The organism is Ewingella americana ATCC 33852 (assembly GCF_000735345.1).
GTDB lineage: Bacteria > Pseudomonadota > Gammaproteobacteria > Enterobacterales > Enterobacteriaceae > Ewingella > Ewingella americana.
The window spans coordinates 1-41,679 of sequence record NZ_JMPJ01000054.1; the positions used below are offsets into that span (position 1 = coordinate 1).

Consider the following 41,679-nt stretch of genomic DNA (forward strand, 5'->3'; position numbering starts at 1 on the left):
GCCTAATTGTGCACGGAGTCAAACCACTCCTCATCCCTGCCTTCTCCTCTGAGAGGAGAAGGAGTAAACCCAGCCCTAGCCCAGTCTAAGCCACTGAGTTTGCTGCAATACCCCATCCCAACCTCCCCCTTTTCAGGGGAGGAGCAAAGTAAAATCCACAAAACTGAAACGGCACGGTTGAGAAGCCAGTAGGCCGCATTCAGAAGTGACGCCGAGCAAGAGGTGGAAAACCGCGTGTCTTTTTACGCGGGTTGGAATCCCGCCGCGAGGGAACCGCCTAAGCGGCGGCACTTCGCGGCTGTCACTACGGTGCCTGAAACATGTCCATTCCAACCCTGCGAAGCCTCGATCTTCCAGCGGCAAAAAAACGCCGGATTCCAAAGGGTTTCGTTTAAAACCCTTTGGGCCAGTGTGGGCGGCGAGCCCACGGTTTTGAATTTAAAAACAAAGTTTCATAGGGTTTTCAAACCCGTATCCCCCCGATGATAATTCTCTGAATCCCCTGAACTGTCTGTTCAAAAAATTCCTCATCGGCGAGGGTTTTGCCGCTGATGGCTTCCACTTGCACGCTGAAATCCGCGTAGTGCTGGGTGGTTGCCCAGAGCATGAAAATCAAATGCAGTGGCTCGATGGGGGCGATGAGCTCCTGCTTTATCCAGCCACGGATCACGTCAGACTTATCCTCCACCAGCGTCTTCAGGCTGCCGCCCAACTCCTTTTTCAACAATGGCGCGCCCTGCACCATCTCCAGACAGAACAGGCGCGAGGCTTGCGGGTGGTCGCGGGAGACACAAAGCTTGAGGCGGATATACTCACTAATGGCGGATAGCGGATGCTGCTCGGCCCGCAGGGCAATCAGTGGCGCGACCCACACGTCCAGCAGTCCGCGCAGCACCGCGACATAAAGATCTTCTTTCGACGGGAAGTAATACAGCAGGTTGGTTTTGGAAACGTCGGCGCGCTCGGCGACCTGATCCAGACTGGTGCCGTGGATGCCGTATAAAGAGAAAAACTCCAGCGCGGCGGCCATTATCGTGCTGCGCTTCGCCGCGACGGCTCTTGAACGCCGGGTTGGCGCTTTCTTCTGCTGCTCAATCTGCTGACTCACGACCACTCCCCGCCCCGCTTTCCATAATATCCCGAGCATAACAAATGGCTTTCAACCCGACTATCGCCAATCGGCTACCCTCTGAGCATTTCTGCAATTAACCACAAATGAGTAATTCTTTAACAAAACCGCACCATTTTTGCTCATTCCTGCCTGTTTTGTGTGCAGTTAGTTTTTACCAAATGGTCCGAATTAGACCAATTACTCCATTAAATTCGCTGAGATTATTTTAACCAACTGAAAAATAAGCCCATTTAAAAACTGGCACTCCCTTTGCAATACCTTCCTCGTCAATACGTTTTCACACAGCGCCAGCTGAAGCCCAAGAGGCACAGTCAAGCCATTGTTAAGATTAACGAAATTGAGGTGAGCTATGAAAATCGGTGTCTTTATTCCTATCGGCAACAACGGGTGGTTAATTTCCTCCACTGCGCCGCAGTACAAGCCTACTTTTGAGCTGAATAAAACCATTGTGCAGAAGGCCGAACACTACAACTTCGACTTTGCGCTATCGATGATCAAGCTGCGCGGCTTCGGCGGAAAAACCGAGTTTTGGGAACACAATATGGAGTCTTTCACCCTGATGGCGGGCCTCGCCGCGGTGACTTCCCGCATTAAGCTGTACGCCACCGCCGCCACGCTGGTGATGCCTCCGGCCATCGTGGCCCGCATGGCCGCCACCATCGACTCCATCTCCAACGGCCGTTTTGGCGTCAACGTGGTCACAGGCTGGCAGAAACCCGAATATGAGCAAATGGGCATGTGGCCGGGGGATGACTACTTCAGCCGCCGTTATGACTACCTGACCGAATACGTCACCGTGCTGCGCGACCTGTGGGGCACCGGCCACTGCGACTTAGACGGCGAGTTCTTCAAGATGGATGATTGCCGCGTCAGCCCGCGTCCGCAGGCCGACATGAAAGTCATCTGCGCTGGGCAGAGTGACGCCGGCATGGCCTTCTCCGCCAAACATGCCGATTTCAACTTCTGCTTCGGCAAAGGGGTCAACACGCCAACAGCCTTCGCCCCAACCGCCGCCCGGATGAAAACCGCAGCGGACGCCGAACAGCGCGACGTCGCCTCTTACGTCTTGTTTATGATCATTGCAGACGAAACCGACGCCGCCGCCCGAGCCAAGTGGGAGCTGTATAAATCCGGTGCCGACGCCGACGCGCTGGCGTGGCTCACCGACCAGAGCAGCAAAGACACTAAGTCCGGCAGCGACACCAATGTGCGCCAGATGGCCGACCCGACCTCGGCAGTAAATATCAACATGGGCACGCTGGTCGGCTCCTACGCCAACGTCGCCAAAATGCTGGATGAAATCGCCACCGTTCCCGGCACGGAGGGCATCTTGCTGACCTTCGACGACTTCGTGAACGGCATTGAAAACTTCGGCCAGTACATCCAACCGCTGATGAAAACCCGTCAGGACGTGCTGACTCACAACATTGAACAGAAAGAGGTGGCCTGATGACTGTGTTTGATCAATCGAAAGCTGAAAACGTCGTTCGCCGCGATACCCAAAGCAGCGGCCAAGAAACGCTATTGAAAGCGCGCCCGGAAACGCTGGCGTTTACCCCGCAGCAGACCGCGCTGATCGTGGTAGATATGCAAAATGCCTACGCCTCGCAGGGCGGCTATCTGGACTTGGCGGGCTTTGACGTGTCGGCCACCGGCCCGGTGATTAAAAATATCCAGCGGGCGATTGCCGCCGCGCGCTCGGCGGGCATCAAAGTCATTTTCTTCCAGAACGGCTGGGACAATCAGTATGTCGAAGCGGGTGGCAGCGGCTCGCCGAATTATCACAAATCCAACGCGCTCAAGACCATGCGCAAACGCCCGGAATTGATGGGAAAACTGCTGGCGAAAGGCGACTGGGATTACGACTTAGTAGACCAACTTCAGCCGCAGCCGGGTGACATCGTGCTGCCGAAACCGCGCTACAGCGGCTTCTTCAATACTCAGCTCGACAGCCTGCTGCGCAGCTACGGCATTCATCATCTGGTGTTTACCGGCATTGCCACCAACGTCTGCGTGGAATCCACTCTGCGCGACGGCTTCTTCCTCGAATATTTCGGCGTGGTGCTGGAAGACGCCACGCATCAGGCCGGGCCGGACTTCGCGCAAAAAGCAGCGATTTACAACATCGAAACCTTTTTCGGCTGGGTGTCCAACGTCAGTAGCTTCTGCGATGCCGTGGGTTACAGCGAGCAGCCGTTGAGCAAGTCAGCCTAAAAACAAAATGAGGAAAAACAATGCCTAAAAGCGCGATTATTCCGGTGGGCAGCGGCACTCCGCTGGCCCCTTTTGTACCGGGCATCTTGGCCGACGGCGTGGTTTACGTCTCGGGAACCCTGCCCTTTGATAAGCACAATAATGTGGTACATATCGGCGATGCCGCCGCGCAAACCCGCCACGTGCTGGAAATCATCAAAAAGGTGATTGAAACGGCGAGCGGCAGCATGGACGACGTCACCATGAACTCCATTTTCATCACCGACTGGGCCAACTACGCTGCCGTGAATCAGGTGTATGCCGAATACTTTCCCGGCGAAAAACCGGCGCGTTTTTGCATCCAGTGCGGCTTGGTTAAGCCAGACGCCCTGATTGAAATTGCCACGATTGCCCATATCGGCAAGTAACCACCCGCAGTTCACCAAGGAGGTTAACCATGTATTACAAGGTGTTAGGTAAAGACTCTCCGTCGGTGGATACCGTCGTGCTGTCATCCGGGCTGGGTGGCGTACACGGCTTTTGGCAGCCGCAGTTGGCGATGTTAGCCGAGCATTTTCGCGTGGTGCTATATGACCAGCAGGGTACCGGCGTCAGTCAGGGCGTGGTGCCTGCGGGTTACCGAATGGAAGATATGGCCGACGAGCTGGCGGGGCTGCTCAATGAGTTACAGATCGAGCGCTGCCATATCGTCGGCCATGCGCTGGGTGGCATTATCGGCCTGCATCTGGCCCTGCGCTATCCAGCCCTGCTGCAAAGTCTGGTGGTGGTTAACGGCTGGGCCAAGCTCGATTCGCAAACCCGTCGCTGCTTTGAAGTGCGCCAGAACCTGTTATTAAACAGCGGGGTCGACGCCTATGTGCAGGCCCAGCCGCTGTTCCTCTACCCGGCCGACTGGCTCTCTGCTCATCACGACTTGCTGGAGCAAGAGAGACAGCATCAGGTCGCTCATTTTCAGGGCATGGAAAACCTGCTGCGGCGCTTAGAAGCGTTGATGACCTCTGACCTGACCGATTCGCTCAGTCAAGTTATCGCGCCAGTGCTGGCCCTGAGCAGCAAAGATGACCTGCTGGTCCCGTGGCACCAATCGGTTTCTCTGGCGCAGGCCCTGCCGCACGGCGAGCATCAGCAGATGAATTACGGCGGCCATGCCATGAGCGTGACCGACAGCGAGACCTTTAACACCATTTTATTGGTATGGTTGCAGGCCCATAGCAGGCAGCCACAGCCCCCCTTTTCAAGCCTCAACCCGACGGAGATCCCATGGCCGAAGCATTAACCGCCAGCGCGCTGGCAACCCTATTCACCGAGGCACGAACCCATAACGGCTGGCTGGAAAAGCCGGTCAGCGACGAGCTGCTCCAGCAGGTTTACGAGCTGGCGCGCATGGGGCCAACCTCGGCCAACTGTAGCCCCGCGCGAATTGTGTTTGTGCGCAGCCAAGAGGCGAAAGAGAAGCTGGCTCCGGCGCTTTCCAGCGGTAATTTGGCTAAAACCCTGTCCGCGCCGGTGACCGCCATTGTCGGCTGGGATCCTGAATTCTACGAGGCACTTCCCGACCTATTCCCTCACGGCGACGCCCGCTCGTGGTTCACTTCCAGTCCGGAGTTGGCCCATGAGACAGCATTTCGCAACAGCAGCTTGCAGGCGGCTTACCTGATCATGGCCTGCCGTTCACTGGGTTTGGACACCGGGCCGATGTCCGGCTTTGACCCCGCCAAGGTAGATGAGGCTTTTCTGGCCGAGCATGGCTGGAAGTCTAACTTCCTGATAAACATTGGCTATGGCGACAGCAGCAAAGTCTACGCCCGCCTGCCGCGCCTTGATTTTGACCGCGCCTGTCGACTGGTCTGAAAAGGGAGGAACATGATGCAAACGGCAACCCCACATCATCCAACCCTGCCGGTGGAAAAGCAGGAATTTCGCGATGCCATGGCGCGACTTGGCACGGCGGTGAACATCATCACAACCGATGGCCCGGCGGGGCGCGCCGGGTTTACCGCCTCGGCGGTGTGCAGCGTGACCGATACGCCGCCGACCCTGCTGGTGTGCCTGAATCGCTCGGCCTCGGTCTATCCGATGTTCAAGCAGAACCACGTGCTGTGCGTCAACACGCTGGCCCATAGCCACGAGTCGTTATCAAATCTGTTTGGCGGCAAAACGCCGATGGAGCAGCGATTCGAAGCCGCCGAGTGGTCAACGCTGGCAACCGGCTCGCCTATTTTGAGCGGCGCGCTGGTCTCTTTCGACTGCAAAATCACCCAAATCACCAGCGTCGGCACCCACGACATTCTGATCTGCGAAGCCGTGGCGCTGGTGCGCAATGATGAAAGCCACGGACTGGCCTATTTCGACCGCCGCTACCACTCTTTAATGCGCGCGGCAAATTCAGGTTCTTAAGGTTCGATTTCTGGTCCCTAACGCGCCTGTGCAAGCAGGCTGTTTCCACCTTTACTCGTGATGTTTTCTCACTGCGGAGCACAATATGGCGAATTCCTGGTTTCCAAAATGGCGTTTACGGCAGGGCAATCTGGATGGCGCTATTGTCGCGCCGGATGAGCGTTTGCCTTTAGGGCAGACGATGGTGATGGGCTTGCAGCACACGGTAGCGATGTTTGGCGCGACGGTGCTGATGCCTTTGCTGATGGGCTTTGACGCCAACATCGCCATTCTGATGTCAGGTATTGGCACCCTGCTGTTCTTTCTGGTGGTCGGCGGACGAGTGCCAAGCTACCTCGGCTCCAGCGCCTCTTTTGTCGGGCTGGTGATTGCCGTCACCGGCTACAGCGGTCAGGGAGCTAACCCAAATATCGCCTTAGCTCTCGGCGGCATTATCGCCTGTGGCGCGGTCTATATGCTGATTGGCTTTGTGGTGATGGCCATCGGCACGCGCTGGATTGAAAAGCTGATGCCGCCCGTGGTCACCGGCGCGGTGGTCATGGCGATTGGCCTGAATCTGGCACCTATCGCCATTCACAGCGTGTCGGCCTCTTCGTTCGACAGTTGGATGGCCGTGGTCACCGTGCTGTGCATTGGTGCGGTGGCGGTATTTACACGCGGTTTAGTGCAAAAACTGTTGCTGTTGCTGGGCTTAGTCGCCGCCTACGCAATTTACGTGGTAGTCACTAACGGCCTCGGATTAGGCAAACCAGTCGATTTCAGCATCATCTCGCAAGCCGCGTGGTTCGGCCTGCCGACCCTCACGACCCCGACCTTTAACACTCACGCCATGCTGCTGATTGCGCCAGTCGCGGTGATTCTGGTGGCCGAGAACCTCGGGCACATCAAAGCCGTGGCGGGGATGACCGGCAAAAATCTCGACCCTTACATGGGCCGCGCCTTTGTTGGCGACGGGCTGGCAACCATGCTCTCCGGCGCGGTAGGCAGCAGCGGCGTGACCACCTATGCAGAAAACATTGGCGTTATGGCGGTCACCAAAATCTATTCCACGCTGATTTTTGTAGCCGCCGCCGCCGTTGCCATAGTTTTGGGCTTCTCTCCCAAATTTGGTGCAGTGATCCACACTATTCCCGGCCCGGTGCTTGGCGGTGCGTCCATCGTGGTCTTTGGTTTAATTGCGGTTTCAGGGGCGCGCATCTGGTTGCAGAACAAGGTTGATCTCAATGAGAACGGCAACCTGATTATGGTCGCGGTGACGCTGGTGCTGGGCGCGGGGAACTTCTCGCTGACTCTCGGCGGCTTCACGCTGGGCGGCATCGGCACGGCGACCTTCGGCGCTATCTTGCTCAATGCATTACTTAAAAATCGTCGACTCACCAAAACTGGCACAGAAGCTGCATTAAAAGGTAACTGACGACCTCAGTTTCTCCTTAGCTCATCAATTTTGATGATCACCGGCTGTTATTCGGTCCACCCGTCCGATTTAGCAGCCGGTTTTTTCTTTCTGCTCACACCACAAAGCTTGTATGTTTGCCGTCAGGCAGTTCTACATCAATGCGCAGTTTCCCACCCATCGCTTCGACATAACGTTTCATGGTCGACAGCTTGATATCATTGCCGCGCTGCTCAATCGCCACCACCGAAGGCTGGCTGATCCCCATCGCCTTGGCTACCGCCGCCTGCGACATCGCTAACTGCTCACGCAGGGCGTAGAGCTTCACCTCAAGCAGCATTTCATCAGCCGCCTCGGAGATGCGCTTTTGGCTTTCACTGCTGCGCGCAGCCAGTAAGTCTTGTAAATTTTTCGCCATTTTATTGCTCCTTACTCTTCCTGTAGATGCCTCAGATACGCCTGATCGGCAATGTGAAGCATCCGCTTGTAGAACTGCTTTTCCTTGCCCTTTTTGCTCCCCGCGCACAGAACAATGGCCTGGCGGAAAGGATCAAAAGCAAAGAAAGCACGAAGTGGCTCGCCTTTGTGCTGTATCCGCAACTCCTTCAAGTGCGGGTAACCCGAGCCACAAAGAGTATCGACCAACGGCCTGCCGAGCTGCGGCCCTCCTCGACGAAGAGCTAATAAACCCGCAAGAACCTTCTCCTGAGTTCCATCATTTTGTTGATCAAACCATTGATCAAACAAATCCGTGGTTAGTACCGTCCACATGGCGCCACCTTTTATAGACTATAATCTATATTCAGAGATTCATAAAGCACTAAAATAAGCCAAAGGAGGGGATGAGGAAGGGTTTGTTTTCACGCCATGCGAGGCGTATTCCAAATTACCACGCTATAAAAATCAACAACCTGACCAAAGACTCACCAAACAACATCTATTTTTCGTTAACCCTTTGACATGCCTGCGGGCAGTCGCTATTATTCGCCCCGTTCCAACGATTCCTCTGTAGTTCAGTCGGTAGAACGGCGGACTGTTAATCCGTATGTCACTGGTTCGAGTCCAGTCAGAGGAGCCATATTAGAGACGCCCGCTTAAGGAAACTTAAGCGGGCGTTTTGCTTTGGGGTTTTCGCCGACTGATTCGTCAGTAGGCTAAAAATTGGTTATCATCCGCCCCCCTCTTCCTGCGGAATGCCTGATGTCTACGATTATCGATACCTTTATCGCCCCGCCGTGCCACGACCAGATCGAGACGCTCTATCAGGATGAGCACCTGCTGCTGATCAATAAACCTGCCGGATTGCTGAGCTTGTCGGGCAAAAATCCGCTTAACCTGGATTCCGTGCACCACCGTCTAGTACAGACTTACCCCGGCTGTACTCTGGTTCATCGTCTCGATTTCGGTACTTCTGGGCTGATGGTGATTGCCCGCAATAAGGCTATCAATGCCGCACTTTGCCAGCAGTTCAGCCAGCGCAGCGTGACGAAAATCTACAGCGCCCTGCTCTGCGGGCATCTGGATGAGGATGAAGGGATGATTGATGCGCCTATTGCCAAAGACCCGGCACTGTTCCCGCTGATGTCGATTTGCGCCATTCACGGCAAGCCCGCGCGCTCCGGCTATCGGGTTATAGAACGCTTCTACCGCGAGTTAGAAAACGGCGCATTGCTGCCCTTGACGCGGGTGGAGCTGACGCCAGAAACCGGGCGCACGCACCAGTTGCGCATTCACTGCCAGCAATTGGGCCACCCCATTTTGGGCTGTGATTTATATGGCGGCCTGCTGCTACCGGGCACTGAACAGACATCTCGCCTGATGCTGCACGCCAGCGAGCTGCATTTTGTGCATCCCATCAGCGGGGAGAAAATCGAAGCCCGTCATGCTAGTCCTTTCTAAGCCATAACCTCCATACGCAACCCTTGATCACCACATCAAATCGTCGGGCACTTTAAAGTCAGCATACGGATCTTCTTCATCCTGCTCTTCCTGACTGAGCGCGCTGTTTAAAGCAATGCTGCCCGCGTCTCGCTGGGCAATTTTATCAGCGACGCTTGCAGGAATAATGGCGTACTGACTCTCACTCGCGTTATCGATAACCCAACGAGCAATGGCGAGACGCCCGCTAATCAACTGGGCCTGAGTGACCTTATCCACCATTATTTTTTTGATAAGATTATTATCGGTGAAGTTAAAACCAATATCGCCTTTTGCAATATCAATTCTATTCATTTCAATCAGTTGTTTAACCTGAGCTTTATGTTCTTTAGATAACACAGCCTGCTTGTGTTGTTCATTTAACTGTTTATCACGCTCAAGCTGCGTTTTTTTATTTTCTTCTACCGCTTCTCTTGCCTCACGCGCCTGAACCCGTGACTTTTTAGCCGTTCTCTGAACTTTAGCCACCTTTTTGCTGGTCACTAATCCGGCTTTTAGCATTTGCTCTTGTAAGGTCAGTTTTGTCATTTTCGTTTCTAAACTCGTTAAATAATTTCTGCGATTATAGCGATAATTTTTGAGGCAGTGCTAGGTGACGGAACTCCTGCGCCATTTTCACCACTCACTTAGCTTAGGAACCTATTTGAGGTGAGTTAAAATGCGCGTACTGCCTTCCCAATCTGGTCCGGCCTTCAATGGCTCAATTTCTTCGTCGGCTGATGAAACCTCTTTTGGAACCCAGCCGCCTGCCAGCACCTTGAACCGGGCTAATTCGGGTTCAAATCTGTCGATTCAGTATGGCCAGACCAATAATCAGGCCAACAACGCCGTCGCCAATGATCCGGGCGACATTATCAATGAGCTGGCATCGATGATTGCCGGTTTATTGCGAAAAATGAGTGACGCGCAAAGCGGCGCGGCATCAGGCACGCCGCCTGCCCCGACTGGCACCGCGACGCCCGCCAGCTCTGGCGTGAGCACGCCGCAAAGTACCAGCCCGACTTCGGCCACGTCTGCAACTTCAGCCACGTCGGCAACGTCGGCCACCTCCACCAGTTCGGCAACTTCTTCAGCCAGCTCTAGCGCCTCTTCGGCCGACGCTGATTTTATCGATAACTCAAAATACTCTTCTCCAGAAGAGTTGAAAAAGTACGCCCCGCTGGTGGCGAACCTGCCGCCAGACCAGCAGTTGCAAGCTGAGAAAGAGATGAATCGCCCGGCGGCAGCGGCCAAAATGGCGGCGGCCGGTGGCCCTGACGCGGCCCATGCCAAAGCCTTTATTGACGCCAATCCGGCGCTGAAAACCGCCACTGACGTTGGCAAGCACGGCGGCAAGCCTGATGGCAAAACCACCAACGGTGACTATGCCGCCTTCGCCAATAATATGGACAAAGCACGTGACGCGGCGGTCAAAGACGTCACGGATTACCAGAAAGCCCACCCGAATGCCGATCCGCAGTCATTGCAGATGGTGACCTCGGCGGCCACGCTGCGTGCCAGCGAACCTCTGGTGAAATGCGCTTCGCTAGACTCCGACGGCAAGGTTGATTCCTACATTACCGCCGACTCGCTGAAAGCCATTCAGCAAAACAACCCCGGCTTATCCCCGGCTTTGCAGCAATCGGCCAAAACCTTCTCCCAACCCGGCTTCTTATACATGCTGGATCAGGGCGGGTTAGAAGGTAAAGATTTGGCGCTGCACAACCCGGATCAGAAAATCAGCGGCAGCAATATCGACAACTGGATTGCCAAGCAGGCGCCGACCAACAGCGGCGAGTTCGCCAGCATGATGAACGACGCGGCGACCCGCAACGCCGTGGCCAACGTCGATATCAGCAACCTCGGGGCCGACGTATTCCAGAACCCGCAAAACTACAGCGGCGCGCAGAAAGCGGCGGTGTTGGTCAAGCTGCAACAGACGCAGGGCCAAGTAGATGGCGGCAGTTCGCTGCGTAAAACCGACAAAACCTCGCAGGCGCTGCAAGATGATATCGCCCAATTGCAGAGCGATCCGGATGTGCAGAAGTTCATGGCGCAGGCCGTGCCGGGGCAGGAAAAGATGATGATTGGCAATGACCCCGGCCTGAGCAAGGCAGTGAATCAAAGCTATCAGGATCTGATTTCCGGCAAAACCATGGACCAAGATATGCAGGCCGCGCGTGACTCTGCGGCCAAAGCCAATGCGGGCAAGAAGCCGGAAGACCAGCAGCCGGTGGATTACAGCGACGCCATCAACAGCCTCAACTCAGAACTGCAATTGCAAGGCGACCTTCAGGGCAAAGGAGCGAATCTGCCCACCACCGCGCAGGTGATCAACAACCGCCCGGACCTCAAACAGCAGATTCAGGCTTCCTACGACCAGAATTTCACTCAAGGACAGGCAGTAGAAAGTGGCCTGAAGAATAACAGCAAGGCCGATGCCAAAGACGTGCTGGCCGACGTCGACCAGAAAAAAGCTGCCTATGAAGATGCTATCCCGGACAGCGTCACGGCGGCCTCGGAAGACGGCTATGCCGAAGCCACCATGAAAGCGCTGAGCACCACCAGCAAAGGCATGAGCTTCCTTAATACGCTAAAAGACGCCGGAACCCTGCCAAAAGACAGCGATTTGACCAAGATGAGTGGCAAAGAGATGTACTCGCAGCTGCGTGAAGGGGTCGAGAAGCAAACCAGCGAGATGGGGCTGAGTATGGCGAAAAGAGCTTCACTCAGCGGCAACGGCATCATGAGCGTGGCGGGGCTGGCGACGGTGTCTGAGCAGTTGAAATCGGGCGACAAAGCCGGCGCGGCGAAAACCATTTATGACGGCATCAAAGGCAGCTCGGAGCTGGGCAAACTCGGCTTTAACACCGCCGCCGAAGCTTTGGGCAAAGATGCTTCCGTGGGGCTGGGGCGTATCGCAGGCAGCGTGGCCGGTCGCGTGGTCGGCACGGTGGCCGGTGAAGCAGCAGGAGCCGCTGCTGCCGAGGCATTGGGTGCCGCTGCCGGGCCAGTTGGCTGGGTGGTCGACGCCGCCATGGGCTTAGGATTTGGTATCAAAGCCATTATCGACGCGGTGAAAAAGCACAAAGACCAGAAAACCTTCGACCACAACGTTGACCCAACCCTCAAGCAGTTTGGTATTCCGACGCCAAGCTAATCTCAGGCAATTCGCGTATAAAAAAGGGGCCAAATCTGGCCCCTTCGCTTTTATGAAAACGCAATTTATGGCGTGACAAGCGCGCCTTCCGCTACCGGCGCTTTGGTCTTCAGACAGCACAGATACAGCACGTAAAGCAGTGGGATCCACGCCAGAATTCCCAACGTCAGCTTGGCGTAGACATAAACCTGCGGCGCGGCGAAGTGCAGCAAGATAGTGTTGATCAGCCGCAGCGCCAGCTGGATCAGATAGAGCATGCCGAACCACCAGCCGGAACGATTGATGTCGTGCATGCGGCGGATGCCCACGGCCATAATTGGCACAATCACCGCCAGCAAAAATATCCACTGCGCCAAACTGCCGTAGAAGATGGCGTTAGTCACGCCCATCAGCGTAGTGATAATGGCCACCGAGAAGCCCAGCAGCACTGAAATCAGCATGCTGCCGAGCAAGAAGACCCAAAACTCTTTTCTGGTCGAGCGACCACTAAAATCAACGTAGCGCTTCCAACCCTGTAAATAACATTGCCAGACTGTCATTCCTGACTCCTCTCCCCATTAATTATTACTATTATTTATTGATATAAGTGTTAACTCTGTTTTCGCTTCATTCTTTACCGCAACTTGCTCTCCGAGGGAAGCGTTGCCTGTCATAACCGACATTTTTGTGCCCATCCTTAGATGTTGGCTGGAATTATTGGGGTGGGATGTTATAAATCCTTTACTCGCTAATGAATTTTTTCCGCTAAGGAACCGCCGATGTCCGCCAAAATCCGCTGTGCCATTCTTGATGATTACCAACAGGTTGCCCTCTCCTACGCGGACTGGTCATCGCTGGAAGATAAAATCGAAACGCAGGTGATTAGCCAGCATATTGCTGATGAAGATACGCTGGTCAAGAGCCTAGCTGACGCCGAAATCGTGGTTATCATGCGCGAACGCACGCCTTTTACCGCCGCCCTGTTTGCCCGCCTGCCCAAGCTTAAACTGCTGATCACCTCAGGGATGCGCAACGCCTCCATTGACCTTGATGCGGCGAAAAAGCACGGCGTCACGGTATGCGGAACCGGCAGCGGCGGCAGTGCGCCGACGGAACTGACCTGGGGGCTGATCCTTGGTTTGGCGCGCCATCTGGTGACTGAAAATAACGCCCTGCGCGGCAATGGACCGTGGCAGAGCACCGTCGGACTAGGCCTCAGTGGCAAGCGTTTGGGTCTGATTGGTCTGGGTAAAATTGGTCAGCAGATGGCCGACATCGGACAGGCGTTTGGCATGAAAGTGGTGGCGTGGAGCCAAAACCTGACCGCCGAACGCGCCGAGCAACACGGCGTAGAACTGGCCGCCAGCAAAGAAGCCCTGCTGGCTACCAGCGACGTGGTGTCAATTCATCTGGTACTCAGCGATCGCAGCCGTGGGTTGCTCGACGCCGCAGATCTCGCCCTGATGAAACCTTCCGCCCTGCTGATCAACACCTCGCGCGCCGCCATTGTTGACCAAGCAGCGCTGATCGCCGCGCTGCAACAGGGCAAAATTGCCGGGGCGGGTCTGGACGTGTTTGACGTCGAGCCACTGCCCGCCGACCACCCTTTCCGCTCGCTGCCTAACGTGCTGGCAACGCCGCATATTGGTTATGTCTCCGACGGCAATTACCGCATCTATTTCAGCGAAGCAGTGGAGAACATCGAGGCATTTTTGGCCGGTAAACCGATCAGAGTGCTGTCAGCGTAAAAAAATTATCGCCGTGGTTTAAGTCTGGCTCCCAGTGAGCCGCTTTGTCATAAGGTTACTCTCGACCACGGCGTATAATATGAATCAGCAAGTGAGTTCCTTCCTGCACCAGTTGGAGACGTTGGCGCAGGAAATGAATACCTATCGGGATATCCGCTCCGTAGAAGCACTGCGCCAACTTGTATGTCACCACGCGGCACTGCTGGAAAACCGCCCACAGACCGTGCTGGTTATCGATGAACTATGCCACGCATTTGAACAGGGACTTACCGGCGAAAATCTGCAACCGCTGCTGATTGCGTTGGCTGGCTACAGCCCTAGCCTAGGCCTGTGTCTAAGACACACGGTGAGCGACAGTCTCTCTCGGCGTGTATGGCTTGAAGAAAAATATCAGCAATTATTCCACGATGGCACAGTGAGCACGCTGATTGCCGGTTCATCCTATGCCTTTTGGGGAATACCCGACTTTCTGTTACCGCAGAGTTTGAACCTGTCTTTGCCCTGCCTCGACCTCAACCATTCCTTTAGCGTGGTGCAGCAAACAGTCGAGATGCCGTCCATTCGCCAATACATCATCACCGTCGGTGTACACGATCTCTACCGCGACATCAGCCTAGAAACCAATCCACTCGCCTGCGATATCTATCGCATGATGACACGCTTTTTCAGCCCACCTCGGCCAGCCAATAGCAACCAAAAGCACCATCCCGCGCTGATTAAACAGGTGTTAGAAGATCAGCATCAGAAGTTAATAAGCACAGAAGCTGAGCCACGGCAAACCTCAGCAGCAATCGCTCAACAGCGCGCCATCGAACACTCACACTTCGCGAAATATACCGCTTCGCTGCAAGCCAACCGTCAGGTGCTGACCGACATGCTGTCACTGGCGGAGAAACATCGCAAAACGGTGCGACTGGTTATCTGCCCAATGCCGCGGGAGTATCGTCAGGTTTTTTGCGCTGAAATGTACCACTCCACTCGCCAGATATTGGCAAACAGCGTGCTTTCCACCCGCCATCAGTTTATCGATTTATACGATCATCCTGACTTTGAACACGACGACTTTCGCGATGGTTTCCATCTGAATTTCCACGGAGCCAGCAAGCTGGCGCTGAAACTGGCTAAGGCTACAAACCACGCGGTGGTGGTGACTACGGAGGGCTACTGATGAAAAAACTCACGCTGTATTATGGTCGGCAAGGCAACAATGCCCTTACCAAGCTGGTGCATTACCTGCGCCAGCCTGTCAGGGAAGATAGCGTTACCCTGATGGCGCTCCCCGAGAACACTCTGCACGTCAAGCAGCTCGCCACCCGCAATACGCTGTGGTTCAACCCACTGGGCGGCAGCATGGAGGAGATAATTACCCAGCTGTGCATGGTGATTAACGCCGCCAATCCGCTCAGGCTGGAAATTCATATTGACCTGTTGGCGTCGAAAGATGACCTGCTACTGCTGCTCAAACAGCTGTGGTCGCGCTTTGGTCGCCAGCGTTTGCAGCTCTGCCTGTATGATGACAGCGTGCCGGGCATTGATGAGCGCATCGCCATCGCCCATCTGCCTAAAGACAAGCTGCGTCAGGCCGAAAACGTCTACACTCAGGCTCTCGAACAGAGCCTGACGGCGGAAAATCCGATTGTTAGCGCACAGAACTGGAACCCGCTGCTGAACTACCTTTGGCATCGGCTATGCCCAGCCAGCTACCACCTGACGGATGAAAACCTGCTGCGTTTTTACGACATCCCCTTTTTCAACCGCCTGCTAAAGCTCACGCCGCGCGCCACGCCACTCACGGCAGAGCAGCAGCAGACTTTACAGCAACTGGCGGCGCCACAAGCTTTCGTCAATTCGCCGTCATTGCTGCCTTACACGCCAAGCAACGCGCAATTCATCAAATTGCATGCGTCGATGGGTGACTTGGTCTTCGGGCTGGGTGCTATCAAGGCTCTGTGGCAGCAGCAAACCCAGCCCAGAGTCTTGATCACCAGCAAGGCGTATCATCCGCTGGCGCTGGCAAACCCTTATGTTGATGAGGTGTGGGACGTGGACTCGGTGACCACCGAGCAGTACTTCCAATTACGCTTTGCCCAAGAGCAGCAGCGCTACCAGATCTGGGGCAAATGGGAGCATTTCATCTCTGGGCTGCATATGACCGATGCCTTTCTTGGCAAAGCCGCGCAGCGAGTCAGCGCCGAGGATAAAACCGTGGAGCTGGAAACCAGCCAGCGCGACAGCCAAACGGTGGATGACTTCATGGCAGAGCACCAGCTCGATGGCCAGCGCGTGGTGCTGTTGCACCCCAATATCGGCGCGCCAAATCGCACTTGGCCCGCCAGTCAGTGGCGCGATATCGCCCACATGATGTTGGAAGATGGCTGGCAGGTGGTGGTCATAGGCAGCAGTCACAATAAATACGCCTACAAGCAGATGCTGGCGCTGGATAACCCGCAGCTGGTCAGCGCCGTGGACCGTTTTTCGGTGTTTGAAACGCTGGAGCTGATGAAGCGCTGTAACCTGCTGATCGCCACGGATTCCGGGCCTATCGCGCTGGCCTCCGCCACGGATATCGCCATTTGCGGCATCTATTCGATTCTGCCGGGCGAGCGCCGTTTGCCCTATCGCCACGGCGTCGCGGGCTGGAACGCGCTGGCGATCAATCTCGGCTGCCAGTACAGCCCGTGCGCCGATTTAATGCTCGAACCAGCCTTTTATCAGGACGTTTTGAAGCAGCCTTACGTGCGGCCAACCGGCGCTTCATTTGCCGACTGGTGTCCGAACGCCGAACAGTATGGCTGCCTGAAGCACTATTCTGCGCAGCAGCTGTTTGCCGACGTAAAACGCTTCGTTGCCTCGAAGGATTTTATCCCTCACCCACCCGCCTGATGGCTGCCTGTGAACTGCCCGCAACGCGCGGGCAGGCTTATTCTTAAGTGAAATTCCGTTATCCACCCTGCATTTCCACATCTGTCAGTTGCCAGCGGCAAGCATTCATGACCATTATGTAAATTCCATTTACATTCAGTTACTCCCAGATGATTAACGTTGCTCTGATTGATGACCACGTGGTAGTTCGCTCCGGCTTTGCACAGCTGCTGGGGCTGGAATCCGATATCCAAATTGTCGGCCAGTACGCCTCGGCGGCTAATGCTTGGTCGTCGCTGCTGAAGATGAACATTGACGTGGCGGTGATGGACATCGCCATGCCGGATGAAAGCGGGCTGAGCCTGCTGAGTCGCCTGCGCCAGCAGCGGCCCAATTTCCGCGCCATTATTTTGAGCATTTACGACACCACCGCCTTCGTGCAAAGCGCGCTCGACGCCGGAGCCAGTGGCTACCTGACCAAGCGCTGCGGGCCAGAAGAGCTGGTGCAGGCGGTGCGCACGGTCCACGCCGGTGGCCGCTATCTCTGCTCCGACGCCCTGCTGGCGCTGCGCCAAAGCCAGCAAACGCCCAAGGCGCTGCAAAGCCTAACGCCCCGCGAGCGTGAGATTTTCGACCTGCTGGTTAACGGCCTGAGCGTCAAGGCGATTGCCGAACAGCTGGAGCTGAGCCACAAAACCGTGCACGTCCACCGCGCCAATATCCTCGGCAAACTCCAGTGCGACACCACCATCGAACTGGTGCATTTCGCCATTCAGCACAGCCTGCTTGCCTAATGAGAAAGCTCGGTCTCACCCTTTTTCTGGCGATTTTCTACAGCCTGTGCTGGCTGGCGCTCTGGTCTATCAGCTTCTACCTGACCCAAAACGGCCAGCAGGCGATGTTGCTGCTGCCACAGGGATTGCGGCTGGCGCTGATGACCCTGCTGTCGCGGCGCTACTGGCCCGCCATGCTGCTGTCAGAGGCGGCCATTGGCGTTTGGCTGCACAGCGAACAGCTGCAAACTCACTGGATCATGCTGCTGTCGCCCTTGCTCAGTTTGCTCCCCGCTGCGCTGGTGCAGCATCTGTGGCGGCGTTTTACCCTGTATTGGCAACGGCTGTTGCTTCTGCTCGGGGCAGTGGCGGGAAACAGCCTGTTGCAGATGGCGGTGCCGGGCCTGTGGCTGAGCGCGCCGCTGAGTCAAACCCTGCTGGCCTCCTTCACCGGCGGGATTTTGCTGACGCCTTTTATCTATCTGATTTACGAATATCTTAAACAGCAGCATCTGCAAAACCTGCTGGCGCAGGAGATCCCCGACCCGCCTCTGCGCACCTCGCTGCTGATTTGGTGTTCGCTGTTCTTCGCCCTCGCCGTCTGTCTCCAGATGAGTCTGGCCCCGGAAGTCGAGCGCCTGCTGATCATTCTGGTGTTTCTGCCCAACGTGGTGATGGCTTACGCCTTCGGCTGGCAAGGCGGCGTGCTGGCGGCGGTGCTCGGCAGCCTGATGATCACCGTCACCCGTCAGATGAGCGGCGCGTTCCACGATTTGCTCGAACTGGAGCTATTCCTCTCCACTCAGGCGCTGCTTGGCATTGGTCTAGGGATCGCCATCAGCCGCCAACAGCAGCTGGCGTCACATCTTAATCGCTACCGTTTGCAGCTAGAACAGGAGCTGGACACCCGCCGCCAGCTCACCGAGCGGCTGGTGCATACCGAGGAAGCCGTGCGCAAAGAGATTGCCCGCGAGCTGCACGATGAAATCGGCCAGAACATTACTGCCATTCAGATTCAGGCGATGCTGGTGGACAGAAGCCCGCACGGCCCGGCCACTCACAGCGCGGCGAAGCAGATTGGCGAGCTGTCGCAGCGCATTCATCAAACTACCCGTCAGCTTCTGCGCCAGCTGCGCCCGCCGGTGCTGGACGAGATGTCGCTGGATAAAGCCCTGCACCATCTGGCCGACGAGTTCGCCTTCCCGCAGCAGGGCATTGATTTCCAACTCGACTACCGGCTGTCGGAGCTACCGCGCGACGAAACCCTGACCTTCACGCTCTATCGGCTGGTGCAGGAGTTGCTCAATAACATCAGCAAGCATGCCGCCGCCACGCGGGTCCACATCAGCCTGACCAAGCAAGAGTCCATGCTGGTGCTGGAAGTGAGTGACAACGGTGTGGGCTTTGCTCATCCGCTAAAAGAGGGATTTGGGCTGCGCGGCATTGAAGAGCGAGTGCGCGCGCTGGGCGGCGAATGGCTGCTCGAGCAGCGTAACGGCACCCACATAATTGTTAAGTTGCCCACAGATTTGCAAAGAACTCGCCCCTGACTAGGAATAATTCCTAGTCATCTAAAACCTTGTCTCATCCGCTGCAAAAATCACCTGCCTACACTCGGCGCATAAGGTTGGAGTAAACGATGTCCCAGATGTCAGCCTCACTTGTCGACAAAAACTATCGCTACTGGCGAGTTCACCTGCTGCTGTCGATGGTGATTGGCTACGCCGCGTTCTATCTGACGCGCAAAAGCGTCAATTTCGCGATGCCGGTGATGCAACTGGAGCTTGGCCTGACCAAAGGCGACATCGGACTGCTCGGCACGCTGTTTTATCTGGCTTACGGCAGCTCGAAGTTTGTTTCGGGCATTTATAGCGACAAGACCGGGGCGCGCTGGTTTATGGGTGTCGGCCTGCTGATGACCGGGGTGCTGAATATCCTGTTCGCCTTCTGCCATTCGCTGACCGCGCTGCTGGTGGTCTGGACGCTAAACGGGTTCTTCCAAGGCTGGGGATGGCCGCCGTGCGCCCGACTGCTGACCCACTGGTATTCGCGCAATGAGCGCGGCTTCTGGTGGGGATGCTGGAACACTTCGATCAATATCGGTGGCGCGGCGGTGCCCCTACTGTCCGGCCTTCTGGCCTCGATGTGGGGCTGGCAGGCGGCGCTGCTGGTGCCGGGCGTGGTGGCAATAGTGATTGGCCTATGGCTGTGCCGCCAGCTGTGCGGCACGCCGCAGCAGCAAGGTTTGCCGACTGTGGGCGCGTGGCGGCGCGACCCGCTGGAGCTGCGGCAGGAGCAGCAAAGCCCGCCGATGAGCATGACGCAAATTTTGCGCCAGACCATTTTGCAGAACCGCACCATCTGGCTGCTCGGCGTCTCTTACGTGCTGGTCTACCTGATCCGCATCGCGCTGAATGACTGGGGCAACATCTGGCTGGCGGAGAATCATGGCGTCAATTTGCTCAGCGCCAACGCCACGCTGTCGCTGTTCGAGCTAGGTGGACTGCTCGGCGCACTGTTCGCCGGATGGGGTTCCGACCTGCTGTTTCGCGGCCAGCGCGCACCGATGATTTTGCTGTTTTCGCTCGGACTGTTCGTCACGGTCACCGCCCTGTGGCTGGCGCCGGTCCACCATTTCGGCCTGTTGGCCCTGAGCTTTTTCAGTATCGGATTTTTTGTTTTCGGCCCGCAGATGCTGATCGGGCTGGCAGCAACAGAGTATTCACACAAAGACGCGGCGGGCACGGTGACTGGCTTTCTCGGGCTGTTTGCCTATCTCGGCGCGGCGCTGGCGGGCTGGCCGCTGGCGGTGGTGATGCAGCATTACGGTTGGTCCGGCTTCTTCGCCGTGCTGACGCTGGCTTCGGCCTGCGTTGGGTTACTGCTGATGCCGATGATGATGGCGGGGATCAGTAAGCGCGAACTGAGCGCCGCGCCGCCGGACATATAACAAGGTTCTGTCCCACAACATAAGAAGAAAAGGTAAAACACCATGAAAAAACATCTCTCTCCTACCCTCTACAAATACTCGCTTTTGGCCGCCGCCGTGGCCCTCACCGCCTTCACCGGCGCGGCTCAAGCTAAGGGCCGTCTGGTGGTGTATTGCAGCGCGACTAACGCCATGTGTGAAGAAGAAACCAAAGCTTTCGGCGAGAAGTACGACGTGAAAACCTCGTTTATCCGCAACGGCTCCGGCAGCACGCTGGCAAAAGTCGAAGCAGAGAAAAAGAACCCGCAGGCTGACGTCTGGTACGGCGGCACGCTGGACCCGCAATCTCAGGCCGGTGAAATGGACCTGCTGCAAGCCTACAAGTCGCCGAACCTCGAGCAGATCATGCCGAACTTCCGCGACCCGGCAAAACGCAAAGGCAACTACTCTTCTGCGGTGTACATCGGCATTCTGGGCATAGGGGTGAACACCAATCGCCTGAAAGAGAAAAACCTGCCAGAGCCAAAGTGCTGGAAGGACCTGACCAACCCGATTTATAAAAACGAAATCCAAATTGCTGACCCGCAAAGCTCCGGCACGGCCTACACCGCGCTGGCGACCTTCTCCCAGCTGTGGGGCGAGGATCAGGCTTTCGACTACCTGAAACAGCTCAACGGCAACATCTCCCAATACACCAAGTCGGGTATCGCCCCGGCCCGCAACGCCGCCCGTGGTGAAACCGCGATTGGCATCGGCTTCTTGCACGACTACGCGCAGGAGAAAGAGAGCGGCGCACCGCTGAAGCTTATCTCCCCGTGTGAAGGTTCCGGCTATGAAATCGGCGGCGTCAGTATCTTGAAAGGCGCGCGCAACCTCGACAATGCCAAGCTGTTCGTCGACTGGGCGCTGTCCAAAGAGGCGCAGGAACTGGCGTGGAAGAAAGGCCAGTCCTATCAAATCCTCACCAACACCACGGCTGAAACCTCGCCAAACTCGCTGAAAATGAGTGACCTGAAGTTGATCAACTACGACATGGACAAGTACGGCGCGTCCGATATGCGTAAGGCGTTGATCACTAAGTGGGTTAATGAAGTGAAGATGGGCAAAGAGACCCAGTAAGGTCCGCGCTGCCTAAAACTCCTTCTCCTCTCAGAGGAGAAGGCTGGGATGAGGAGTGGTTTTAAGGTGCCGTGCGTCCACGCGGCCCACCCCAAACCCCACCTAACCTCCCCTTCTGAAAGGGGAGGGATTAAAAGCGAATGCCATAACAGCTCTTTTTTCTTTCAACACCTAAAACGTGAGGGGACAACATGTCTCATACACTCAGCCTGCCTGATATCCAGCGCCGCGACCCGATTTTCGCGTGGTTGGGGCTTATCCTGCTGGCTTTTGCACTGCTGCCAGCATGGAGCCTCGACTATGGCTTGCTGGAATCGACTTCGGACGAAATTCTGGCGGCTTACGGCTGGTCGGGACTGAACGTCAGCCTGCTGTGGCTGCTGTTACCTATGGTTTTGCTGTTCCGCCCGCGCCAAGCGCAGCGGCTGGAAGCGCGCCGTCGCCACCAGTTCGACGCCGCATGGTCAGTGTTCTGCGCGCTGTTTATGATTGTCAGCGCCACCTTAGTCGGACGCGGTCTTGGCTATGGCAGCATCGGCATTTTCATTGCTCTCGGCGCGGTCTGCACGCTGGCGCTGTCACGCCTTGAATGGCTGGGCGGCGACCGTTTTGTGCTCGGCTCGCTGATTTGCATCATCGCCATGATTGGCGTGTTTATCATCTTCCCGAGCATTGCGATTTTCATCCCGATGTTCACCAACGACGCCGGAGAATTTGCGCCGCTGGCCTTTATGGCGGTGATCGGCCAGTCGCACATCTTGCAGGTGATTTGGAACTCCTTCCTGCTCTCGGTGGCGGTAGGCATTGGCTGTACCTTCTTCGGATTGGTGCTGGCGATTTACACCACGCGCATTGCCAAGCGTTCGGCCATTATTGGCCGGGTATTCTCGATTCTGCCGATTGTCACCCCGCCGTTTATCGTCGGGCTGGGCGTCACGCTGATGATGGGCCGCTCGGGCTATGTCACTGAATTTATGGCTAACTGGTTTGGGCTGACCAACACCAACTGGCTGTACGGCTTTACCGGGATTTGGCTGGCGCAGGTCTTAGCCTTCACGCCCATGGCCTTTATGATCCTCGACGGCGCGATCAAAACCATTCACCCCTCGCTGGAAGAAGCCTCTTATACCCTGCGCGCCAGCCGCTGGCAGACCTTCCACCGCGTGTTCCTGCCGCTGCTAAAACCGGCGCTGGCTAACGCCTTCCTGATTGTTATCGTGCAGTCGCTGGCGGACTTCAGTAACCCACTGGTGCTGGGCGGCAACTTCGACGTGCTGGCGACGCAAATCTACTTCTACATCACCGGCGCGCAGCTCGATTATCAGGCCGCCAGCACCCTCGGGGTGATTTTGCTGGTGTTTTCGCTGCTGGTGTTCTGCGTGCAGTACATGTGGATTGGCAAACGCTCCTACGTCACCATTTCTGGCAAAACCTCCCGTGGCGACGTGCAGCCGCTGCCGGTGACGCTGGTATGGGGCGTGACGCTGCTGCTGGCTATCTGGGTCGCCTTCAACGCCCTGCTCTATGGCAGCATTTTCTACGGCAGTTTCACCGTCAACTGGGGCGTGGACTACACCCTGACCTTCGCCAACTTCACCAAGCTATTTGGTCAAGGTTTTAGCGACGGAGCATGGCCTTCGCTGCTCGACACCCTGCTCTATGCCGGTATCGCCGCGCCAATCACCGCGCTGTTCGGCCTGCTCATCGCCTACATCGTGGTGCGCCAGCAGTTCCGTGGCAAAAAGACCATCGAGTTCAGCACCATGCTGTGCTTTGCGGTGCCGGGCACCGTGGCGGGTATCTCCTATATTCTGGCCTTTAACAGCGCGCCGGTTTACCTCACCGGAACCGCCGCCATCGTGATCATTTCGATGGTGATGCGTAACGTGCCGGTAGGCATCCGCGCCGGTATCGCCGGGTTGGGCCAGTTGGACAAATCCCTCGACGAAGCCTCACTCAGCCTGCGCGCTGGCTCGATGCGCACCGTGATGTACATCCTGCTGCCGCTGCTGCGCCCGGCGATTCTGTCGGCGCTGATTTACAGCTTCGTGCGCGCCATCACCACCGTCAGCGCGATTGTTTTCCTGGTGACGCCGGACACCCGCGTCGCCACGGCCTACATCCTTAACCGCGTGGAAGACGGCGAGTACGGCGTGGCTATCGCCTACGGTTCGATTCTTATCGTGGTGATGCTGGCGATCATTTTCATCTTTGACTATCTGGTTGGCGAAGCGCGCATTTCCCGCTCCAAAGCCAAAACCGGCCAATAATTCTGGAGTGAGCTGTTATGACAACGATTCTGCAAGCCGAGCGCAGCGCGCCGGTTGAAACCACCAAAAGCTTTGTTGAACTGAAAGGCGTCGCCAAGCGCTTTGGTCACAATACCGTGCTGGAAGGTCTGGATCTGGCGATCCCCAAAGGCAAAATGGTCACCCTGCTCGGCCCGTCCGGCTGCGGCAAGACCACCGTGCTGCGCATGGTTGCCGGGCTGGAGAAGCCGACCGAAGGCCGGATTTTCATTGATGGCGAAGACGTTACTGACCGTTCCATTCAGCAGCGTGATATCTGCATGGTGTTCCAGTCTTATGCTCTGTTCCCGCACATGTCGCTGGGTGAGAACATTGGCTACGGCCTGAAAATGCTGGGGCGGCCAAAGGCGGAAATTCGCGAACGAGTGCGCGAAGCCCTCTCTCTGGTGGATTTAGAAGGTTTTGAAGACCGCTACGTGGACCAGATTTCCGGCGGCCAGCAGCAGCGCGTGGCGCTGGCCCGTGCGCTGATCCTCAAACCGAAAGTGCTGCTGTTCGATGAGCCGCTGAGTAACCTCGACGCCAACCTGCGCCGCAGCATGCGCGAGAAAATCCGCGAGTTGCAGCAGCAGTTCAACATCACCTCGCTGTACGTCACCCACGACCAGAGCGAGGCGTTTGCGGTATCCGATACCGTGCTGGTGATGAACAAAGGCAAGATTATGCAGATTGGCGCGCCGCAGGAGCTGTATCGCCAGCCCGCATCGCGCTTTATGGCCAGTTTTATGGGCGACGCCAACGTCTTCCCGGCCGACCTGCATCGCGAAACGGTGGAGATCTTTGGCTACCACATCCCGAAACCGGCGGGCTTTGCCGACGGGCTGCAACAGTGCACGGTGGGGGTTCGCCCGGAGGCCATCACGCTCGGCTTACAGGGTGACGACAGCCAGCGCTGCACCATCACCCACGTCGCCTACATGGGGCCGCAGTATGAAGTGACGGTAGACTGGAACGGCCAATCGCTGCTGTTGCAGGTCAACGCCACCCAGCTACAGCCGAGCGCCGGGGACCAGTTCTACCTGCAAATCCACCCTTACGGCATGTTCGTTTTAGTGTAAGAAAGCCGCCGTTAGCCCTCCAGCGCGAAGACTAACGGCACAATCACTTGGGCGGCCACCGGCTGGTCGCCCTGCTTCGCCGCAATAAACTTCCAACGCTTCACCGCCGCCACGGCCGCCTCGTCGAGGCGCGGATAGCCACTCGACTGGCTGACCACCACCGACGCCGCCAGCCCGCTGGCGCTGACTTCCACCCGCAATCTCACCGTGCCCTGCTCGCGCAGCTTTTTCGATAAACGCGGGTAGTCCGGCGCGGGGTTATTTAAGTAAGCCGCGCTGAACTGCGGCGGCGTCACTACTTTGCCGACCGCCGGGGTTTTGCTGACGGCCGGAGCCTTGGGCGCAGTGACGGGTTGTGTCTCGTGCTGTGGCTGGGGTTTTGGCTGCTGTTTTGGCTTCTCGTCATGCACTGGGCGCGGCTTGGGCTTTTCCACCTTCGGCAGGCTTATTGCCGCCTTCTCCACCACCGGCGGCGGCGTTTTCTCCACCGGCTTGACCGGCTCTGGCGGCGTGGGGATTGGCTCATGCTGAGGCTCTGGGGCCAGTTGCACCATTTCTACCTCCATCAGCGGCGCGGTAATCTCAGCAACCTGTGGCGGGTTCATCCGCAGAAACAGCAGCAGCCCGAGATGCAACAGCAGGACCGCTGCTGCAATAATCAGCGTTTTCAGGCCGCGTTTCGGCATGGGAAATTCTCCGGAAAAGGCGGATTCAGCTAACATGCTGCCGCCGATAAAGCAGGACGGCCAGCCACGGGCCGCCGAGAAGCGTTGCCATCAACCCTGCGGGTAACTGGCGTGGATAGAGCAGATTGCGGCTCAGCCAGTCGGCAAAAATCATCAGCAGCGCGGCAATCATCACCGCCAGCAGCAACTGGGCCAGTGGGCGTCGCGCCCCAAGCTGGCGGGCGATGTGCGGGCCGAGCAGGCCGATAAACGACAGCGGCCCGACAATCAGCGTCGCGACGCCGGTCATCAGCGCCGCCAGCGCCATGACCGTCAGGCGGGCGCGCTGAGTGCGTAAACCCAGCGAGTGCGGCACCGACTCCAGCGGCAACAACAGCAGGTAGCGGCGCACCAGTGGAGTCAGCAGCAATAGAAGCAGCGCCAGAGCCAGCGCGGCGGCGGCCATCGGCGTGGTGACGTAGTAAGTCGAGCCGGTCATCAGTTGGCGCAGCATGTTGGCCGCCATGCCGTTGTTGGTCATCACCACTCCTGCCACCGACTGGAAAATCGCGGTGATCGCCAAACCACTGAGTAGCACGCGCTGCGGGGTGAATCGGCCCTGTCGTGCCGTCCACAGAGTCAGTAAAAGCGTGATAAACGCGCCGAGCGCGCTGCTCAGCATCATGCCCGTAATTCCGGCTGTTGGGATAATCAGCAGCATCAGCGTAATACCCAGCGACGCCCCCGCGCCAATCCCCAACAGCTCAGGGCTGGCCATCGGGTTGGCGGTCACTCGCTGAATAATCACCCCGGCGGCCGCCAGCAGCACCCCGGCCGACATCGCGGCAATCATCCGTGGCAGGCGGAATGGCAGCAGCGCCAGCACGTCGTGCCACGCGTCCCAGTGCCAGCCGTGCAGCGTGCGCCCCACCGCCAGCGACAGCACAATGCTCGCCACCAGCAGCAACAGCACCAGGCCAAAGCGTGGCTTGAGAATGCGCGCCTGACTTTGCGCCACCGTCTCCTTAATAGCTTGCAGCGAAATACTGCGGATGCGCGGCAGATACCACAGCAGCAGCGGGCCTCCGGCCAGCGCGGTCATCATGCCGGTCGGCAGCAGCATGCCGTTAATCCCCGTCAAGCGGCTGACGCCCTGATCGGTCAGCCACAGCAAGCCTCCGCCAATCAGCGGCGACCAAAGCAGCCGTTGGCGCAGCTTGTGCGCTCCTGCTAGCGCCGCCAGATGCGGAGCCGCCAGCCCGATAAAGCCAATCACCCCAACGGCGCTGATAACCAAGCTGCTGATCGCCAGCGCGCTGAGGATAACCACGCTGCGCACCGCCACCGGCGACATGCCGAGGGAGCGCGCGACCTGCTCATTCAGCGCCATCAGGCTCAGCGGCCGCAGCATCAGCAGCACCGGCACCACGCAAATCGCCAGACGCGGCAGCAGCCAGAGCAGCGTCTGGCTGTTCTCCTGCAGCAGCGAACCGCCGCCCCAGATGAAAATCGCCGCCAGCGACTGGTCGTAAATAATCGATAAAAGCAGAGAGACTGAGCCGCAATAGAGATTGACCAGCATCCCGGCGAGGATCAGCGCCAGTGGCGAAAACGCCTGCCGCGACGCCAGCACAAACACCAGTAACATGGCCACCAGCGAGCCGCCCATGGCGAACCATTCGCGGCCCCACGCCAGCCACGCCGGAGCCGCGAGACTGACCATGGTCAGGGCCAGCGTGGCGCCGGATGCCACGCCGAGGGTCATGGGTTCCGCCAGCGGGTTGCGCAGCGCCTGCTGCATCACCACGCCGGTAAAGGCCAAGGCCATGCCGCAAAGGATCGCCATCCACTGGCGCGGCAGCCACATGTCATGGGCAATAATCGGCTTGGCACACGCCAGCAGGCTATCGGCGTGCCAGAGCTGGCTCCACTCGGACAACGGCAACAGCTGTGAAAGCTGCTGCACGCTGAGCAGCAGCGCAGCGAGATAGAGCAAGATACACAGCCACAGCGGCGAGTTTTTCAGTAAAGAGGTGGCGGTGTGCGCCGGGCTTGTCAGCGGGATTTGGCTCATGCGCGACCTCGCCGTTGCAGGCCCAGCGCCAGAGATTCCGCAAAGCGCACGGCGGTGATCAGCGCGCCGTTTTGCGGCAGGCCGTCGGGCAAGGTGATGCAGTTTTCCGGCTGCAAAAGCGGCAGGCTGCGCCACAGCGCCGAGCCGGTAATGTCGCTAATATCAGGCTGCGGATAGGAAGGCAGCAGCACCACGCGGCCACGGCCTCCGGCGGCGAGTTGATCCACCGAGGTCATGGCGAGACCCTGCGCGCTGGTCGCCAACTGGCTGGCATTTTTCAGGCCGAGGCGCGTTAGCACGTCATCAAACAGGCTGCCCTTGCCAAACAGGTACAGGTGCAAAATCTCCAGCGGATGGGCCAGATAGAGTGGCGTGTCGGTGTAAGGCTGAACCGCCAGCCGCGCCTTTTCCATCCGCGCATTCACTGTGGCGATGATCTGCTCGGCTCGCTCAGGCTGCCCCAATGCACCTGCCATTTGGCGCAAATTAGCCTGCGCCTGCTCGAGCGGAGAACTGCTGTAAGTGTTGAGCACCAACAGCGGCGCAATCTGCTCCAGTTGGGCTTTCGCCATCAGATGGCCGGGCGTCACCAGCAGCAGCGTCGGGCGCAGCTCGCGCAGGGTTTCAAAATTAGGTTGGAATAGCAGGCCCACGTCGGCGACGTCGGCAGGCAACGCGGGTGCGCTATACAGGCGGCGATACCACTGTGGCGCGGCCACGCCGACCGGCACCACGCCGAGCGCCAGCGCCATTTCGGTCAGCCCCCAGTCGAGAACTACCCAGCGCGGCGCGGGTGCTCCGGCGGCCAAGCTACAGAGAGGGGAAAGCCCCGAGCTTGCGCTCAGGGCCAGTGCGAGTTGCAGAAACTGACGACGATTCATGCTTACCACTGATAGCTCAGGGTCGCCAGATATTGGCGGCGCAGGCCGAAGTGACAACCATTGTCCTGACAGTAGTTCAGGTACTGCTTGTCGGTCAGGTTTTGCACGTTAAGCGCCAGTTGCCACGCCTGCCAGCGGTAGCGCGCAACGGCGTCGAACACCGTGACGGCTGGGACTTTTAGGCTGTTTTGGCTGGTGGCATAACTGGTGCCAACATAGCGCGCGCCGCCGCCGAGGGTGACACCATCAAGTAGGCCCGGCAGCGCGTATTCGGTCCACACTGTCGCCGTCTGGCGCGGAATTCCCACCGGATCCTTGCCCTGATTGCCAGTATTCGACGCCGTGACTTCCGGGTCGGTATAGGCATAGGAGCTGCTCACCAGCCAGCGCGAGGTGATATTGGCTTTGGCTTCCAGCTCAAGGCCGCGCGAACGAATTTCGCCAGTCTGCACCGAGAAGTTCGGGTGATCCAAGTCCGCCGTCAGCACGTTTTGCTGGGTCAGGTCATACAGCGCCGCGGTGAATAAGGCGTCGAAGCTTTTCGGCTGATATTTGATCCCCACTTCCGACTGTTTGCCCTTAGTTGGGCGGAAAACATCGCCGCTGAAGGTGGTTCCGGCCTGCGGCTGGAATGAGGTGGCGTAGCTGACATAAGGCGCGATGCCGCTGTCGAACAGGTACATCAGCCCGGCGCGGCCGGTGGTGGCGTAGTCGGTTTGCTCTTTACGCGTGTCGTTATCCAGATCGTTGCTGTGGCTTTCAGCTTTGTCATAGCGCCCGCCGAGGTTCAGCAGCCACCGATTCCACTTCATCTGGTCTTGGGTGTAAAAGCCGGTTTGCGACATATACAGCCGCGAATGGTCAGTCAGCGCCGGAGTCTGCACCGGCGTGCTGTAATCCGGGTTGAGGTAGTTAAGGTCAGAAGCATCGCCGTAGCCGCTGTTTTGCGTCAGGTCGTCATGCACGTAATCCACGCCGAACAGCATGTCGTGATCCACCGGGCCGGTGTCGAACTTGGCCTGCAAATGGGTATCGACGTCGAAGTCTTTTAGCTTCTCATTAATGTGCATGCTGTAGCGATTCACCTCCGGCGCGTTGGCAACCACGCCAAACGGATAAACCATGGTGTAGTCGCTGCGGGTCTGCATGTAGCGCAGGTTCTGGTGCAGGGTCCAGACATCATCGAAATGGTGCATGAACTCATAACCCACGCTCTCCTGCGAACGGCTGTAGCTGTCAAAGCCCGGCTGGCCGCCGTAGAAGTTGTCAGAGATTTTGCCATTCGGGTTATTCACCAGCGTGCCTTCGACCGGCAATTGGTTGAAGAAACCGGCGTCCGGGTCTTTGCGGAACTGGCTGAGGAAGGTCAGGCTGGTGTTGTCATCGGGCTGCCACGTCAGGGCCGGAGCGATGTCGTAATGTTTATACTTGGTGTGATCCACCTGCGTGTCGGACTTTGACGCGGTGCCGGTCAAACGCCCGAGCCAGTGCTGATCGTTGTCCAGCGCGCCGGACAGGTCCAGCCCCCCTTCGGTCAGATTGTTGTTGCCGGTGGTGACATAGATTTCATGCAGCGGGTCCGCCGTCGGCCTTTTGCTGACCAAATTCACCACCCCGCCCGGACTGGCTTGGCCGTAAAGCACCGAGTTCGGCCCTTTGATCACTTCAATCTTATCCAGCAGGTAGGCGTCGTAGTTCGGGCGCGACCAGTAGGTCACGGTCGGTAAACGCAGCCCGTCGAGGTATTCATCGGCATTGAAACCGCGAATGATGATGGTGTCGAAGCGGGTATCCGCCCCACCCGCTTCCGACTGCACGCCACCCAGATAGCGCAATGCCTGCGACACGTTCTGCGCACCCTGCGCGGCAATCTGCGCCTGCGTTACCACCGAGACGCTCTGCGACGTTTCAATCAGTGGGCGGTCACTTTTGGTCGCGCCGCTGGCTTTCTTGGCGACAAAATTGGTGCTGTCGTCACTGTCCGCCGTCGAGGAAACCGTCACTGAAGGCAGCACCGTGGTCGCGGCAGCGCTGGTCTGATTTTGTTCTGCTGCCTGCGTTTGTCCTGCAATCAATGTCATCAACAGCGCCGCGCTGAGCGGTTTAAGCTTAAACCCGAATTTACCCTGCATGTGTGTCCCCGAAAATAAAACAATGACTCAATAATGAGGATACAAATGATAATCATTAAGTTTTAATTGAACAGAGGACGGGATAGAATGCTTGCGATGTTTGTTCGGGAAATAGCGCGAAACAGACAGAATTCGGCGAATTTGACGCAATTGATGAGCGATTGTTGGAAATGGACAAAATCTGGCGCAAAGGTTACGGGGTGGAGATACCACCGGCGGCCCCGCAGTTAGTGGCCCGCAGTCATTTTTACAGCAATCAGTCTCGCGAGAACTGGCATTCTCACTCCGCCGCGCAGCTGCTGTTTTGCACCCAAGGCGTGATACGCGTCCTGACCCCGCAGGCCTCGTGGACCCTCGGCCCGATGCGCGCTATCTGGCTGCCGTCTGACTGCCAGCACGAGCTGCACGCCCTTGGCGACATCACCACTTTCAGCCTGTATCTCGACCCGCATACCGCAAGCTCATTGTGGTTAAAATGCCGCACTTTGCAAGTCAGCCCTCTGCTCAACGAGCTGATACAGGCGCTGCTGGTCGGGCAATCTGCTACGCCGCCGAATGCCGCCCGCACTGCTCTTATCACCCCACTGTTACTCGACGAGTTGCGTCAGGCGCAGAACAGCACGGTGTGTAATTTGCCGCTGCCGACCGATCGCCGCCTGCGCAATATCTGCGAGCTGATGCTGGCGACGCCGGAAAATAATGACACGCTGGAGCTGTGGGGTAACAAGGTGGGAGCCAGTTCGCGCACCCTCGCCCGGCTGTTCCGCGAGCAGACCGGCCTGACTTTCGCCCAGTGGCGACAGCAGCTAAGACTAGCGGAAGCCGTAGGCCAGTTGGCTCAGGGCCAGACGGTGATGGCTATCGCCAATCAGCTGGGTTATCACAGCCCCAGCGCCTTTATCTCGATGTTTAAGAAGTCGCTGGGAGACACGCCGCAGCGCTACTTGCGCGCGTGAGTCTCAGAACCTTTTATCCGTCACTCAGTAAAAATGAGTATTAAGCGTTTTTAACCGTTCGTGATATTTAACTATTCGTGATAAAAATATTCATTCGAATAGTTACCTCGCTATTAATACCAATAATTATTGCCTGACCCTCGGCAGGGTTTCCCCATTGCCGCCGTCAGCAAAATAGTGATTTTCAGGAACTGACCATGCCCCCACACCCCGAAAACTCGGCGTCGTTACTGCAACACCGCTCATTTGTCGCCTTCTGGATAGCCCGCGCGGGTTCCAGCTTCGCATTCCAAATCTTATCAATCGTGGTCAGTTGGCAGATCTATTCGATCACCGGCCGCGCCTTGGATCTTGGCCTCATCGGCCTCGCGCAGTTCTTGCCGTCGGTGACGCTGGCACTGGTGGCGGGTCACGTCGCGGATCAGTTTGACCGTCGGCGCATTGTGCTGCTGGGACAGATTGTCGAATGGCTGGCGATTGCCACGCTAGCCGGGCTGGCCATCACCCAGAACATCAATGAAATCAGTATTCTTGGGCTGATTTTTCTTATTTCGACCGCGCGCGCTATGGAAGCCCCTTCGATGCAGTCCATGTTGCCCGCGCTGGTGCCGCCGTCAATGCTGGCCCGCGCCATGGCTGCCAACGCGGTGGCTGGGCAAGCGGCGGCCATGGTTGGCCCGGCGATTGGCGGCTTCTTGTATATCGCTGGTTCAGGTACCGCCTACGCGGTGTGCGCCGCGCTGTACCTGCTGTCGATTGTGATGGTCAGCCGCTTGCAGTACGAGCAGGCCCAGCCGAAGCGCGTTCCGGCCACCTTCGCCACGCTGTTTGCCGGCATTCGCTTTATTCGCAATCGCAAAGACGTGCTGGGCGTGATTTCCCTCGACCTGTTCGCCGTACTGCTCGGCGGCGCGACCGCGCTATTGCCGATCTTCGCCAAAGATATTCTGCACACCGGCCCTTGGGGCCTTGGCCTGCTGCGCGGCGCTCCGGCGGTGGGCGGGCTGCTGGTCGGCTTCTGGCTTAGCCGCCGGTCGATGACCCGCAACGTTGGCATGATCATGTTTATGTCAGTGGCCGGTTTTGGTGTCGCCACCGTGGTATTTGCCCTGTCGAGCACCCTGTGGCTGTCAATTATTGCCCTGTTCTTCCTCGGCGGCTTCGACATGGTGAGCATGGTTATTCGCGGCGCACTGGTGCAGCTCGACACGCCGGACGAGATGCGCGGGCGCGTCAGCGCTGTGAACTCGATATTTATCAACACCTCGAATCAGCTCGGCGAGTTTGAATCTGGGCTGTTGGCCGCGTGGCTGGGCGCAGTGCCTGCTGCCGCGCTCGGTGGTGTCGGCACCCTCATCGTGGTCGGCCTGTGGATGACCTGGTTCCCAAGCCTGCGCAAAAGACAAAAGCTTGAAAATGAGAAGCCGGAAGAAAGCCCGGCGGCCCAGCCTGCCTCGGTCTGATTCTGCCCACCATACAAAGCAAAAGGCCCTGTCGTTGCTGAAAGGGCCTTATTTATTTGGTGCTTTTACAGCGGCTTATTTGCTTTCGTTGGCTTTGATTTCGCCCATCGCTTTCAGCTTTTTAGACATCTCGCGGCGTTCTTTTGACAGGTCAGCATTACGGATGATGTAGTCATCAACGCGATCTTCATAGTCGCCGCGCATGCTGGCAATAATCGCCTGAATTTCGTCGATGCTCATACCCTGTTTGATGTAATCGCTCAGGTTGTCGAGCAGCAACACACGTTTCTGGTTATCACGGATTTTCTTTTCGTTATCAGCAATTTCGCGTTGCAGTTTGTTCTTGCGGCGGAAAATTCGTACGAACTCCAGTACGTCATGGAAACTCGGCTTGTTGATATTGTCCATTTTAACACCTTCGATTAAGTTACACAGATTCAGTGACTAACTGCCCGGAACGTAGGTTACAGCGTAGCAGGAAAAGCCTGCGCGTTCAGAACGAAAGTCCAATAGGTTTATCTTACCCGTTTTCATGGGCAGACAAAAATGCCATCACGCTTTCTCCAGCGGATTGGCGGGAATTTGCACCTCTTCCTTGCGCATAGTCATGGTTATCAGGTCTCCCAGCGCCTGCAATTGCTCGGCAACCTGCATGCTCAGCCACACATAGCCGTAGATTGGCGCTTCCAAGTGCTGGCTGGCGTTCATCTCTTGCATCAGCTGTTTCAGCTCTTCCACTGACTCATTCAACTGATGATTAAGCGCGCCTTCATCACCTTTCGTGCCATTGAGCAGCATATCACTGAGCTTTTCCAGCGAGTCGAGCATCAGCAACTGCGCGCTGCGCAAGCTGCGGGCGTTGAGCATCAGGTAGTGACTTTCGCGGGAACTCCAGTAAGCATCAGCCAGTAATTCTAGTGTACACAATAGGTTACGACTTAAGGTCTGGATGGCGTCGAAGACTTCACGCGGGATATGCGACTCTTTGCTGGCTGGCGCAAACAGCGCACGCATCTTCACCATCTGGTTCATGGATTTTTTCAGCTTACCTTCCAGATGCGGCCTTTCCAGCATGTTCGGCGACAGCCAGGCGCTATAAAGCTTATTCAGCGAGGTCAGGTAATCCGCCATCTGCATGCGCCAGTGAATAAAGGCGCGCTGCGGGTAGATACTGGCGAAGAACAGCGCCAGCAGGGAGCCAAATACCACGTCCCCCGAGCGCCACAGCGCGGTATGCATGTCCCCCGGCCCCGCGCCGCACACCACCGCCAGCGTCACGCCAATCAGCAACGCCATATAAGGCCGCTTGCCGAGGGTCAGATAGCCACTGACGAACATCACCACGCCGCACCACATCAGCATCAAAGGCAGAGAATAAAGCTCGAGCCAAAGCGCAATCAGCCCGGACGCCGAGCCAAAAACCGTGCCCGCGATACGCTCCGCCACGCGCTGTAACACGTTGCCCCAGAAGGAGATCGGCCCCATCACCACCACTAAAGTGATCAGCGGCCAGGTGCCTTCGGGGATCTCGGTCAGGCGCACAATCAGGAAGGTCAGAATGAACGCCAGCGCGATCCGCAGTGCGTGCGTGATGCGGTAATTGCTATAAATCACGTTATCCAGCGGCGAGATTTTCTTGTCCAGACGCATGCGGTGCCCATTCAAAAAGCGGAAGAATCGATGGCGGGTAGTTTAGCCGAGTTACAGTGGGGGATCACTGCGGTTTTACTGGGGTTGAATCAAACTTTAGTCGAATATCCAAGACATGCCGAAGCTTGACAGATTTCCCCATGACATCTGGCCGTCGAATGGTATCCTTAACGGCTGTTTGCTATGCCGCAACATCACTTTTCGCCGCGATTAAGGGTCAATTCCGCAATGTCAGACAAGCCGCAAAAAACCTTCTACTTCCATGACTATGAAACCTTCGGTAAGAATCCGGCGCTGGACCGCCCTGCGCAGTTCGCCGGTGTGCGCACCGATGAGAATTTCAACATCATTGAAGAGCCGCTCGTGATTTACTGCCGCCCGTCTGATGACTATTTGCCTGAGCCTGAAGCCGTGATGATAACCGGCATTACGCCACAGTTGGCGCTGGAAAAGGGGCTAAGCGAGGCGGAGTTCAGCGCGCAGATCCACCAAGCCTTTAGCGTGCCGGGCACCTGCATTGTGGGCTATAACAACATCCGTTTTGATGATGAAGTCAGCCGCAATATTTTCTACCGTAACTTCTACGATCCTTATTCCTACAGCTGGCAATATGGCAATTCTCGCTGGGATCTGCTCGACGTCATGCGCGCCTGCTACGCCCTGCGCCCGGACGGCATTAACTGGCCGGAAAACGACGACGGTTTCCCGAGTTTCCGCCTCGAGCATCTGACCAAAGCCAACGGCATCGAACATGAAAATGCCCACGACGCCATGGCCGACGTTTACGCCACCATTGCCATGGCCAAGTTGGTGAAACAGGCCCAGCCGCGCCTGTTCTCCTTCCTGCTTGAGCATCGTAATAAGCATAAAATCAACGCGTTAATCGATATTCCAGCCATGACGCCGCTGGTTCACGTTTCCGGCATGTTCGGCGCGGCACGTGGTAATACGGCGTGGATTGCGCCGCTGGCGTGGCATCCTGAGAATAAAAATGCGGTGATCGTCTGTGATTTGGGTGGCGATATGACCCCACTTCTCGAGCTGGACGCCGATGAAATGCGCGAACGGCTGTACACCCGCCGCGAAGCCCTCGAGCCGGGCCAGTCACCGCTGCCCATCAAGCTATTGCACATTAATAAGTGCCCGGTAGTGGCTCCGGCCAAAACGCTGTTGCCTGAGAATGCTGAGCGTCTGGGCATTGACCGCGAGCGCTGTCTGCAAAATCTGCAACTGTTGCGCCAGAACACCCAAGTCCGCGAAAAAGTGGTGGCGCTGTTCGCCGAAGCCGAGCCGTTTAAAGGCTCAGATGACGTCGACGCCCGCCTGTACGACGGTTTCTTCAGCGACGCCGACCGCGCCGCGATGCGCATTATTCTGGAAACCAAGCCAGAAAACCTGCCTGCCCTAGATTTAACCTTTAGCGACTCACGCATTGAAACACTGCTGTTCCGCTATCGCGCCCGCAACTTCCCCGCCACCCTCACCGACGCCGAGCAGCGCCGCTGGCACGAACATCGCCAAGAGAAGCTCAACGCCGAACGCGTGCAAGATTACGTGTTGCAGCTGGAGTCGCTGTACAACTTGTATGAGGATGATGCCGAGAAGACGGCCCTGCTGAAGGCGTTGTTTGCTTATGGGAAGGGGTTGGTGGCGTAACGGTAGGGTTACGCTTTCAACTTCAACTTCAACTTCAACTTCAACTTCAACTTCAAAACCGTGGGCTCGCCGCCCACACTGGCCCAAAGGGTTTTAAACGAAACCCTTTGGAATCCTGCGTTTTTTTTGCTGCTGAAAGATCGAGGCTGCGCAGGGTTGGAATGGACGTGTTTCAGCGGCCGCGGCGATCGTCGCGAAGTGCCGCCGCTTAGGCGGTCCCCTCAGTTCGGGCTTCGAGCCTTTGGTCTCGAACCACTCCCTCGGCGTCACTTCTGAACGCGACCTACTGGCACTTACTCCGAGCCGTTTCATTCACAAAAAATCTGAAAATTACTGAAAAGGCACGATTGAAATGCCTCAAAACCGCAGTCAAAAATGGCGCTGAGCGAGAGGTTCGAGACCTATGGCTCGAATCCCGTGGCGAAGGAACCGCCTAAGCGGCGACATTTTGCGGTGGATAACGGAAGTCCCTGAAACACGTCCGCTTCACGAGCGAAGCGCGCAGTAAAGAGCCGGGGAGTCTTGAGGGGCGCGGCGATAGGCGCCCCTCAAGGCCGGTGTGGCGGCAGCGCACGACCTTGACCTTGACCTTAAAAGAAAGTTTCCTGCCCTTTCCAAAGGGCAAAAAAAAGGACCCTTGCGGGTCCCTTTCAAATTTATGCTTCTGGAGCGATTTCGCCACTCATCTGCGGTGGTTTCTCACGGAAGAAATTGGTGATAAAGGCTAAGTAACCTAAGCCAATTGCTCCCCAAACCAGACCCAGCGTCATTGAGCTGGCTTCGAGGTTCAACCACAGCGCGCCGACGGTCAGGGCACCAATCACTGGCAGAACCAGATAATGCAGGTGATCCTTGAAAGTCTTGTTCTTCTGCTCACGAATGTAGAACTGCGAAATAACCGACAAGTTCACAAAGGTGAAGGCCACCAGCGCACCGAAGTTGATCAACGCCGTTGCAGTCACCAGGTCAAAGGTTACAGCGGACATTGCCACTACGCCGACCAACATGACGTTGAAGGTCGGGGTACGCCATTTTGGATGCACGTAGCCGAACAGTTTCTCCGGGAATACGCCATCGCGGCCCATCACGTACAGCAGACGTGAAACACCAGCATGTGCCGCCATGCCTGACGCCAATACCGTCACGCAGCTAAAGCACAGGATCACTGACTGGAAGAACTTGCCTGCCACATACAGCATGATTTCTGGCTGTGATGCGTCCGGATCGTGGAAACGCGAGATATCCGGGAAGTACAGCTGCAAGAAGTAAGACACCACGACAAAGATGATGCCGCCAATCAGCGCAGTCAGGAAAATCGCTTTCGGAATAACTTTACCGGCGTTCGGCGTCTCTTCAGACAGTGAACTGATGCCGTCGAAGCCCAAGAATGAGAAGCACAGAATCGTTGCCCCGGTGATCATCGGCACCACGTGCGCGTTTTCACTGAAGAACGGTTTCGTGCTTGCCAGCGTCCCTGCGCCCTCACCCATGTACACGCCACGGATAAGCAGGCCCATGAACACCACCATAATGGCGACCTGAACCACAACGATAATGCTGTTGAGGTTGGCAACAACCTTGATGCCACGCAGGTTAAAGGCCGTCATCATCGCCACCAGCGCGGTCACGAAAATCCACGACGGTACGCCCGGGAAGATAGCTTCCAGGTAAATTTTCGCCAGCAGGATGTTGATCATCGGCATGAACAGGTAGTCCAGCAGGGATGACCAGCCAACCATAAAGCCGACGTGCGGGCTGATGGCTTTCTGTGCGTAAGTATAAGCAGAACCCGCAGACGGGAAGCGGCGAACCAGCTTGCCGTAACTTACCGCAGTAAAGAGTACCGCGATCAGCGCGAAGATATACGCCGTTGCCACGTGGCCGTCAGTCAGACCGGACACAATGCCAAAGGTATCGAAAATGGTCATCGGTTGCAGATAGGCCAGACCCATCATTACAACCTGAACCAAAGTCAGGGTTTTACGCAGCTGTACGCGATTGGTTGCCGGAGCGGCAGAAGAGACATTAGCAGACATGGCTCAGCCCTCCCTGATTTGCATGCATAGGACGTGTAAACGTCTCCGTGCGCAAAGTACAGGGAAAACTTCGTGTTGAATAACCAGAGAACGGAGGATTGAGCTTCACATCGTTGTGCACGCAAGTGAAGGCTGAGCGTTGTTGGCCGCAGCTGACAAAGAGACCGGCGGGTACCGGTACTGGTTTAAAGTATTGCCCCATCATGCATTTCCTCATAGTGGCGACCGTTTATTGATTTGGGGTCGCACACGAACCTGGTTATCTATCCGGATCTGGGTCCGGCCTCTGTTGAATTTAGTTTGTGTAACTCACAATGCAAAAAAAATAACCGGCGCCTTTAAGCGTCGGTTATTCTGCATGTGGCGTATTTTGCACTAAATCGAGGGCCGATGACAAGATTTTGAAGCCCTCAAATGCAATTTCTTTCTATGCGTTGAGTCTGGTCAATAAATAATCGATATTTGTTCCAGCCTCATCAGCACTTTAGGCATTGCGCAGCATCCAATCAATTTCTGTTTCAGTCACTCGACGCTCGAACTGTAACAATTCATCGGATTTACACGCGTGATACACCTGTGAGAAGCGCTCCCCCAAATATTTCTTCAACGCGCCCTGCTCGTCAAAGGCTGCCAAAGCATCACTCTGACGAATGGGTAACGGAATACCTTCCTGCTCCAGACCATTACCTGTGACGGGTTCCGGCAGAGGCAGTTCATTGTCAAATCCATGTAACATCCCGGCAAGTACAGTTGCCACTACCAGATACGGGTTGGCATCGGCACCGGCAACGCGATACTCCACGCGGTGGTCAACGGCACCGCTGCACGGCACGCGCAGCGCCACGGTACGGTTGTTATGCCCCCACGACGCCTGCGTTGGCACATACATGCCGGGCTGGAATCGGCGGAAAGCATTGACGTTCGGCGCTAAAATCGCCATTGAAGCAGGCATCAGCTCAATCAACCCCGCCAGCGCGCGCTTCATCAGTGCAGAGTCTTCCGACTCGGTGCCAGCGAACAGGTTCTTGCCATTATCATCCAGCACGCTGATATGAATGTGCATGCCGCTACCGGCGTAATCATCGTAAGGTTTGGCCATAAAAGTGGCTTCCATCCCATGATTTTCTGCCACCAGACGCACTAAACGTTTGAGCGCCAGCGCGTGGTCACAGGCCCGCAGGATGTTGTCACTGTGATGCAGGTTGATTTCGAACTGGCCGGGAGATGACTCGGCCACCGCGCCGTCAGCAGGCAAACCTTGCATCAGAGCAAGTCGGTCGATTTCGCTCAGAACGTCGGCGAAATGGTCGAGGTTATCAACCGAATAGACCTGAGTATGAATGCTGCGCTCAGTGGTCCCTGGGTTACAAGGCGGCTGAATATACCCTTCCGCATCTCGCTGCTTATCGAGCAGATAGAACTCCAACTCTACCGCTACCACCGGGAATAATCCTCGCTGGCGCAATGTTTGCCAAAGGTGATTCAGCACATTGCGGGGTTCAACGTCAAAGGGAGTGCCATCTTCGTCAAGCATGGTCAGCAACAGCTGAGCGATATGCTCTGGGTCCGAAGCGGAGGGGGTTAAAGTTCCGGGGACGGGAAGACAAATGCGATCCGGCTCGCCCAACTCCTGACCAAGGCCTGCCTCTTCCACCACGTTGCCAAGGATATCCATAGCAAACACGGAGGCAGGGAAATAGCAGCCTTTTTCAACTTTAAGCAGGGTGGTGACGGGAATGCGTTTTCCGCGGAAGGTACCATTTAAATCGGTAAGAAGGACATCGACATGCTGGGTAAGTGGGTGACGCTCCAGGTATTGGTTAACTTCATCCTGGAACGCGCTGCTTCGCTTCTCTTCGCCGTGTGCTGCGAAGTCTTCAACTTCGGAACTATTCGATTCAAGAATTAAGGTTTGCATAAAATTTCCACCGTTTGCCTCAGATTTGAGGCGGATATTGAGGCGACCACGACACCACCATGATGCCCCGCCTTTACTGCCCTTTACTGCATAACTGCGAACTTCTTAATGCAATGGCACTCTCAGATCATATAAACGGCACACCTCATTCTCCGAAGACATATTTGTCTCAAGATTAACCCTAGACCCATCAGAATTGTTTTGCAATAGCAACAATTCCTTTACATATAGGTTTGAAAAAGCAACTCCCCGCTGCTAATTTTAATGGAATAACAGCCAAAAAATAGGCAACAAAACGCGATAAGGCGCGGATTTCTTTCCCTTTCGACCACTCAACGAGGCGGTAAAATGAGCACCATATTTTCCAAGGCACCAGCCAGAAAAGAAGAGAGCTACAGACCGATCATTGGGGTCGTCATGTGTGCAAATAGCATTGATGAGAACCCGGCACTGACCGTACACGAGAAGTATCTCGACGCAATTTTCAACGCCAACGCCATCCCCGTCTGCCTGCCGCACGAGCTGGCCTCGCGGGAAGGCGCTATCCAAGAAGTACTCGCCCGCCTCGACGGCATTTTCCTCACTGGCAGCCCAAGTAATGTCGAGCCGCACTGGTATAACGAAGACGGTATCGAGGAGTTAGCAGATCCGGGTCGCGATAAGTTAAGTATTGCCTTGATCCACGCAACGCTGGCCCAAGGCATCCCCCTGCTCGCCGCCTGCCGTGGTATGCAGGAGCTGGTCGTCGCCACCGGCGGCAGCCTGTATCGCAAAGTGCAGGAAGAGCCGGGTTATATGGATCACCGCGAGGACACCTCTCTGTCTCACGACGAGCAATTCGCGCTGGTTCACCCCGTGAGCATTGAGCCCGGCGGCCTGCTGGCTGAACTTCTACCTGATTATCAGTCGTTTCAGGTGAACTCACTGCACGGCCAAGGCGCGAAGCGTCTGGGCGCAGAACTTAGCGTCGAAGCTCGCGCCCCCGATAATCTTGTAGAAGCCGTCAGCGTCCGCGGCCACCCCTTCGCCCTCGGCGTACAGTGGCACCCAGAGTGGCACAGCTTGACCGACGCCGTGTCGCGGCAACTGTTCGAATCCTTCGTCGCTGCATGTCGGAAGTATCATCGAGGATAGAGCTACTCCCGTTAGCCCCCAGCTTTAAGTCAACTTCCAATTCAAAACCGTGGGCGTCGGCCCACACCGACCAAGGGAGGCGTAAACGCGCCTCCCTTGGAACCCTGCGTTTTTATTGTTGTGT

35 protein-coding genes and 1 tRNA gene are annotated in these 41,679 nt (G+C 56.7%); 23 read left to right on the top strand and 13 right to left on the bottom strand.

Translation table 11 applies throughout. The features are described from left to right. Positions 1–463: 463 nt before the first annotated feature. Positions 464–1,147, bottom strand: coding sequence for an HTH-type transcriptional regulator RutR (rutR, locus tag GEAM_RS11325; protein WP_084674115.1), 684 nt, complete (start codon positions 1,145–1,147; stop codon positions 464–466). A 334-nt stretch (positions 1,148–1,481) separates the two neighbouring features. On the opposite strand from rutR, the gene rutA reads away from it, so the two are divergent. The 7 genes from rutA (at position 1,482) to rutG (ending at position 7,157) form a co-directional block, all read left to right on the top strand. After that, positions 1,482–2,582, top strand: coding sequence for a pyrimidine utilization protein A (gene rutA, locus GEAM_RS11330; RefSeq protein WP_034791525.1), 1,101 nt, complete (start codon positions 1,482–1,484; stop codon positions 2,580–2,582). Further along, the gene (rutB, locus tag GEAM_RS11335) at positions 2,582–3,346 is read left to right on the top strand and encodes a pyrimidine utilization protein B (protein WP_034791527.1); all 765 of its coding nucleotides are present in this window, start codon (positions 2,582–2,584) and stop codon (positions 3,344–3,346) included. Before rutA ends, rutB begins: the two co-directional genes overlap by 1 nt. Positions 3,347–3,366: 20 nt before the next feature. Beyond that, positions 3,367–3,753, top strand: coding sequence for a pyrimidine utilization protein C (rutC, locus tag GEAM_RS11340; protein ID WP_034791529.1), 387 nt, complete (start codon positions 3,367–3,369; stop codon positions 3,751–3,753). A 29-nt stretch (positions 3,754–3,782) separates the two neighbouring features. Then, positions 3,783–4,622 (top strand): pyrimidine utilization protein D, encoded by an 840-nt coding sequence (gene rutD, locus GEAM_RS11345; RefSeq protein ID WP_034791531.1) that lies wholly within the window; start codon positions 3,783–3,785, stop codon positions 4,620–4,622. Further along, positions 4,607–5,197: a malonic semialdehyde reductase gene (locus GEAM_RS11350; RefSeq protein ID WP_034791533.1), complete on the top strand. Its 591-nt coding sequence runs from the start codon at positions 4,607–4,609 to the stop codon at positions 5,195–5,197. Before rutD ends, GEAM_RS11350 begins: the two co-directional genes overlap by 16 nt. A gap of 12 nt (positions 5,198–5,209) precedes the next feature. Beyond that, complete coding sequence (gene rutF, locus GEAM_RS11355; protein ID WP_128124471.1) at positions 5,210–5,743, top strand: NADH-dependent FMN reductase RutF; 534 nt, start codon at positions 5,210–5,212, stop codon at positions 5,741–5,743. 85 nt (positions 5,744–5,828) lie between these two features. Beyond that, positions 5,829–7,157 carry a pyrimidine utilization transport protein G gene (rutG, locus tag GEAM_RS11360; RefSeq protein ID WP_034791535.1) on the top strand — a complete coding sequence of 443 codons (1,329 nt, stop codon included), beginning with the start codon at positions 5,829–5,831 and terminating at the stop codon, positions 7,155–7,157. Between the two features lie 94 nt (positions 7,158–7,251). Here rutG and GEAM_RS11365 read toward each other — a convergent pair whose 3' ends face one another. Next, on the bottom strand, positions 7,252–7,554 hold the full coding sequence (locus tag GEAM_RS11365; protein ID WP_034791537.1) for a helix-turn-helix domain-containing protein: 303 nt from the start codon (positions 7,552–7,554) through the stop codon (positions 7,252–7,254). Positions 7,555–7,565: 11 nt separating this feature from the next. Continuing rightward, positions 7,566–7,907: a type II toxin-antitoxin system RelE/ParE family toxin gene (locus GEAM_RS11370; RefSeq protein WP_034791539.1), complete on the bottom strand. Its 342-nt coding sequence runs from the start codon at positions 7,905–7,907 to the stop codon at positions 7,566–7,568. 231 nt (positions 7,908–8,138) lie between these two features. Between GEAM_RS11370 and GEAM_RS11375 the strand changes: the two genes are divergently transcribed. Beyond that, positions 8,139–8,214 (top strand) — tRNA-Asn (locus tag GEAM_RS11375). Positions 8,215–8,336: 122 nt separating this feature from the next. Then, positions 8,337–9,035, top strand: coding sequence for an RluA family pseudouridine synthase (locus GEAM_RS11380; RefSeq protein ID WP_034791541.1), 699 nt, complete (start codon positions 8,337–8,339; stop codon positions 9,033–9,035). Positions 9,036–9,062: 27 nt separating this feature from the next. On the opposite strand, the gene GEAM_RS11385 is transcribed toward GEAM_RS11380, so the two are convergent. Beyond that, complete coding sequence (locus GEAM_RS11385) at positions 9,063–9,602, bottom strand: DUF2058 domain-containing protein (protein WP_034791543.1); 540 nt, start codon at positions 9,600–9,602, stop codon at positions 9,063–9,065. Positions 9,603–9,732: 130 nt separating this feature from the next. Here GEAM_RS11385 and GEAM_RS11390 point away from each other — a divergent pair, with 130 nt between their 5' ends. Continuing rightward, positions 9,733–12,213 (top strand): type III effector HrpK domain-containing protein, encoded by a 2,481-nt coding sequence (locus GEAM_RS11390; protein ID WP_051899483.1) that lies wholly within the window; start codon positions 9,733–9,735, stop codon positions 12,211–12,213. A 65-nt stretch (positions 12,214–12,278) separates the two neighbouring features. Here the strand turns inward: GEAM_RS11390 and GEAM_RS11395 are convergent, their stop codons facing one another. Continuing rightward, positions 12,279–12,752, bottom strand: coding sequence for a DUF805 domain-containing protein (locus GEAM_RS11395; RefSeq protein WP_034791545.1), 474 nt, complete (start codon positions 12,750–12,752; stop codon positions 12,279–12,281). Between the two features lie 219 nt (positions 12,753–12,971). Here GEAM_RS11395 and GEAM_RS11400 point away from each other — a divergent pair, with 219 nt between their 5' ends. From GEAM_RS11400 to fbpC, 9 genes are all read left to right on the top strand, one after another. Continuing rightward, on the top strand, positions 12,972–13,940 hold the full coding sequence (locus tag GEAM_RS11400) for a D-2-hydroxyacid dehydrogenase family protein (RefSeq protein WP_034791547.1): 969 nt from the start codon (positions 12,972–12,974) through the stop codon (positions 13,938–13,940). Between the two features lie 79 nt (positions 13,941–14,019). Beyond that, complete coding sequence (locus GEAM_RS11405) at positions 14,020–15,108, top strand: hypothetical protein (RefSeq protein ID WP_034791549.1); 1,089 nt, start codon at positions 14,020–14,022, stop codon at positions 15,106–15,108. Continuing rightward, a complete protein-coding gene (locus tag GEAM_RS11410) occupies positions 15,108–16,823 on the top strand; it encodes a glycosyltransferase family 9 protein (protein ID WP_034791551.1) in 1,716 nt (571 codons plus the stop codon). Before GEAM_RS11405 ends, GEAM_RS11410 begins: the two co-directional genes overlap by 1 nt. A gap of 149 nt (positions 16,824–16,972) precedes the next feature. Beyond that, a complete protein-coding gene (locus tag GEAM_RS11415) occupies positions 16,973–17,596 on the top strand; it encodes a response regulator transcription factor (protein WP_034791553.1) in 624 nt (207 codons plus the stop codon). Continuing rightward, complete coding sequence (locus tag GEAM_RS11420; RefSeq protein ID WP_034791555.1) at positions 17,596–19,125, top strand: MASE1 domain-containing sensor histidine kinase; 1,530 nt, start codon at positions 17,596–17,598, stop codon at positions 19,123–19,125. The genes GEAM_RS11415 and GEAM_RS11420 overlap by 1 nt, the downstream gene beginning before the upstream one ends. Positions 19,126–19,214: 89 nt before the next feature. Continuing rightward, complete coding sequence (uhpC, locus tag GEAM_RS11425) at positions 19,215–20,525, top strand: MFS transporter family glucose-6-phosphate receptor UhpC (RefSeq protein ID WP_034791557.1); 1,311 nt, start codon at positions 19,215–19,217, stop codon at positions 20,523–20,525. 42 nt (positions 20,526–20,567) lie between these two features. After that, positions 20,568–21,623, top strand: coding sequence for an ABC transporter substrate-binding protein (locus tag GEAM_RS11430; RefSeq protein WP_034791559.1), 1,056 nt, complete (start codon positions 20,568–20,570; stop codon positions 21,621–21,623). Between the two features lie 191 nt (positions 21,624–21,814). Continuing rightward, positions 21,815–23,893 (top strand): ABC transporter permease, encoded by a 2,079-nt coding sequence (locus GEAM_RS11435; RefSeq protein ID WP_034791561.1) that lies wholly within the window; start codon positions 21,815–21,817, stop codon positions 23,891–23,893. Positions 23,894–23,910: 17 nt separating this feature from the next. After that, entirely contained in the window at positions 23,911–24,990 is a 1,080-nt protein-coding gene (gene fbpC, locus GEAM_RS11440; RefSeq protein WP_051899484.1) for a ferric ABC transporter ATP-binding protein, read from the top strand. 11 nt (positions 24,991–25,001) lie between these two features. Here fbpC and GEAM_RS11445 read toward each other — a convergent pair whose 3' ends face one another. The 4 genes from GEAM_RS11445 to GEAM_RS11460 are packed head-to-tail and all read right to left on the bottom strand — an operon-like array spanning position 25,002 to position 30,742. Next, positions 25,002–25,676 (bottom strand): energy transducer TonB, encoded by a 675-nt coding sequence (locus GEAM_RS11445; protein WP_051899485.1) that lies wholly within the window; start codon positions 25,674–25,676, stop codon positions 25,002–25,004. 25 nt (positions 25,677–25,701) lie between these two features. Continuing rightward, the gene (gene fhuB, locus GEAM_RS11450; RefSeq protein WP_051899486.1) at positions 25,702–27,729 is read right to left on the bottom strand and encodes a Fe(3+)-hydroxamate ABC transporter permease FhuB; all 2,028 of its coding nucleotides are present in this window, start codon (positions 27,727–27,729) and stop codon (positions 25,702–25,704) included. Continuing rightward, on the bottom strand, positions 27,726–28,610 hold the full coding sequence (locus GEAM_RS11455; protein ID WP_034791562.1) for an ABC transporter substrate-binding protein: 885 nt from the start codon (positions 28,608–28,610) through the stop codon (positions 27,726–27,728). The genes fhuB and GEAM_RS11455 overlap by 4 nt, the downstream gene beginning before the upstream one ends. 2 nt (positions 28,611–28,612) lie before the next feature. Further along, complete coding sequence (locus GEAM_RS11460; RefSeq protein WP_034791564.1) at positions 28,613–30,742, bottom strand: TonB-dependent siderophore receptor; 2,130 nt, start codon at positions 30,740–30,742, stop codon at positions 28,613–28,615. A 170-nt stretch (positions 30,743–30,912) separates the two neighbouring features. Between GEAM_RS11460 and GEAM_RS11465 the strand changes: the two genes are divergently transcribed. Together GEAM_RS11465 and GEAM_RS11470 are read left to right on the top strand one after the other, a co-directional pair. After that, positions 30,913–31,698: an AraC family transcriptional regulator gene (locus GEAM_RS11465; protein WP_034791566.1), complete on the top strand. Its 786-nt coding sequence runs from the start codon at positions 30,913–30,915 to the stop codon at positions 31,696–31,698. A 197-nt stretch (positions 31,699–31,895) separates the two neighbouring features. Then, positions 31,896–33,161, top strand: a complete 1,266-nt coding sequence (locus GEAM_RS11470) for an MFS transporter (protein ID WP_034791568.1) — start codon at positions 31,896–31,898, stop codon at positions 33,159–33,161. Positions 33,162–33,236: 75 nt separating this feature from the next. Here GEAM_RS11470 and tmaR read toward each other — a convergent pair whose 3' ends face one another. Then, positions 33,237–33,569, bottom strand: a complete 333-nt coding sequence (tmaR, locus tag GEAM_RS11475) for a PTS system regulator TmaR (RefSeq protein ID WP_034791570.1) — start codon at positions 33,567–33,569, stop codon at positions 33,237–33,239. A 144-nt stretch (positions 33,570–33,713) separates the two neighbouring features. After that, positions 33,714–34,811, bottom strand: coding sequence for an FUSC family protein (locus GEAM_RS11480; protein WP_034791571.1), 1,098 nt, complete (start codon positions 34,809–34,811; stop codon positions 33,714–33,716). A 228-nt stretch (positions 34,812–35,039) separates the two neighbouring features. Between GEAM_RS11480 and sbcB the strand changes: the two genes are divergently transcribed. After that, positions 35,040–36,467, top strand: coding sequence for an exodeoxyribonuclease I (gene sbcB, locus GEAM_RS11485; protein WP_034791573.1), 1,428 nt, complete (start codon positions 35,040–35,042; stop codon positions 36,465–36,467). A gap of 656 nt (positions 36,468–37,123) precedes the next feature. On the opposite strand, the gene GEAM_RS11490 is transcribed toward sbcB, so the two are convergent. Then, entirely contained in the window at positions 37,124–38,503 is a 1,380-nt protein-coding gene (locus GEAM_RS11490) for an APC family permease (protein ID WP_034791575.1), read from the bottom strand. 484 nt (positions 38,504–38,987) lie between these two features. After that, a complete protein-coding gene (locus tag GEAM_RS11495; protein WP_034791578.1) occupies positions 38,988–40,421 on the bottom strand; it encodes a glutamine synthetase family protein in 1,434 nt (477 codons plus the stop codon). A 348-nt stretch (positions 40,422–40,769) separates the two neighbouring features. Between GEAM_RS11495 and puuD the strand changes: the two genes are divergently transcribed. After that, positions 40,770–41,555 carry a gamma-glutamyl-gamma-aminobutyrate hydrolase gene (gene puuD / locus GEAM_RS11500; protein WP_034791580.1) on the top strand — a complete coding sequence of 262 codons (786 nt, stop codon included), beginning with the start codon at positions 40,770–40,772 and terminating at the stop codon, positions 41,553–41,555. Positions 41,556–41,679: the final 124 nt, after the last annotated feature.

Bases quoted from the DNA above. Each gene is read 5' to 3' on its own strand.
- rutR (WP_084674115.1), bottom strand. From the start codon at position 1,147: ATGCTCGGGATATTATGGAAAGCGGGGCGGGGAGTGGTCGTGAGTCAG.
- rutA (WP_034791525.1), top strand. From the start codon at position 1,482: ATGAAAATCGGTGTCTTTATTCCTATCGGCAACAACGGGTGGTTAATT.
- rutB (WP_034791527.1), top strand. From the start codon at position 2,582: ATGACTGTGTTTGATCAATCGAAAGCTGAAAACGTCGTTCGCCGCGAT.
- rutC (WP_034791529.1), top strand. From the start codon at position 3,367: ATGCCTAAAAGCGCGATTATTCCGGTGGGCAGCGGCACTCCGCTGGCC.
- rutD (WP_034791531.1), top strand. From the start codon at position 3,783: ATGTATTACAAGGTGTTAGGTAAAGACTCTCCGTCGGTGGATACCGTC.
- GEAM_RS11350 (WP_034791533.1), top strand. From the start codon at position 4,607: ATGGCCGAAGCATTAACCGCCAGCGCGCTGGCAACCCTATTCACCGAG.
- rutF (WP_128124471.1), top strand. From the start codon at position 5,210: ATGATGCAAACGGCAACCCCACATCATCCAACCCTGCCGGTGGAAAAG.
- rutG (WP_034791535.1), top strand. From the start codon at position 5,829: ATGGCGAATTCCTGGTTTCCAAAATGGCGTTTACGGCAGGGCAATCTG.
- GEAM_RS11365 (WP_034791537.1), bottom strand. From the start codon at position 7,554: ATGGCGAAAAATTTACAAGACTTACTGGCTGCGCGCAGCAGTGAAAGC.
- GEAM_RS11370 (WP_034791539.1), bottom strand. From the start codon at position 7,907: ATGTGGACGGTACTAACCACGGATTTGTTTGATCAATGGTTTGATCAA.
- GEAM_RS11380 (WP_034791541.1), top strand. From the start codon at position 8,337: ATGTCTACGATTATCGATACCTTTATCGCCCCGCCGTGCCACGACCAG.
- GEAM_RS11385 (WP_034791543.1), bottom strand. From the start codon at position 9,602: ATGACAAAACTGACCTTACAAGAGCAAATGCTAAAAGCCGGATTAGTG.
- GEAM_RS11390 (WP_051899483.1), top strand. From the start codon at position 9,733: ATGCGCGTACTGCCTTCCCAATCTGGTCCGGCCTTCAATGGCTCAATT.
- GEAM_RS11395 (WP_034791545.1), bottom strand. From the start codon at position 12,752: ATGACAGTCTGGCAATGTTATTTACAGGGTTGGAAGCGCTACGTTGAT.
- GEAM_RS11400 (WP_034791547.1), top strand. From the start codon at position 12,972: ATGTCCGCCAAAATCCGCTGTGCCATTCTTGATGATTACCAACAGGTT.
- GEAM_RS11405 (WP_034791549.1), top strand. From the start codon at position 14,020: ATGAATCAGCAAGTGAGTTCCTTCCTGCACCAGTTGGAGACGTTGGCG.
- GEAM_RS11410 (WP_034791551.1), top strand. From the start codon at position 15,108: ATGAAAAAACTCACGCTGTATTATGGTCGGCAAGGCAACAATGCCCTT.
- GEAM_RS11415 (WP_034791553.1), top strand. From the start codon at position 16,973: ATGATTAACGTTGCTCTGATTGATGACCACGTGGTAGTTCGCTCCGGC.
- GEAM_RS11420 (WP_034791555.1), top strand. From the start codon at position 17,596: ATGAGAAAGCTCGGTCTCACCCTTTTTCTGGCGATTTTCTACAGCCTG.
- uhpC (WP_034791557.1), top strand. From the start codon at position 19,215: ATGTCCCAGATGTCAGCCTCACTTGTCGACAAAAACTATCGCTACTGG.
- GEAM_RS11430 (WP_034791559.1), top strand. From the start codon at position 20,568: ATGAAAAAACATCTCTCTCCTACCCTCTACAAATACTCGCTTTTGGCC.
- GEAM_RS11435 (WP_034791561.1), top strand. From the start codon at position 21,815: ATGTCTCATACACTCAGCCTGCCTGATATCCAGCGCCGCGACCCGATT.
- fbpC (WP_051899484.1), top strand. From the start codon at position 23,911: ATGACAACGATTCTGCAAGCCGAGCGCAGCGCGCCGGTTGAAACCACC.
- GEAM_RS11445 (WP_051899485.1), bottom strand. From the start codon at position 25,676: ATGCCGAAACGCGGCCTGAAAACGCTGATTATTGCAGCAGCGGTCCTG.
- fhuB (WP_051899486.1), bottom strand. From the start codon at position 27,729: ATGAGCCAAATCCCGCTGACAAGCCCGGCGCACACCGCCACCTCTTTA.
- GEAM_RS11455 (WP_034791562.1), bottom strand. From the start codon at position 28,610: ATGAATCGTCGTCAGTTTCTGCAACTCGCACTGGCCCTGAGCGCAAGC.
- GEAM_RS11460 (WP_034791564.1), bottom strand. From the start codon at position 30,742: ATGCAGGGTAAATTCGGGTTTAAGCTTAAACCGCTCAGCGCGGCGCTG.
- GEAM_RS11465 (WP_034791566.1), top strand. From the start codon at position 30,913: ATGGACAAAATCTGGCGCAAAGGTTACGGGGTGGAGATACCACCGGCG.
- GEAM_RS11470 (WP_034791568.1), top strand. From the start codon at position 31,896: ATGCCCCCACACCCCGAAAACTCGGCGTCGTTACTGCAACACCGCTCA.
- tmaR (WP_034791570.1), bottom strand. From the start codon at position 33,569: ATGGACAATATCAACAAGCCGAGTTTCCATGACGTACTGGAGTTCGTA.
- GEAM_RS11480 (WP_034791571.1), bottom strand. From the start codon at position 34,811: ATGCGTCTGGACAAGAAAATCTCGCCGCTGGATAACGTGATTTATAGC.
- sbcB (WP_034791573.1), top strand. From the start codon at position 35,040: ATGTCAGACAAGCCGCAAAAAACCTTCTACTTCCATGACTATGAAACC.
- GEAM_RS11490 (WP_034791575.1), bottom strand. From the start codon at position 38,503: ATGTCTGCTAATGTCTCTTCTGCCGCTCCGGCAACCAATCGCGTACAG.
- GEAM_RS11495 (WP_034791578.1), bottom strand. From the start codon at position 40,421: ATGCAAACCTTAATTCTTGAATCGAATAGTTCCGAAGTTGAAGACTTC.
- puuD (WP_034791580.1), top strand. From the start codon at position 40,770: ATGAGCACCATATTTTCCAAGGCACCAGCCAGAAAAGAAGAGAGCTAC.